The organism is Massilia yuzhufengensis (assembly GCF_900112225.1).
GTDB classification, from domain to species: domain Bacteria; phylum Pseudomonadota; class Gammaproteobacteria; order Burkholderiales; family Burkholderiaceae_D; genus Telluria; species Telluria yuzhufengensis.
Window position 1 is genome coordinate 1 of the sequence record NZ_FOLD01000039.1, and the last position, 45,603, is coordinate 45,603.

44 protein-coding genes and 1 tRNA gene are annotated in these 45,603 nt (G+C 65.8%); 22 read left to right on the forward strand and 23 right to left on the reverse strand.

Features of this window, described 5'->3' with window-relative positions:
• Positions 1-303 precede the first annotated feature (303 nt).
• Both BM031_RS22330 and BM031_RS22335 read right to left on the reverse strand, forming a co-directional pair.
• Entirely contained in the window at positions 304-1,863 is a 1,560-nt protein-coding gene (locus BM031_RS22330; RefSeq protein WP_091876751.1) for a phospholipase D family protein, read from the reverse strand.
• Between the two features lies 1 nt (position 1,864).
• Positions 1,865-2,644 carry an enoyl-CoA hydratase gene (locus BM031_RS22335; RefSeq protein WP_091876752.1) on the reverse strand — a complete coding sequence of 260 codons (780 nt, stop codon included), beginning with the start codon at positions 2,642-2,644 and terminating at the stop codon, positions 1,865-1,867.
• Positions 2,645-2,690: 46 nt separating this feature from the next.
• Here BM031_RS22335 and BM031_RS22340 point away from each other — a divergent pair, with 46 nt between their 5' ends.
• Positions 2,691-4,022 carry an MFS transporter gene (locus BM031_RS22340; RefSeq protein ID WP_229409148.1) on the forward strand — a complete coding sequence of 444 codons (1,332 nt, stop codon included), beginning with the start codon at positions 2,691-2,693 and terminating at the stop codon, positions 4,020-4,022.
• Here the strand turns inward: BM031_RS22340 and mltA are convergent, their stop codons facing one another.
• The gene (gene mltA, locus BM031_RS22345; RefSeq protein ID WP_091876753.1) at positions 4,023-5,243 is read right to left on the reverse strand and encodes a murein transglycosylase A; all 1,221 of its coding nucleotides are present in this window, start codon (positions 5,241-5,243) and stop codon (positions 4,023-4,025) included.
• A gap of 12 nt (positions 5,244-5,255) precedes the next feature.
• On the opposite strand from mltA, the gene BM031_RS26270 reads away from it, so the two are divergent.
• Positions 5,256-5,387, forward strand: coding sequence for a hypothetical protein (locus BM031_RS26270; RefSeq protein ID WP_267873334.1), 132 nt, complete (start codon positions 5,256-5,258; stop codon positions 5,385-5,387).
• A gap of 1 nt (position 5,388) precedes the next feature.
• On the opposite strand, the gene apaG is transcribed toward BM031_RS26270, so the two are convergent.
• Complete coding sequence (apaG, locus tag BM031_RS22350) at positions 5,389-5,763, reverse strand: Co2+/Mg2+ efflux facilitator ApaG/CorD (protein ID WP_091876754.1); 375 nt, start codon at positions 5,761-5,763, stop codon at positions 5,389-5,391.
• A gap of 168 nt (positions 5,764-5,931) precedes the next feature.
• Here apaG and rpe point away from each other — a divergent pair, with 168 nt between their 5' ends.
• The 8 genes from rpe to BM031_RS22395 all read left to right on the forward strand — a co-directional run bounded on the left by rpe (position 5,932) and on the right by BM031_RS22395 (position 13,020).
• Positions 5,932-6,603 carry a ribulose-phosphate 3-epimerase gene (gene rpe, locus BM031_RS22355; protein WP_091876755.1) on the forward strand — a complete coding sequence of 224 codons (672 nt, stop codon included), beginning with the start codon at positions 5,932-5,934 and terminating at the stop codon, positions 6,601-6,603.
• A complete protein-coding gene (locus tag BM031_RS22360) occupies positions 6,603-7,301 on the forward strand; it encodes a phosphoglycolate phosphatase (RefSeq protein ID WP_091876756.1) in 699 nt (232 codons plus the stop codon). The genes rpe and BM031_RS22360 overlap by 1 nt, the downstream gene beginning before the upstream one ends.
• A gap of 189 nt (positions 7,302-7,490) precedes the next feature.
• A complete protein-coding gene (gene trpE, locus BM031_RS22365; RefSeq protein ID WP_091876757.1) occupies positions 7,491-8,987 on the forward strand; it encodes an anthranilate synthase component I in 1,497 nt (498 codons plus the stop codon).
• 1 nt (position 8,988) lies between these two features.
• A complete protein-coding gene (locus tag BM031_RS22370) occupies positions 8,989-9,552 on the forward strand; it encodes an anthranilate synthase component II (protein ID WP_091876758.1) in 564 nt (187 codons plus the stop codon).
• Between the two features lie 219 nt (positions 9,553-9,771).
• The gene (trpD, locus tag BM031_RS22375; protein WP_091876759.1) at positions 9,772-10,809 is read left to right on the forward strand and encodes an anthranilate phosphoribosyltransferase; all 1,038 of its coding nucleotides are present in this window, start codon (positions 9,772-9,774) and stop codon (positions 10,807-10,809) included.
• A 9-nt stretch (positions 10,810-10,818) separates the two neighbouring features.
• The gene (locus BM031_RS22380) at positions 10,819-11,454 is read left to right on the forward strand and encodes a LysE family translocator (RefSeq protein ID WP_091876760.1); all 636 of its coding nucleotides are present in this window, start codon (positions 10,819-10,821) and stop codon (positions 11,452-11,454) included.
• A gap of 9 nt (positions 11,455-11,463) precedes the next feature.
• Complete coding sequence (trpC, locus tag BM031_RS22385; RefSeq protein WP_091876761.1) at positions 11,464-12,264, forward strand: indole-3-glycerol phosphate synthase TrpC; 801 nt, start codon at positions 11,464-11,466, stop codon at positions 12,262-12,264.
• A 273-nt stretch (positions 12,265-12,537) separates the two neighbouring features.
• The gene (locus BM031_RS22395; protein ID WP_143084679.1) at positions 12,538-13,020 is read left to right on the forward strand and encodes a TonB C-terminal domain-containing protein; all 483 of its coding nucleotides are present in this window, start codon (positions 12,538-12,540) and stop codon (positions 13,018-13,020) included.
• Between the two features lie 13 nt (positions 13,021-13,033).
• Here BM031_RS22395 and BM031_RS22400 read toward each other — a convergent pair whose 3' ends face one another.
• The 7 genes from BM031_RS22400 to BM031_RS22430 form a co-directional block, all read right to left on the reverse strand.
• Positions 13,034-14,338: an amidohydrolase gene (locus BM031_RS22400; RefSeq protein WP_091876764.1), complete on the reverse strand. Its 1,305-nt coding sequence runs from the start codon at positions 14,336-14,338 to the stop codon at positions 13,034-13,036.
• 59 nt (positions 14,339-14,397) lie between these two features.
• Positions 14,398-16,218: a M61 family metallopeptidase gene (locus BM031_RS22405; protein WP_091876765.1), complete on the reverse strand. Its 1,821-nt coding sequence runs from the start codon at positions 16,216-16,218 to the stop codon at positions 14,398-14,400.
• A gap of 88 nt (positions 16,219-16,306) precedes the next feature.
• Positions 16,307-16,879, reverse strand: a complete 573-nt coding sequence (locus BM031_RS22410) for a nucleotidyltransferase family protein (protein WP_091876766.1) — start codon at positions 16,877-16,879, stop codon at positions 16,307-16,309.
• Positions 16,880-16,882: 3 nt separating this feature from the next.
• Positions 16,883-19,099, reverse strand: coding sequence for a xanthine dehydrogenase family protein molybdopterin-binding subunit (locus tag BM031_RS22415; protein WP_091876767.1), 2,217 nt, complete (start codon positions 19,097-19,099; stop codon positions 16,883-16,885).
• Positions 19,100-19,108: 9 nt separating this feature from the next.
• Positions 19,109-19,567, reverse strand: coding sequence for a (2Fe-2S)-binding protein (locus tag BM031_RS22420; protein ID WP_091876768.1), 459 nt, complete (start codon positions 19,565-19,567; stop codon positions 19,109-19,111).
• Positions 19,568-19,607: 40 nt separating this feature from the next.
• On the reverse strand, positions 19,608-20,327 hold the full coding sequence (locus BM031_RS22425) for a DsbC family protein (protein WP_091876769.1): 720 nt from the start codon (positions 20,325-20,327) through the stop codon (positions 19,608-19,610).
• A gap of 18 nt (positions 20,328-20,345) precedes the next feature.
• Positions 20,346-21,563, reverse strand: coding sequence for an FAD-dependent monooxygenase (locus BM031_RS22430; RefSeq protein WP_091876770.1), 1,218 nt, complete (start codon positions 21,561-21,563; stop codon positions 20,346-20,348).
• A gap of 111 nt (positions 21,564-21,674) precedes the next feature.
• Here BM031_RS22430 and BM031_RS22435 point away from each other — a divergent pair.
• Positions 21,675-21,750: transfer RNA gene (locus BM031_RS22435), tRNA-Phe, on the forward strand.
• A 460-nt stretch (positions 21,751-22,210) separates the two neighbouring features.
• Entirely contained in the window at positions 22,211-22,873 is a 663-nt protein-coding gene (locus BM031_RS22440; protein WP_218147633.1) for an SOUL family heme-binding protein, read from the forward strand.
• Positions 22,874-22,921: 48 nt separating this feature from the next.
• Here BM031_RS22440 and BM031_RS22445 read toward each other — a convergent pair whose 3' ends face one another.
• From BM031_RS22445 to BM031_RS22465, 5 genes are all read right to left on the reverse strand, one after another.
• Complete coding sequence (locus BM031_RS22445; RefSeq protein WP_091876771.1) at positions 22,922-24,064, reverse strand: ABC transporter permease; 1,143 nt, start codon at positions 24,062-24,064, stop codon at positions 22,922-22,924.
• On the reverse strand, positions 24,061-25,242 hold the full coding sequence (locus tag BM031_RS22450; protein WP_091876772.1) for an ABC transporter permease: 1,182 nt from the start codon (positions 25,240-25,242) through the stop codon (positions 24,061-24,063). The genes BM031_RS22445 and BM031_RS22450 overlap by 4 nt, the downstream gene beginning before the upstream one ends.
• Positions 25,243-25,251: 9 nt before the next feature.
• Entirely contained in the window at positions 25,252-26,226 is a 975-nt protein-coding gene (locus BM031_RS22455; protein ID WP_091876793.1) for an HlyD family secretion protein, read from the reverse strand.
• Positions 26,227-26,231: 5 nt separating this feature from the next.
• A complete protein-coding gene (locus BM031_RS22460; protein ID WP_091876773.1) occupies positions 26,232-27,641 on the reverse strand; it encodes a TolC family protein in 1,410 nt (469 codons plus the stop codon).
• 143 nt (positions 27,642-27,784) lie between these two features.
• A complete protein-coding gene (locus BM031_RS22465) occupies positions 27,785-28,687 on the reverse strand; it encodes a LysR family transcriptional regulator (RefSeq protein WP_091876774.1) in 903 nt (300 codons plus the stop codon).
• Positions 28,688-28,777: 90 nt separating this feature from the next.
• Between BM031_RS22465 and BM031_RS22470 the strand changes: the two genes are divergently transcribed.
• From BM031_RS22470 to BM031_RS22490, 5 genes are all read left to right on the forward strand, one after another.
• On the forward strand, positions 28,778-29,281 hold the full coding sequence (locus BM031_RS22470) for a lactoylglutathione lyase family protein (protein ID WP_091876775.1): 504 nt from the start codon (positions 28,778-28,780) through the stop codon (positions 29,279-29,281).
• A gap of 61 nt (positions 29,282-29,342) precedes the next feature.
• The gene (locus tag BM031_RS22475) at positions 29,343-29,948 is read left to right on the forward strand and encodes a TetR/AcrR family transcriptional regulator (protein ID WP_091876776.1); all 606 of its coding nucleotides are present in this window, start codon (positions 29,343-29,345) and stop codon (positions 29,946-29,948) included.
• 91 nt (positions 29,949-30,039) lie between these two features.
• Positions 30,040-31,197, forward strand: a complete 1,158-nt coding sequence (locus BM031_RS22480; protein ID WP_091876777.1) for an iron-containing alcohol dehydrogenase — start codon at positions 30,040-30,042, stop codon at positions 31,195-31,197.
• 16 nt (positions 31,198-31,213) lie between these two features.
• Positions 31,214-32,248 (forward strand): NADPH-dependent curcumin/dihydrocurcumin reductase, encoded by a 1,035-nt coding sequence (curA, locus tag BM031_RS22485; protein ID WP_091876778.1) that lies wholly within the window; start codon positions 31,214-31,216, stop codon positions 32,246-32,248.
• A gap of 21 nt (positions 32,249-32,269) precedes the next feature.
• Positions 32,270-32,947 carry a type 1 glutamine amidotransferase domain-containing protein gene (locus BM031_RS22490; protein WP_091876779.1) on the forward strand — a complete coding sequence of 226 codons (678 nt, stop codon included), beginning with the start codon at positions 32,270-32,272 and terminating at the stop codon, positions 32,945-32,947.
• Positions 32,948-33,155: 208 nt separating this feature from the next.
• Here BM031_RS22490 and BM031_RS22495 read toward each other — a convergent pair whose 3' ends face one another.
• Positions 33,156-33,575 (reverse strand): hypothetical protein, encoded by a 420-nt coding sequence (locus tag BM031_RS22495; RefSeq protein ID WP_091876780.1) that lies wholly within the window; start codon positions 33,573-33,575, stop codon positions 33,156-33,158.
• Positions 33,576-33,767: 192 nt separating this feature from the next.
• Between BM031_RS22495 and BM031_RS22500 the strand changes: the two genes are divergently transcribed.
• Together BM031_RS22500 and BM031_RS22505 are read left to right on the forward strand one after the other, a co-directional pair.
• The gene (locus BM031_RS22500; protein ID WP_143084680.1) at positions 33,768-34,745 is read left to right on the forward strand and encodes an OmpA family protein; all 978 of its coding nucleotides are present in this window, start codon (positions 33,768-33,770) and stop codon (positions 34,743-34,745) included.
• Between the two features lie 197 nt (positions 34,746-34,942).
• Complete coding sequence (locus tag BM031_RS22505) at positions 34,943-35,398, forward strand: fasciclin domain-containing protein (RefSeq protein WP_091876782.1); 456 nt, start codon at positions 34,943-34,945, stop codon at positions 35,396-35,398.
• Between the two features lie 74 nt (positions 35,399-35,472).
• Here the strand turns inward: BM031_RS22505 and BM031_RS22510 are convergent, their stop codons facing one another.
• A complete protein-coding gene (locus BM031_RS22510) occupies positions 35,473-36,609 on the reverse strand; it encodes a hypothetical protein (protein WP_143084681.1) in 1,137 nt (378 codons plus the stop codon).
• A 164-nt stretch (positions 36,610-36,773) separates the two neighbouring features.
• Between BM031_RS22510 and BM031_RS22515 the strand changes: the two genes are divergently transcribed.
• Entirely contained in the window at positions 36,774-37,217 is a 444-nt protein-coding gene (locus BM031_RS22515) for a nuclear transport factor 2 family protein (protein WP_091876784.1), read from the forward strand.
• A 76-nt stretch (positions 37,218-37,293) separates the two neighbouring features.
• Here BM031_RS22515 and BM031_RS22520 read toward each other — a convergent pair whose 3' ends face one another.
• Positions 37,294-39,369, reverse strand: a complete 2,076-nt coding sequence (locus tag BM031_RS22520; RefSeq protein ID WP_091876785.1) for a M13 family metallopeptidase — start codon at positions 39,367-39,369, stop codon at positions 37,294-37,296.
• Between the two features lie 134 nt (positions 39,370-39,503).
• The gene (locus tag BM031_RS22525; protein ID WP_091876786.1) at positions 39,504-40,646 is read right to left on the reverse strand and encodes a branched-chain amino acid ABC transporter substrate-binding protein; all 1,143 of its coding nucleotides are present in this window, start codon (positions 40,644-40,646) and stop codon (positions 39,504-39,506) included.
• Between the two features lie 184 nt (positions 40,647-40,830).
• Here BM031_RS22525 and BM031_RS22530 point away from each other — a divergent pair, with 184 nt between their 5' ends.
• Positions 40,831-41,274 (forward strand): nuclear transport factor 2 family protein, encoded by a 444-nt coding sequence (locus BM031_RS22530; RefSeq protein WP_091876787.1) that lies wholly within the window; start codon positions 40,831-40,833, stop codon positions 41,272-41,274.
• Between the two features lie 60 nt (positions 41,275-41,334).
• Here the strand turns inward: BM031_RS22530 and BM031_RS22535 are convergent, their stop codons facing one another.
• Entirely contained in the window at positions 41,335-43,365 is a 2,031-nt protein-coding gene (locus tag BM031_RS22535; RefSeq protein WP_091876788.1) for a hypothetical protein, read from the reverse strand.
• A 186-nt stretch (positions 43,366-43,551) separates the two neighbouring features.
• The gene (locus tag BM031_RS22540; RefSeq protein WP_091876789.1) at positions 43,552-44,421 is read right to left on the reverse strand and encodes a class I SAM-dependent methyltransferase; all 870 of its coding nucleotides are present in this window, start codon (positions 44,419-44,421) and stop codon (positions 43,552-43,554) included.
• Between the two features lie 268 nt (positions 44,422-44,689).
• On the opposite strand from BM031_RS22540, the gene BM031_RS22545 reads away from it, so the two are divergent.
• Positions 44,690-45,196 carry a host attachment protein gene (locus BM031_RS22545; RefSeq protein ID WP_091876790.1) on the forward strand — a complete coding sequence of 169 codons (507 nt, stop codon included), beginning with the start codon at positions 44,690-44,692 and terminating at the stop codon, positions 45,194-45,196.
• Positions 45,197-45,256: 60 nt separating this feature from the next.
• Here BM031_RS22545 and BM031_RS22550 read toward each other — a convergent pair.
• Positions 45,257-45,603, reverse strand: a 347-nt coding sequence (locus BM031_RS22550) for a transposase (protein WP_143084682.1), incomplete at its 5' end; no start/stop codon positions are given.

Consider the following 45,603-nt stretch of genomic DNA (forward strand, 5'->3'; position numbering starts at 1 on the left):
TGACCGAAGTCACTGGCACCTTCATCAAACGCCCACACTTATCGACTGTTGATTGTTAAAGAACGGTATTCGGTACTGCCTTGCTGTATCTGGCGAAGCGTTGTGTTCGTCAGCAGCAGAGAAGTGAGATTATGCAGTGTTTCGCTTAACTCGTCAACCCCTCGTTCGCTTCGTTGCAGATTTTCACTGCAGCCTTGTCTTCGTAAGCACTTGATTACGTTAACATTTTTCGGCCAAGACCGAAGCGGACGCGAACTATAGCAAACCGCAGTGCACTCGCGCAAGGCCCTCGGCTGTGAATTTTCACAACAGCCAGTCGATGGGCAGAAGGGACAGCACCCGCACGCCAGCGCGCTTCCATATCGTGGTGCCCGGCTCCTGCTCATGGCGCAGCAGCTTGCCGCCCGAACGCTCCAGCCAATAGAGCTTGCCTTCCTTGTCCAGGCGGACTTCGTAGGCAGTATCAGGCATGTCTTCACCCAAGGTGCGGTCGAGCTGGCCGGCCAGGGCCGGGCTGTCGATCACCAGGCCCATCTCGGTGTTCAGGTCGATTGAGCGCCGGTCCATGTTGAATGAGCCAATATAGACGCTGCGCCCGTCGACGCCGAAGGTCTTCGCATGCAGGCTCGATGCGGAGCTACCGAAACGCCCCTTCCCTGCCGCAGGCAATTCAGGCCCCCACCTGCGGCGCAGCTCGAACAGCGCTACCCCGGAGGCGGCCAGTTCGCGCCGCCATTTGGCATACCCTGCATGTACCGCTGCGACGTCGGTCGCTTCCAGCGAATTGGTGAGTATCCTCACCTTCACGCCGCGGCGGGCGAAGTCGCCCAGCGTTTCCACGGTATCCCGGGTCGGCACAAAATACGGGGAAACGATGTCGAGCTGGCGTTCCGGCTCTCCCAGCAGTTTGCGCAGGCCGACTGCCATCCTGGAGTCCGGATGGGCTTCACCCAACACCTTGCCTGGATCGTCGCTCACCAGGCGGGTGATACTCCATTCCAGCGGTAGCCGGCGCCTTGCCAACTGCTCGGCGAATGGCGAAGAACGGATGGCCTCCAGGTAGCGCTGCGCGCCCTCCTGCCGGCGCAGGCCGGCGGCGCGTTCCGCGAAGACGCCCGGGGCCTCCGCATCCTCCGGACTGACCAGTGCCGTGACCGGATAGGCCGATACGCTGTTCCAGTAGCGATCGAAGTCCTGCGACACCGCGCGCACCGCCGGCCCGACCGCCAGCACGTCGAGGTCGACGAACAGCATGTCGCCTGCTGCACCGAAGTATTCGTCGCCGATATTGCGGCCCCCGACGATCGTCGCCTGGTTGTCGGCCGTGAAGGATTTGTTGTGCATGCGGCGGTTGAGCCGGCTGAATTCGGTCAGGTAACCAAGCGCACGCCACCGGCGCATGCCGAAGGGATTGAACAGGCGCACCTCGACATTCGGTTCGCGGTCGAGGGCAGCGAGAACCGGGTCGAGGCCGGCGGTATTGTTATCGTCCAGCAGGAGACGGACCCGGACGCCGCGCGCCGCGGCACTGCGCAGCGCGTCCAGCATCAGCGTGCCGGTCAGGTCGTTGCGCCATATATAGTACTGGACGTCGAGACTACGCTGCGCATGGTGGGCGAGCAGCACGCGGGCCGCGAAGGCGTCGCGCCCGTCGATCAGCGGAAGCACCCCGGATCGCCCGGGATACGCGGCCGCCAGCGGGGCGATGGCCTGCCCCATCTGCGTGGCCTCGGTGCCGGCCAGCGCCACCGTAGCCGTGCGCTGGCCCAGCGGCGGCAGCGAGGTGCAGCCAAAGGCGGCGACGGCGACGGCCACGAGCACCGCCGCTCCCGCCACTCCCTGACGCAGCGCCGCCGCCCGCATCTTACATACCTTCGAAGTTCGGCTTGCGCTTCTCGAGGAAGGCCGACATGCCTTCTTTCTGGGCAGGCGTACCGAAGCCGGCGTGGAAGTAGCGGCGCTCGTAGCGCACGCCTTCGTTCAGCGGCACCTGGTAGGCCTGGTTGACGCAATCCTTGATCTGCATGGCGACCGACACCGGCATCTCGGCGATGCTTTGCGCGACCTTGATCGCCTCTTCCATCACGCTGTCGGCCGGATACACGCGCGACACCAGCCCGGTGCGCTCCGCTTCCGCCGCGTCGATCATGCGGGTGGTGAGCAGCATGTCCATCGCCTTCGACTTCGAGATCGCACGCGGCAGGCGCTGGGTGCCGCCAGCGCCAGGCGTCACGCCGACCTTGATCTCAGGCTGGCCGAATTTGGCGTTATCCGCGGCGATCAGGAAGTCGCACATCATCGCCAGTTCGCAGCCGCCGCCCAGGCAGTAGCCCGACACCACGCCGACCACGGGCTTGCGGATGTCCAGGATGTGTTCCCAATTGCGTCCAATGTAGTTGCCCGGGTAGGTGTCGGCCGTGTAGGTGTAGTTCGCCATGGCGGCGATATCCGCGCCTGCGGCAAAGGCCTTGTCGCTGCCGGTCAGGACGATGACGTTCACCCCTTTGTCGGCGTCGAAGCTGCGCAGCGCGTCGCCCAGTTCATTCATCATGTTGTCGTTGAGCGCGTTCATCGCCTTTGGACGGTTCAGGCGAATGACGACGACCTTGCCGTGGTTTTCGATCAGCAGATCTGCATATTCCATGTGAGTTCCCTTGTGAGGTTGGACGGATGGCGGGAATTGTAACGTCTTGCGCCCATCCGAACACAGGTATCATTATTCGATCAGCAATATTCTGCGCGAGAACACCATTCCTTCGTTCGGTAACAAGTGGCTCCAGCAGCGCATCCCCGCCGGCTCGGTGATGCGCGACCCCGATTTCCGCCGCTTCTGGTTCAGCAGCATCCTGGCCCAGTTCGGCGCCCAGGTCACCCAGCTGGCCCTGCCGATCTGCGCGGTGCTGTTCCTGCACGCGACCCCGGCGCAGATGGGCATCCTGGCCGCCTTCGAATCCCTTCCCTTCCTGCTGTTCGGCCTGCCCTCCGGCGTGCTGCTCGAGCGCAACCGGCGCCTGCCGATCCTCATGTGCAGCGATGCGATGGTGGCGACTGCCCTGGCGACGGTCCCGCTGGCATGGTGGTTCGATGCGCTGAACATGCCCTGGCTGTATGCAGTCGGCTTCGTGATCGGCGCCGGGCATGTGGTGGGCGGCAGCGCGGAACAGGTCTTCCTCACCTTCCTCGTCGGGCGCGACGGCCTGGTGGATGCCCAGGCGAAGTTCGCCGCGACCGAATCGGGCGCACGCGTGCTCGGCCCCGGCATGGCGGGCGGGCTGGTGCAGCTGCTGGGCGCGCCGGTGGCCATCCTGTGCAATGTGGCTGGCTTCGTGGTGTCGCTGCTGAACCTGCGCCGCATCCGCGCCCGCGAGCCGCAACCGCCGCCGTCCCACACCCACCCGCTGCGCGACATCCAGGAAGGCCTGGCCTTCGTGTGGAACCAGCCGCTGCTGCGCACCCTGGCCTGGGTGTCAGCCTGCTGGCACCTGCTGTTCTACGGCTTCACGGCCCTGCACGTCCTGTTCGCCACCCGCGTGCTGGGCATGACTGCCGGGACCATGGGGATGGCGAACATGCTGGGCGGGCTCGGTGTGCTGGCGGCGTCGCTGCTGGTCAAGCCGCTGTCGCGCCGTTTCGGCACCGGCGGCGGGATCCTCATCGGACTATGCGTGTCGGCGCTGGGGTTTGCGCTGGTGCCGGCCGTTCCACCCTCGCTGTTCGGCAGCGCCGGGTGGACCCTGGCGGCCTACGCGGTGGTGGTGTTCTGGATCGACTGCGGCGCGACGCTGTTCTTCGTGCCCTACATCGCCCTGCGCCAGCGCGTGACGCCCGACGCGGTGCTGGGGCGGATGGTGGCGACGATGCGCGCGCTTACCGTGGCGGCGGCGCCGCTCGGCGCCCTGCTGGCAGGCGCGCTGGGCGAAGGCTTGGGCGTGCGCGCGGGATTGGGCTGCATCGCCGCCGGCGCCGTGCTGCTGGCGGCGGGTGGCGTGTTCGGCACCCGCCTTCGTGAAGCCAAGGAGTAGTTACGGCGCCGGACGCGGCATCAACACCCAGATCGTGCCGCGCTGCTTCATCTTGCCCGCCCGGTCCATCGCGTCGGGCCCGAAACCATAGAAGAAGTCGGCCCGCACCGCGCCGCGGATCGCGCCGCCGGTGTCCTGCGCCATCATCAGGCGCTGCATCGGGACCTCGCTGCCGGCCTCCGTGGTGGCCAGGAACAGCGGCGCGCCCAGTGGCACGAAGGCCGGGTCGGTCGCCACCGAGCGGCCCGGGGTGAGCGGCACACCTTGCGCGCCCTTCGGGCCGAGCGAGGGATCGGGCAGCTTCTCTTCGCGGAAGAAGATATAGCTGGCGTTGGCGTTGAACAGCTCCTGGCGGCGCGTGGGGTTGGCGGCGATCCAGGCTCGGATGCCCTGCGCGGTGGCCTGTTCGGCCGTGAGTTCGCCCTGCTCGATCAGCCAGCGACCAATCGCTTTATACGGATGGCCGTTCTGGTCGGCATAGGCCACGCGCACGGTTTCGCCGGTATCGAGCTGCACCCGGCCCGAACCCTGCACCTCGAGGAAGAAGGCTTCCACCGCGTCGTTCACCCACAGCAGCTCCTTGCCCGCGAACGGTGCGCGCGCGATCTCGGCGCGGCTGCTGTACGGGACCACGGTCTTGCCCGACAGGCGCCCGCGCAGGCGCATGCCCTTCAGTTGCGGGTAGACGCTGCCCAGGTCCACCGTGAGCAGGTCGGGCGGTACGCGGTAGAGCGGGGTCTGGTAGGCACCGGCGCGCTTGCGCGAGCCGTACAGCATCGCCTCGTAGTAGCCGGTGATGAGGCCGGTGTCGGCCCCGTCGGCGCTGCGCATCAGATTCGGCACAAAATATGCCTCGAAGAAGCGGCGCACCGCTGCGCCATCTTGTGCGTCGATGCTGCGCGCCGCCGTGCAGGCGGCTTTCCAGTCGGCCTTGGTGATGAGCACCCGGCACGATTGCGTGAACGCCGGCCAGGCCTGGCGCAGGTCGTCCTGCTGCCAGCCCGGCAAGGCGCTGAAGGTGGTCGGGGTCATCAGCGGCGTGGGCGCCGGCGGCACCGGGGCCGCTGGCTGCTCGGGCACGTAGACCGGGCCGACCGGCGGCGGCATGCGCACCGGCTCGGCGGGCCTGGCCGCCGGGGCTTGTGGCGGCGTGGTCGAGCAGCCCGCCAAAAAGGCGACGAGGGCAAGCGAAGCGGTTACACTGCGGCGTGTCGAATGCATGGGAAACCGTATATGTGGATCTTGATGGTGGAAGCCGGCGTGGCCATGTTCCTGCTCGTGTTTATCGTCTGGTGGACCATGTTCGCCGGGCGCACGGACGCGCAGGATGACCCGGCGCACAAGGACGGCGACGACCAGCAGTAGATCAGTGCAGCGCGCCCGGCTGCGACAGGACGAACTCGGGAATCGGGACTTCGAAGCGGTGGCCGTCTTCGGCCACGCAGAAGTATTCGCCGTACATCGAGCCCTGCGCCGTGGCCGACTGGGTGCCGCTGGTGTATTCGAACTTCTCGCCCGGCTGCAGCAGCGGCTGGTGACCGACCACGCCCAGGCCGCGCACTTCCTGTACCTGGTTGGTGGCGTCGGTGATGACCCAGTGGCGCGAGATCAGCTGGGCGGCGACGGTGCCGGTGTTCTGGATCGTGATGGTGTAGCTGAACACGTACTGGTCCCGGTCCGGGTCGGACTGCTCCGCCTGGTACTGGGTCCGGACGGTGACAGCGAATTGATAGGCGGGCATCTGCATTCCTTGCGTGATCGACAACATTGACCGGCGCGGCGGCCGGCGCGCCATGTGTGGCGCAAATGGCAATCATACCGCGCAGCGCCGGTTCGCGCCGTCCGCTGGCTGCGCCTGCGCCCCTCCTCGGCGTAAAATAGCGGCTTCCTTGACCAGCATGGCCATCACATGACCACCTACCGCATCGCTCCCAGCATCCTGTCCGCCGATTTCGCCCGCCTGGGCGAGGAAGTGCGCAATGTCGTCGCCGCCGGCGCCGACATCATCCACTTCGACGTCATGGACAACCACTACGTCCCGAACCTGACCATCGGCCCGCTGGTGTGCCAGGCGATCCGCCCGCACGTGCAGGTGCCGATCGACGTACACCTGATGGTCAAGCCGGTCGACCGCATCATCCCCGATTTCGCCAAGGCCGGCGCCAACATCATCACCTTCCATCCGGAAGCCTCGGACCACATCGACCGCACCCTGCAGCTGATCCGCGACCACGGCTGCAAGGCCGGCCTGGTGTTCAACCCGCACACGCCGATGCACTACCTCGAACACGTGATGGACAAGATCGACATGATCCTCATCATGTCGGTCAACCCGGGCTTCGGCGGCCAGTCCTTCATCCCGCAGGCACTGAAGAAGATCGCGATCGCGCGCCGCATGATCGACGAATCGGGCCGCGACATCATGCTGGAAGTCGATGGCGGCATCAAGGCCGACAACATCGCCGCGGCAGCTGCTGCAGGCGCCGACACCTTCGTCGCCGGTTCGGCCATCTTCGGCAAACCGGACTACAAGGGCGTGATCGACGAGATGCGCGCCCAGCTGGCGACGGTCGGCAAGTAATGCGGGCCGGCGCAGCGGCCATCCGGGCCGCCATCATCGACCTGGACGGCACCATGCTCGACACGGTGCCCGACTTCGAGGCGGCCCTGAACGGCATGCGCGCCGACCTGGGATTGAAGCCCATCACGCAGGCGACCATCAAGCCGCTGGTGGGCAAGGGCTCGGAAAAGCTGGTGCGCGACGCGCTGCTGCTCGATTGGGACGCGGCGCGCGTGGACGCGGCGTTTGACGACGCACTGGCCGGCTACCAGCGCCACTACCTCGCCATCAACGGCGACCGCGCCACGCTGTTCGACGGCGTGCTCGAAGGTCTGGCCGCCATGAAGGCGCAGGGCTTGCGCCTGGCCTGCGTGACCAACAAGCCTGTTGCGTTTACTACACCGCTACTCGTCCAGAAGGGACTGGCGCCGTGGTTCGAGCTGGTTTATGGCGGTGATTCGTTCATGAAAAAGAAGCCGGACCCGATGCCGCTGCTGGCCGTGTGCAGCGCCTTCGACTTGGCCCCAATCAGCGTGGTGGCGATCGGCGACTCGTCCAACGATGCCGAAGCGGCGCGCGCCGCGGGCTGTTATGTGCTCACCGTGCCATATGGTTATAACCACGGACGGCCTATACAAGAAATTAATTCCGATGGTATAGTAAGTTCGCTGCTCGAAGCAGCGCAGCTGATCGCTGAACACAATCGCACCTCGACCTAACTTACATAACCATGTTTTTCACCAAAAAACACACTGTCAACCAGACCGGCGCCCTTGAGGCCTGGCTGTGGCGACGCTGGCAATCCTGGGCTAACTGACCCGCGTTGATTGCTGCCGGACGCCTTCGTCCTGCAGGTTTTTTGAACTGAACCACCGCCCTTCCCACATCCTGGGCGGACTGGAGAAAACATGACCGAACTCGAATTCAAGTCGCTGGCCAACCAGGGCTACAACCGCATCCCCTTGATCGCGGAAGCCTTCGCCGACCTGGAAACCCCGCTCACGCTCTACCTCAAGCTGGCCCAGTCCCAAAGCGCCGGCAAGAACACCTTCCTGCTCGAATCGGTGGTGGGCGGCGAGCGCTTCGGGCGCTACTCCTTCATCGGCCTGCCGGCATCGACCCTGGTGCGCAGCAGCGGCACCAGCACCGAAGTGGTGAAGCACGGCGAGGTCATTGAAACCCACGAGGGCAACCCGCTCGAATTCATCGAAGCCTACCAGTCGCGCTTCCGGGTCGCCCTGCGTCCCGGCCTGCCGCGCTTCTGCGGCGGCCTGGCCGGCTACTTCGGCTACGACACCGTGCGCCACATCGAGCACAAGCTGGCCCATAGCTGCCCGCCGGACGAACTCGGCCTGCCGGACATCCAGCTCATGCTCACCGAAGAACTGGCGGTGATCGACAACCTGTCGGGCAAGCTCTACCTCATCGTGTATGCCGACCCAGGCCAGCCCGAAGCCTTCGCGAAGGGCCGCCAGCGCCTGAAAGACCTGCGCGTGATGCTGCGCCGGAGCGTCGATGCGCCGGTGACCTCGAGCTCGGTGCGCACCGAGGCGGTGCGCCAGTTCAGCAAGGACGACTATTTGAAAGCGGTGGCGAAGGCCCACGACTACGTGATGGCCGGCGACCTGATGCAGGTACAGATCGGCCAGCGCATCCGCATGCCCTATGTCGATTCGCCGCTGTCGCTGTACCGCTCGCTGCGTTCGCTGAACCCGTCGCCCTACATGTACTACTACAACTTCGGCGACATGCAGATCGTCGGCGCCTCGCCGGAAATCCTGGTGCGCAACGAAACCTTGCCCGAAGGCGGCAAGAAAGTCACGCTGCGCCCGATCGCCGGCACCCGCCCGCGCGGCAATACGCCGGAACGCGATACCGAGCTGGCGGCCGAGCTGCTGTCCGACCCCAAGGAAATCGCCGAGCACGTGATGCTGATCGACCTGGCGCGCAACGACATCGGCCGCATCGCCGACACCGGCAGCGTGAAAGTCACCGACCGCCTGGTCATCGAAAAATATTCGCACGTGCAGCACATCGTCTCGAACGTGGAAGGCAAGCTGAAAGACGGCCTGTCGAACCTGGACGTGCTGCGCGCCACCTTCCCTGCCGGGACGCTCACTGGTGCGCCGAAAGTGCGCGCGATGGAAGTGATCGATGAACTCGAACCGGTCAAGCGCGGCATCTATGGCGGCGCCTGCGGCTACCTGTCCTTTGGCGGCGAGATGGACGTGGCGATCGCGATCCGCACCGGCGTGATCAAGGACGGCAACCTCTACGTGCAGGCCGCGGCCGGCATCGTGGCCGATTCGATCCCCGAGATGGAATGGCAGGAAACCGAAAACAAGGCACGCGCCGTGCTGCGCGCCGCCGAACAGGTGCAAGACGGCCTGGATGGGGAGTTCTGACATGCTGCTGATGATCGACAACTACGACTCGTTCACCTACAACATCGTCCAGTACCTGGGCGAGCTGGGCGAAGACGTGCACACGGTGCGCAACGACGAAATCACACTGGACGAGATCGCAGCGCTGGCGCCGGAGCGCATCTGCATCTCGCCCGGACCGAAGTCGCCCAAGGATGCCGGCATCTCGCTCGACATCCTGCGCGAATTCAAGGGCAAGCTGCCGATCCTGGGCGTGTGCCTGGGTCACCAGGCGATCGGCGAAGCGTTTGGCGGCAAGGTCATCCGCGCCAAGCAGGTCATGCACGGCAAGACCTCGCTGATCGCGCATACCGGCGAAGGCGTGTTCAAGGGCTTGCCGAGCCCATTTACCGTAATCCGCTACCACTCGCTGGCAATCGAGCGCTCGTCGCTGCCGTCCTGCCTGGAAGTGACGGCGTGGACCGACGACGGCGAGATCATGGGCGTGCGCCACAAGGAATACGACATCGAAGGGGTGCAGTTCCATCCCGAGTCGATCCTGTCGGAGCATGGGCATGCGTTGTTCAAGAATTTTCTCGCGCGCTGAGATTCATCCCCGCCTGCGTACACCGCTATCCTGAAGACCGTCGTTCCCGCGAAGGCGGGAACCCAATTTTGTGTGAACACCGGCCAGGTTCGACTCTGACGGTATGCAACGAACTTGGATTCCCGCCTGCGCGGGAATGACGGTGCAGGGGGGTGCGGGGCGAGGGACGCGTCAGCGACAAGCAAGCGACAAGCAAACTATCACCATACTGGACCCGCCATGCCGATCACCCCACAAGAAGCCCTGCTGCGCTGTATCGAACACCGCGAGATCTTCCACGACGAGATGCTGCACCTGTTCCGCCAGATCATGTCGGGCGAGATGTCGCCCACCATGGTGGCGGCGCTCACCATGGGCCTGCGCGTGAAGAAGGAAACCATCGGCGAGATCACCGCCGCCGCCCAGGTCATGCGTGAATTCTCGACCAAGGTGCCGATGGCCGACACCACCAAGCTGCTCGACATCGTCGGCACCGGCGGCGACGGCGCCCATACCTTCAACATCTCCAGCGCGGCGATGTTCGTGGCCGCCGCCGCCGGGGCGCGCGTGGCCAAGCATGGCGGGCGCAGCGTGTCGTCCTCCAGCGGCAGCGCCGACCTGATCGAAGCGCTGGGCGCGACCATCGACCTGAAGCCCGAGCAGATCGCGCAATCCATCGCGCAGACCGGCATCGGCTTCATGTTCGCCCCCAACCACCACGCGGCCATGAAGCACGTGGCGCCGGTGCGGCGCGAGCTGGGCGTGCGCAGCATCTTCAATATCCTGGGGCCGCTCACCAACCCGGCCGGCGCACCCAACATCCTGATGGGAGTATTCCACCCCGACCTGGTCGGCATCCAGGTGCGCGTGCTGCAGCGCCTCGGCGCCCAGCACGCGATGGTGGTCTGGGGCCGCGACAACATGGACGAAGTCTCGCTCGGCGCCGGCACCCTGGTGGGTGAACTGGTGAACGGCGAGATCCGCGAATACGAGATCCACCCGGAAGACTACGGCATGGCGATGATCTCGAGCCGCAACCTGAAAGTGGCCAATACCGCCGAATCGAAGCTGCGCGTGATCGAAGCGCTGCGCGGCGATCCCGGCCCCGCCACCGACATCGTCGCGCTCAACGCCGGCACCGCGCTGTATGCCGCCGGGGTATGTGCCTCTATCGAGGAAGGCCTGGCGACAGCGCGCGCCACGATCGCCTCCGGCGCGGCCCTGGCCAAGCTGGAACAATTCGTCAACGTCACGCGCCAGCTGGGCGCCAGCGCGTAAGGGACGAGCATGTTCGGCATCCACGACCTGCCCCTGTTTGTGATTTCCGGACTGCTCCTGAACATCATGCCGGGGCCCGATTCGCTGCTGGTCATGACGCGCAGCGCGACCCAGGGCTGGCGCGCCGGCGTGGCCGCGACGCTGGGCATCTGCACCGGCACGCTGGTGCATATCCTTGCCGCCGCCGTGGGATTGTCGGCGCTGCTGGCGACGTCGGCAACCGCCTTCACGGTGGTCAAACTGGTGGGCGCGGCGTATATCCTGTGGATGGCGGTGGGCCTGCTACGCAGCCGCAAGGCAGATGGTGCGCAAGCCGCCATGGAACTACCCGCCCTGCCCTACCGGAAAATCTTCGCGCAGGGCTTCCTGACCAATGTACTCAATCCGAAGGTCGCACTGTTCTTCCTGGCGTTCGTCCCGCAATTCATCAGCATCGACGCACCGAACAAGGCGATGGCCTTCATCGTCCTGGGGTGCATTTTCAACTTCAACGGCATGCTGTGGTCCGGCGCCCTGGCCGTTGCCACGGCCAAGGCAAGCGAGCGCATCAAGCTCAACCCGAGCTTTTCGCTGTGGCTCAAGCGCGCCACCGGCGGCCTGTTCGTCTGGCTCGGCGTGAAGCTCGCACTGTCCAAGCAACACTAACGAATTCCTATGTCCGATATCCTGAACAAGATCCTGGCCGTCAAGGCCGACGAAGTGGCCGCGGCCAAGAAGCACCGCGACCTGGCCAGCCTGCGCCGCGAAGTGGAAAGCGACACCGAATCGCGCCGCGCAATCCGCGGTTTCGAGGCCAGCCTGCGCAGCAAGATCGCAGCCGGTCACGCCGGCATCATCGCGGAAGTGAAGAAAGCCTCGCCCTCGAAAGGCGTGCTGCGGCCGGATTTCCAGCCGGCGGCGATCGCGCAAAGCTACGCCGAGCATGGCGCGGCCTGCCTGTCGGTGCTGACCGACGTGCAGTTCTTCCAGGGGTCCGTCGACTACCTGCGCCAGGCCAGGGCCGCCTGCGCGCTGCCGGTGATCCGCAAGGACTTCATGGTCGACATGTACCAGGTGTACGAGGCGCGCGCAATGGGGGCGGACGCGATCCTCTTGATCGTGTCGGCGCTGGACCATGGCCTGATGGCGGAACTGGAAGCCTGCGCGCAGGAGCTGGGCATGGACGTGCTGGTGGAAGTGCACGACGGTGAGGAGCTGACGGCGGCGCTCAAGCTCAAAACGCCGCTGCTGGGGATTAACAACCGCAACCTGCGTACCTTCGAGGTGTCGCTCGAGAACACGCTGGCGCTGCTGCCGCGCATCCCGAAGGATAGGCTGGTGGTGACGGAATCGGGCATTCTCGGGACGGCGGATGTGAAGCGGATGCGGGAGGCGGAGGTGCATGCGTTTCTCGTGGGGGAGGCGTTCATGCGTGCTCCAGATCCGGGGGTGGAGTTGCAGCGCTTGTTTGGCTAGATTCAGGTTTACTGGATGCTAGACGAACTTGGGTTCCCGCCTTCGCGGGAAGTCGTAGGCGCCAGTGGCGCGTACGACGTACTGAAGGATGTAGCACATAGATATTTTTCGACACGCGCACTAAAAACCGTCGTTCCGGCGCAGGCCGGAACCCAAGTTCCCCGCCGAAGCCACACCATCACCCCCACCGCAAACCAGCGGAACTCCCGATGAACCGCCGAGTCCAAGTTGAACGCCCCCGAGGCGTCAACCTCCGACGCGCGATCATCCACCATGAACACTTCCCTCCGCAGCAAAGTCACACCCGCCATCGTGCTGGCAGTCCTGTGCGGATGCGCCGCCCGGCCTGAAGTCCCGGTCGAAGAACGCAGCACCATCACCGTCGACCCTATCCCCACGGCAGCCCCGGCCCCGCCGCCGTCGCTCACGCTCGACGCCTACAAGGCCAGCGTCGCGCGCCACATCGTCGACCGCAATGCCGCCCACACCTTCAGCGGCCGCCTGCCGCCCATGCTGCCGGCGATCGTGGTGGTGAACATCACGGTGGACAGGGACGGCCAGCTTACAGACGTACGGGTGCAGCGCTCGCGCGACCCGGATGCGTCGAAGGTGGCGCTGGCCTCGATGCAGCGCAGCGGCCCCCTGCCGCGCCCGGAGGGACTGCTTGCGAACAATAGCGCCATGACCTTCTCGGAAACCTTCCTGTTCAACGGCAACTACCGCTTCCAGCTGCGCACCCTGGCCGGGCCGCAGTAGGAAGGGAGCTTGCCTAGCGCCGCAGGACGTTGAGCACAGCCAGGCTCATCGCCTGCGCGGCCGTCTTGATCGACGGTTCCGGCACGGGTGCGTAGAACGGGGAGTGGTTGAAGGCGATCGGCTTGCCGCCGGCGCGCTCGGCTTCCGCAAGCGCTTTCGGGTCGTACACGCCGGTAAAGAAGAACATCGACGGCACGCCTTCGTTGACGAACATCGAGAAGTCTTCGCTGGCCGTCATCGCCGGCATGCGCTGGGCGTTGGCGGCGCCGAAGGCGTCCTTGAACACCGCTTCGGTTTTCGCCACCAGCGCTTCGCTGTTGACGATGGCCGCGCCGCCACTGATGAGCTGCACGTCCGGCGCCGGCGCGCCGGCCATCGCGGCCGATGCATTGGCCACCCGGCGCACGCCGTCGAGCAGCTTGGCGCGCACCGCCGGGTTGTAGGAACGGATGGTACCGCGCACCTGCACGCTGTCGGGAATGATATTGCCCACCGTGCCGCCCTGGATCGCGCCAATGGTGACCACGCCGAATTCCTTCGGGTCCTTCTCGCGGCTGACGACCGTCTGCACGTCCACCACGAAGCGGGCGGCGATGGTGATCGGGTCGAGCGATTTGTCCGGCGCGGAGCCGTGGCCGCCGCGGCCCTTGAAGACGATCTCGATGGCGTCCGAGTTGGACGATACCGGGCCGGAGTTGAAGCCCACCGTGCCATGCGCCAGCGGCCAGGAATGCAGCGCGAAGGCGTAGTCGGGTTTGGGGAAGCGCTTGAACAGGCCGTCGTCCAGCATCGCCTTGGCGCCGGCCACAATTTCTTCGGCCGGCTGGGCGATGAACACCAGGGTGCCCTTCCACTGCGATTTGAGTTCCACCAGGGTGCGCGCGGCGCCCAGCCAGCTGGCCATGTGGACGTCGTGGCCGCAACTGTGGGTGACGAAACTCTCGCGGCCGTCGCTCACCGTACGGGCGCGGCTGGCATAGGGCAAGCCGGTCTTTTCTTCCATCGGCAGGCCGTCCATCTCGGTGCGCACCAATACCGTCGGGCCGGCGCCGTTTTTCAGGACGGCGACGATGCCGGTCTTGCCGACCTTTTCGGTGACCTCGAAACCGAGCTTGCGCATTTCAGCGGCCAGCTTGCCGGCGGTGCGCACTTCCTGGAAGGCGATTTCGGGGTGGGCGTGCAGGTCCTTGTAGACCGTGTCGAGCCAGGGGTACATGCCGTTGACGCGGATGGTCACGTCGCTTTTCAGCGGACCCGGGAGTTGAGCGGAGGCAGGCAGGGACAGCGAGAGGACGGCGGCGATCAGGGCGGTTTTCAATGGGGCCTCGGTGCGGATGCGGGTTGAACGCGCGGACGGCGGAGCCGTCCACCCTACGGTCAGATGCTGCTGGGGCGCTTGAGGGCCGACGACTTCTTGCCGGCCACGGCCTGCGACAGGGTGACCGCCGGCATGCGGTCGCCCTGCAGCGTGACCTCGAACTGCATCAGTTCATCGCGGCGGAAGGCGTGCACGGTGACTTTGTCGCCGACCCGGTAGCGCGCCAGCAGCGTGTCGACGTTCGGCGGGTTGCCGATGGCGCGCAGGCCGTCGATGGCAATCACGACATCGTGCGCCGACAGGCCGGCGCGGTGGGCGGCGCCGCCTTCGTGCACTTGCGTGAGCTTGGCGCCCAGCGGGTCGCGGCCGATGCCGGCGTCGAGCGAAGGCTTGCCGGCCTTGCGCTCGTCGACCAGCTTCACGCCGAAAGGCGCATACAGCTTGGCCAGCGGCAGGTCTTCGGTGCCGCGGACCCAGCGTTCGAACTGGGAGCGCAGGCGGGTGCCGCCGACTTCATCGAAGATCGCCTCGACCTCCGCTTCCGTCACGCCGCGCCCGGCGCCACTGTAGAAGTCGCGGCCGAAGCGTTCCCACAGCGTGCGCATCACGTCGTCGAGCGAGCGGGCGCCGCCGGTCTTGGCGCGGATGGTCAGGTCGAAGGCCAGGCCGATCAGCGAGCCCTTGGTGTAGTAACTAATGATCGCGTTGGGCGAATTCTCGTCCTGGCGGTAGTACTTGCTCCAGGCGTCGAAGCTCGACTCGGCCACGCTCTGCTTGGTGCGCCCGCTGCCGCGCAACACGCCGCCCACGGTCTTGGACAGCAGCTTGAGGTAAGTCGCTTCGCCGATGATCCCGGCGCGCACCAGCATCAGGTCGTCGTAGTAGCTGGTGAAGCCTTCGAACAGCCAGAGCAGCGGCGTATAGTTCTCGACCTGCAGGTCGTAGGGCGCGAACACCGCCGGCTTGATGCGCTTGACGTTCCAGGTGTGGAAGTACTCGTGGCTGCACAGGCCCAGGAAGCGCAGGTAGCCTTCGCCGGGTTCGGCGCTCTTGGGCGTGGCCAGGCTCGGCAGGTCGGCGCGGGCGCAGATCAGGGCGGTCGAGGCGCGGTGCTCGAGGCCGCCGTAGCCGTCGCCCACCGCCATCGTCATGAACACATAGCGCTCCATCGGCGCGCGCTTGCCTTGCGGGTCGAAGAAGGCGATCTGCGCTTCGCAGATGGCTTTCAGGTCGGCGCACAGGCGCGGCATGTCGATGTTGGGCACGCGGCCCGTGATGACGATGTCGTGCGCGACGCCGTGGGCCTTGAAGCTGGCCAGCTCGAAGTCGCCCATCTCGACCGGATGGTCGATCAGTTCGTCGTAGTCCGGTGCGACGTAGGTGCCGAAGCCGTAGCGTTTCGCGCCCAGCTCCTTCATGGCGGTGGCCACGCGCCAGGACTTGGCCGCCGGGTCGGCGGGGCGCTGGATGTCGACCTGGTGCGGCTGGGCTTCCTGCCCCGCCACGCGCAGGAACACGCTGGTGCCGTTGAAGAAGCCGTGGGTCTGGTCGAGGTGGGCGGCGCGCACCGACAGGTCCCAGGCGTACACCTCGTAGTGCACCGTGAGCGGGCCGGCGGTGCGCGCGGCGCGCCAGGTGTGCTTGTCCAGTTTCGCCAGCGCCACCTCGTTGGCGCCGCTCTCGGCGCGGATGCGCACGATGTTGCGGGCGAACTCGCGGATCATGTAGCTGCCCGGGATCCAGGCCGGCAGGGCGAAGACCTGGCCTTCCGGATCCGGCGCCGCCACGGTCACGGTGACGTTGAACAGGTGGCCGGCCAGGTCTTTCGGGACGATGGTGTAGAGGATGGCGGGCTGCGTTTTCTGGGAAGGTTTTTTCATGATGTTGGTCGCGCGGGCCGCTGTTGTTCTCGTTGTGCCCTTAGTGTAATCGGATTCGATGACGACTGGGAATTTTGACATGCATACGTCATGCGGGAAGATCGGAAGCCAGGTCGATGTCGCGCAGGATGCCGGGGTCGTCCACCAGTACCTCGGTCACGGGGTGTTCGCGGAGCAGCCGGCGCGCCCCCTGGTCGCCGCCCAGCGCCAGCAGCCCGTCGAGATGGCGGCTGCCAAAGGCCACGGGATTGCCGCGCTGCCCGCCATGCAGCGGCACGGCGATGCCGGCCCCGCCCAGTACCGCGTCGCGCAGCGCCGCCAGCGTCGCGTCCCGCACGAAGGGCATGTCGCCCAGCGCCACCAGCCAGCCGTCGGCCGGCAACGCATGGCGCACCGCGTGCACCAGCGACGCGCCCATGCCGGTGTCGGCCGCCATACACATGGTGACTTCGCAGCCGAGCGCGCGCAGGATATCCGCCACGCCGCCATCGTCCGGCGGCACCACCGCGACGACGCGGCCGGTACAGGCAAGCAGGCGGCGCGCGCTGGCGGCGACGACAAGCTCGCCACCCGGGAGCCGCTGGAGCAGCTTATTGCGCACGCCCTCAGGATCGAAGCGCCGGCCGCGGCCGGCGGCAAGCAGGATGCCGGCCAGGCCCATCGCTCAGGCGGAGGCCAGGTCGAAGGGCAGCTTGCGCAGGCGCTTGCCGGTAATGCGGAACACGGCGTTGGCGAAGGCCGGCGCCAGCGGCGGCAGGCCCGGCTCGCCGATGCCAGTCGGCGGATCGCTGGACGGCGCGATGTGCACGGCCACCTGCGGCATGTCGGTCATGCGCGCCACCGTGTAGTCGCCGAAGTTCTGCTGCTCGACCACGCCATCCTTGAGCGTGATCGCGGCGCCAGGCAGGGTCATGCCCAGCCCCATCAGCGCCGCGCCCTGGATCTGTGCCTCGATGCTGAGCGGGTTGACCGCCAGGTTGCAGTGCACGCCGGCGGTGACCTTGTGCAGCTTGGGCATGCCGTCCTTGACCGAGGCCTCGACGACGTAGGCGACCACGGTGCCAAACGACTCGTGCACGGCCACGCCCCAGGCGCGGCCCTTCGGCAGGGCCTTCTTGCCGTAGCCCGACTTGGCCACCGCCAGGTCGAGCGCCGCCAGGTGGCGCGTGTGCTTCGGGTCGATCAGCTTCTTGCGGTAGGCCACCGGATCCTGGCCCGCCAGGTGGGCCGCCTCGTCGATCAGGGTCTCCATCACAAAGGCCGTGTGGGTCGAGCCCACCGAGCGCCACCACAACACCGGCACGTTGGCCTTGGCGATGTGGGCGCTCAGGTTCAGCGGCACGTCATACGGCGCGCCCATGCCTTCGACCATGGTGGCGTCGACGCCGTTCTTGATCATGAAGCCTTCGAAGGGCGTGCCGGCGGCGATCGACTGGCCGACGATCACATGGTCCCAGCTGACGATATCGCCCTTCGCTGCCAGCTTCAGGTCGGCGCGGTGCACGTGCGACGGCCGGTAGTAGCCGCCCTTGATGTCGTCTTCGCGGCTCCACACCATCTTGACCGGGCCGCTGTGCCCCGCCGCCTTGTATGCCTTGGCGATGTTCACCGCCTCGACCACGAAGTCCGAGGTCGGCACCGCGCGGCGCCCGAAACCGCCGCCCGCCATCAGTGTATGCAGGGTCACCTGGGTGGGTTTCAGGCCGGCCGCCGCGGCTGCCGCGGCCTGGTCGCCGGTCTGGAACTGCGAGCCGACCCACAGCGTGCAATGGTCGTCCTTGAGCTCGACCGTGCAGTTGATCGGTTCCATCGGTGCGTGGGCGAGGTAGGGGAATTCATAGACCGCCGAGATTGTCTTCGTCGCCGTGCCCGCAAGTGGCGCCTCGCTCTTGCGCGCCAGCGCGCCGGGGGTCTTCGACAGCGCGGTGAATTCCGCCAGCTGCGCGTCGCTGCTCAGTTTACCCAGGCCCTCGGTGTTCCATTCGATGTCGAGCAGCTCGCGGGCCTGTTTCGCCGGCCAGTAGCCGTCGGCGATCACGGCCACGCCACGTCCGCCGCGGTCGACCGGCACTTCCAGCACCGCGATCACGCCACGCACCGCCTTCGCCTTGGCCGCATCGAACTTCGCCACCTTGGCGCCGAAGACGGGCGGGTGTGCGACCACGGCGACGGCCAGCTTGCCGCCTTCCGGCTTGAAGTCCAGGCCGAACTGCTGGCGGCCGCTGGACTTGGCGCGCGCGTCGAGCCGCTTGACCGGCTTGCCGATATAGCGGAACTGCTTCGGGTCTTTCAGCACGACGCTGGCCGGCGCCGGCATCTTCATCGCGGCCTCGGCCAGCGCGCCAAAGCTGGCCTGTTGCCCCGCCGGCCCGAGCACCATGCCGCGCGCGGTACTGCACTGGTCCGGACGGACGTTCCACTGGCCGGCGGCAGCCGCCACCAGCATGCTGCGGGCGCGCGCGCCGACTTCGCGGTACTGGGTGAACGAATGGGCGATGGTGCCCGAGCCGCCGGTGATCTGCATGCCGAAGGCAGGGTCCTTGTAGACGTCGGCGGCCGGCGCCAGCTCGGCGCGCATCTGCGACCAGTCGGCGTCCAGTTCTTCGGCCAGCACCATCGGCAAGGCGGTGTGCACGCCCTGGCCGAATTCGAGGCGGTTGACGACGACGGTGACGGTATTGTCCGGCGCCACGCGCAGGAAGGCGTTGGGCGCCTCAACCGGCTTGGGTGACGCGGCCTGCGCCAGGCGACCGCCGGCAGGCAGGAAGAAGCCCAGCACCAGGCCACCGGTCGCGCCGGCGCCGGCCTTGAGGAAACCACGGCGCGAGGCCATGCCGGTGGCGGCAGCAGCTGCCGCGCCATTGAACCATTCTGTGCGCATGTCGGCTCCTTATGCCAGGGTCTTGGCGGCGTCCTTGATGGCCGCGCGGATCCGTTGATAGGTGCCGCAGCGGCAGATGTTGCCGCTCATGGCGTTGTCGATATCGGCGTCGAGCGGACGCTTGTTCGTGCGCAGCAGGGCGACGGCGCTCATCACCTGCCCGCTCTGGCAGTAGCCGCATTGCGGCACGTCGTGCTTGACCCAGGCGTCCTGCACCGCCTTGCCGACCTTGTCGCCTTCCATCGCTTCGATGGTGGTGATCTTCAAGCCCTGCGCGCTTGATATCGGCGTGACGCAGGAGCGGATCGGGTTGCCGTCCAGGTGCACGGTGCAGGCGCCGCACAGCGCCGCGCCGCAGCCGAACTTGGTGCCGGTCATGTCGAGATTGTCGCGCAGCGCCCAGAGGATGGGCGTGGCGGGGTCGGCGTCGACCTGAAGGTCGCGCCCGTTGATGTTCAAGGTGACCATGGTCTACTCCCTGTTTTGGACGAGGTATTGTTGATGTTGATTACTTCAACGACTGCAGCTTCGCTTCCAGGCCCTTCATGTCGATCGCGCCCGGGATACGGGAGCCATCGGTGAAGAAGATGGCCGGCGTACCCTGGATCTTGAGCTTCTGGCCGAGCGCGGCCACTTTCTCGTTCGGCGTATCGCAGGCAGCCGGCGCGGTCGGCGGCAGCTTGCCGTTGATCATCCAGTCATCCCAGGCCTTGACGCGGTCGGGTGCGCACCAGATGTTCTTCGACTTCACGAACGAATCCTCGGACAGGATGTTGTACATGAAGGTGTAGATCGTGACGTTGTCGATTTCCTTGAGCGTGGTCTGGCGCAGGCGCTTGCAGTAGCCGCAGTTCGGGTCTTCGAACACGGCGATCACGCGCTTGCCATTGCCCTTGACCTGCTTGAGGGCCATCTCGAGCGGCAGGTCCGTAAACTTGATCTTGTTGATCTCTTCGACGCGGGCGCGGGTCAGGTTGGTCGAGGTCTTGGTGTCGTAGACGTGGCCGATGAACAGGTAATCGCCCTTCTTGTCCGTGTACAGGATGTCGCCGGCGACGCGCACTTCGTACAGGCCGCTGTACGGCGTTTCGCGGATCGATTCGATCTTGGCGCCGCCCAGGCGCGGTTCGAGCGCCTTCTTGATGGTGGCTTCGGTATTGGTCTGCGCTTCCACGCAGGATGCAAGCAGGCCCGTCGCCAGCAGGACGGCGACCTTCGTTTTCAACATGACAATTCCTTGAATTGGTTACTTGCCCATCGCATGCGCCATCAGGCGACGCTTTATCAGGGGCAATTTATCGAGCAAGTTTAATCCGAAATTACGGACGATGCGCACGGGTTCCAGGTTGGCGCCGAACAAACGCTCGAGGCCGTCGGTGGCCAGTTGCATCAGCAGCACGTCTTCCTTGCGCTTGCGGGCGTAGCGGGCCAGCACGCGCTCATCGGCAATGCCGCGCCGGTCTTCGCGTTCGCGCAGCACGGCGAGCAGGTCGACGATGTCGCCGAAGCCCAGGTTCATGCCATGCCCGGCCAGCGGATGCACGGCGTGGGCGGCGTCGCCCACCAGCGCCACGCGCGGGGCGACCAGCGCGTGCGGGCGCACCAGCGCCAGCGGCACCGCCTTGACGTCCTCGGGCTGGAGCGGGCGCAGCGTGCCGAGCTTGTCGTCGGCGTAGGCGGCCAGGCGGATCGCCATTTCGCCGAGCGACTCGTCCATGAGCGTATCGGCCAGGGTTTCCGGGGCCGACCACACCAGCGAAACGCGGTTGCCCGGCAGCGGCAGCAGCGCGATGATGCCGTCGGCGCAGGTAAACCACTGGTGGGCGACGCCGTGGTGCGGCTTGTCGCAGGAAAAGTTGGCGACGATGGCGCGCTGGTGGTACATGCGGTAGTCGACCCCGATGTCGCACTGGCCGCGCACCCAGGATTCACGGCCATCGGCCCCGACCACGAGTTCGCAGGCGATCCTGGTGCCGTCTTCCAGCCGCACGGCTGCGCCCTGCTCGCTGCAGGTGAGCTCGCAGGCGCAGCCGGTGACCAGCTGCACGTTGGCGGCGAACTTGAGCGCCGCGTCCAGCGCGCCGTTCAGGTTGCTGTCCTCGACGATCCACGCCAGCGTGCCGACATGGGCGCCGAAGGCGTCGAAACCGAGGTTGCCGCCCTGCTCGCCGTCGCCCTTGATATCCATCGCATCGACCGCCTGCACCCGTGCCAGGTCGAGCGCGCCCCAGACCTTGAGCGAGGCCAGCAGGTCGTGCGCCGTATGGTTCAGGGCATACACGCGCACGTCCCAGGGTTTTTCCGCAGCGGACGAGGTCGGCTTCTCGGGTGCCGGGCGCGCCGGCGGCACCAAGAGGGTCACGCGATACCCCGACTGGGCGAAACCAAGGGCGGCAGTCTTGGCGATGGCGCCATTGCCGACGATGCAGACGTCGCTGCGGTGCTGGGCGGTGGTCGTAGTCATAAGGGGCATTATAGCGAGATGTCAACAACTCGCCGGGCGTTACGAAGCGGCGATTGGCGTACGGAAGGGCTTGCGCAAGTGAAAATCGCTGGCTATAATCATGCCTCTCTTGGCCTGGTAGCTCAGTTGGTAGAGCAGAGGATTGAAAATCCTTGTGTCGGTGGTTCGATTCCGCCCCGGGCCACCAAGAACATCGTTCACGCAACGCCCACTCATGCAAGTGGGCGTTGTCGTTTCCGGGAGTCGTAGTCCTCTGCTCCGGTCCATTGCCGGTGTCTCTTTGGGCTCCGGGCACGCGACCAAATCGTCCACTCGTCAGAACCGCTACGTTTTCACGCGAATTGTTCACCGGCCAAGGCGCACGCCCTGTATTCATCGATATCGACTTGAGCGCTGCCGGGCCAGTACCGTGTGCATAGGCGTCGCGCGCCCCATCTTCGCGTTCGAAACGCGACCGGTAACCAATATTGGCGTTAGCCGAAATGGCATCATCGCGCACGTAACGCCCACGACGGCAAATGCGGGTCCCCGAATACACCAGCCCTTGCCAAGTTGAAATCGGCAGCGACATGGATACATGGGCTTCATGAGGATAAACCAAGTAAGGTGTATGCTTTCCCGACCAACCCACCCGGAAAAACTTCTCCATGAAATCTTCCGTTCAAGACGTGCGCCGAGGTGCGAGGCCATGGCATGCAATATCGCCGGCAAACCTCGCGGTCGTGTTCTCGCTGACAATGCTGCCTGCGACCAGCTACGCGATCGAAGAACCCTTCTACACCACTTTGCGCACTTTCCCTGAATTTGAAATTCGCCAATACGCGCCCTACACCGTCGCCGAGGTATTGGTTTCGGCCCCCGCCAGCGAGGCAGGCAACCGCGCCTTCCCCATTTTGGCGGGCTATATCTTCGGAAAGAACAAGGGCGAACGCAAGCTCGCCATGACCGCCCCCGTGACCCAGGCCGCCGCCCCCATGAAGCTGGAAATGACGGCGCCGGTGACCCAGAGCGTCGCCAGCGGCGGTATGCTGGTGCAGTTTGTTCTGCCTGAAGACATCAATATGGAGAATGCACCGGAACCCCTCGATCCCCGAGTCACACTGCGCGAAATACCTTCCCGGCGGGTAGCGGTGATCCGTTATTCCGGCTTTTGGTCGGAATCGAATTACGAAAAGCATTTAAGCAAACTCCAGGAAGGACTGCGCGCAGCCAATGTCGTATGGAAGGGCGAACCGGTGCTTTCCCGCTACAACGGCCCCATGACCCCCTGGTTTATGAGACGCAATGAGATCTGGCTGAACCTAGATTGATCGGAAGCGCAGCTTGAAGCGGGCTGCTGTGGGCCGGACGCGTCCGGCCTATCGAGGCGGAACAATGCGCCGCCACTTGCGCAAGCCAAGGACGACGAACACGGTCGCCAGGCCGAGCAGCCCTGCAAGCTCCATGCGCACCTCGTGCAGAGACGCGCCCATCTGATTGGTGGCGACGAAACCCTGGATGGCTGCGGTCGACGGCAACAGCCAGCCTAGGACCTGCAGCGGGGCCGGGATGGCGCTCGCGGGCCAGGTCAGTCCCGACAAGAACATGATCGGCAGCGAAGTGGCGACCAGCAGCTGCATGCTGCGCTCCCGGGTGCGGAAGAACATCCCAATCAACATGCCCAATGCCGCCACGCTGTAGGCGAACAGCAGGGTCAACATGGCTGTGCCCGCCAAGTTGCCGCCCCTCGGGTAATCCTGCCACCAGAAGACAAACCCGAAAAAGTACATCGCGTTGAGTGCGACGACCAGCGCGAACGCAGTCAGCGCGCCGCAGTAGGACGCCGCATCCTGCGCGTAAGGGAAGGATTTCTCGCTCGACCAGCTGCCGAACAGCAGCCCGATGCCGAGCAGGAAGGTCTGCTGCATGATCAGGACCACGACCCCCGGCACGATATACGACGCGTAGCCCTCGCGTACGTTGAACAAGGGCAACGCTTCAACCCCCAGTGGCTGGCGCGACGCCTCGGCCTGTGTGCCAGACGGCGTCATGGCGCTCAGGCGTTTCAATTCGATCCCGGCCGAAACGGTACCGGCAACCTCGGCCAGGCCGTTAAGCACCACCTTGTTCAGCAGGGGGTAGGCGCCGTGGCCGCTGATGTCGATTTCCGGTTGCAAACCTGCCAGCACTTTCCGGCTGAAGTCGGCGGGAATGATCATCGCGCCGGCGGCCTGTCCCTGCCAGATCAGCTTCTGCGCCGCCTCGGGCCGGGTGCTGACAGCAACTACCAGGATGGCCGAGTGCGCCCCGGCGTAGCGGATCAACTGGCGCGACAGGGCCGAATGATCCTGGTCGACAATCGCCACCGGCACCCGGCGCACCGTTTCCGCACTGTATGGCAGCGGATAGAAAAAGGAATACACAATGCCGGAAATGAAGAACAGTAGCAGCGCAGCCTTGTCCCGGAAGATCGATTGCCAGGTCAGCAGGAAGGCGTGCGATGCTGCGCGCAGGGCGCTCATGACTTGCCCCAGGTGGCGGGCTGGGTCACGCGGCGGGCCAGGCGCATGCGCGCAGCGGCCCCCACGACGAGCGTGAAGGCCAGCAGTACCGCAAGCGTCCCGAGGCCGGCACCCAGCGGCGCGCCCGCCATCCAGGTGTTGTTCAGTAACTTCAGGTAATGCGTCAGCGGCAGCGATTCGGCCCAGATGCGCGCGCCGATGGGCATGGCGAGTAGCGGAAATCCCTGGCCGGCGAACGCGAACGCCGGCGCCGTCACAAAGGCGCAAGCCGACAGCGCCGAGCGCAGCGACGATGTAAACGCGACGAGGAAGGCCCCCAACGCGAGGTAAGCCGTGATGAAGAAGGCCGTGCCTGCCAGGATTGCCGTCGCGCTCCCGAGTACCGGCCAGCCCAGCACCACGCCGAACAGCACGAACAGCAACAGCGCATGCACCACGAAGACGGCGAAGGGAATGAGCAGTTTGCCCAGCAAGGCCGCGCCCAGCTTGCCGTCGGCGGCGGCGAGCCAGTCGGACACCGTGGCGGCGCGGAATTCGCGGCCCAGCGCCGTCACAGCCGAGAGCGTGACAAAAATATGCAGCAGGCTAAATGCCACCGGCATCGCCAGCGATGGGATATAGCTGCCGTTTTCGTTGAACAGCGTCGTCGTCCGGGTACGGACCGGCTCGACCTGCTGCACGGCCTGGCCCGGGCCGGCGCCACGACTGGCGCGGCCTTGCAGTTCAATGCCGGCGGACAGCGTCGACACCACCGTCCGTACATCGCGCGTCATCGTTCCCGCGTGCGCCGCGAACTGGGCGTTGTAGGCCCATTGCACCCTGGCGCCCCTCCCGGCGCGCACCGCTTCCTGCAAATCGGCGGGAATCGATACGATGCCGAACGCCGCGCGCGCGCGGATCATCCGGAAGGCTTCGGCCTCATTGTCGGCTGCCAGCACGACCTTCAATCCCGGCGCCGCGTCGAGCATGCGGATCAGGCTGCGCGACATCACCGACTGGTCGCGGTCGTGCACCACCAGCGGCAGGTCGCGCGCCACGCCGGCGGAAAATATCCACCATGTCATCAGATACAGCGCCAGCGGGATCGTTGTCAGCATCGCGACATCCCATGGATCGGCGCGCAGGCGGATCCATTCGCGCCGCAAGGACGACAGGATGGCGTTGCCGGAGCGGGTCATCGGAAACGCTCAGCGATCGAACACGACCGTCATGCCCGGCCGCAGCCCAGGCACGGCTGCGGTCGGCCGCAGCCTGACCTCGAAGGTACGCAAATCGGTGCCGCCCGGGCGCGCCGCGCGCCAGGTGGCAAACGCCGGCAGCGCCGATACGGCGCTGACCTTGAACTGCGCCTTGACCTTCAGCGCCGGAATGGTGGCCTGGTGCAAGGAATCCTTCGCGTACGGCTGGAATTCGTCTTCGCGCACCGCCACCACGGCCCAGACGTCGGACAGGTCGACCAGGGTAATGACGGGGAACCCCTGCGGCGCCAGCTCGCCGGCCTGGATCGCGACCTTCGTCACTTCACCCGCCGCCGGCGCCCTGATGCGCGTCTCGTCGAGTGCGGCGCCGGTCTCGGCCAGCACACCGGCCACCTGGCGCACCTGCGCTTCGGCGGCAAGCTTGTCTTCCGGCCGGGCGCCCTGGCGCGCCATGTCGTACTGTGCCCTGGCAGCCGTGGCCAGCTCGCCGGCCGAGCGCGCCTGCGTCTCGGCGTCATCGCGCTTCTGGCGCGCGACGACGCCTTCGGCATACATCGCCGCGATCCGCTGGTAAGTCAGCCTGGCCAGCCTGGCGCCCGCCTCTGCGCGCTCCCAGTTGGCGCGCGCGGCGACGATTTCCTGCGGACGCGCGCCGGCCTGCACTTTCTGGCTGGCCGCGCGGGCGGCATCGCGCGCGGCCTCGGCCTGCGCCACCTTGGCCCGCACTTCCGGGCTGTCCAGTTCGAACAGCAGGTCGCCGCGTTTGACGGTCTGCCCGAGTTGCACATGTACCCGGCCGACCCGCCCCGGCACTTTCGACGACACATTGGTTTCCTGCGCTTCGACCTGGCCCTGGACAGGATCGCGGGTCGGCTGGAAGGCCTGGTACACGCCCCATCCGAGCAGGGCAAGGACGAGGACGGCGGCGATGGCGCCCAGGCGCCTGGTGCGAGCTTCTGCCATGATGATCATTCTTTCGTGAGGTCGACGATGTGTGTTGCTGACCTGGAGAGCGCGTACAGCCGGCCCGGATCACCAGCGGTGCCGAGCAGCCTGGCCAGCGCCATGACGTACTCGTACGCCGCCTGCGAGCGTTCGAGCGAGGCCTTGGTGTAATTGAGCGAGGCATCGGCCACGTCGGTCGAGGTCGCCTGGCCGTTCTGGAAACCCACCTGCGCCAGGCGCCGCGTCTCGTAGGCCAGTTCGATCGCCGAACCCATCGACAGGTAACGCAGCCGGGCATCCTCCATCGTGCGCCACTGGCTTTCGGCCAGGGTCGGGAGATCGCGGCCGGCCTGCTCGGCGGCGACCACGACGCGCTGCTGCTCGAGCCGGGCAGCGGAGATCATTCGTGCGCGGTCGATCCGCTCCACCAGCGGGACACTGACCGACACCCCGACCAGCCAGTTGGCGCGGCTGGAGCTGCCGCGATTGAGATTGTAATTGGCGATGCCGATGACGGTGGGGCTGAACGCGCGGCCCTGCAGCTGCACGGCCCCGTCCGCTTGTTTGCGCTTGCTTGCGATCTGTTTCCAGGCCGCGTTCGAGGCCATGGCCGCGTCGATGAACGAGGCCAGCGAGCCGGGCGGCTGTGCATGCACGAACAGCGGCGTGGCAGGCAGGACGGCGTCGGGCGCGTCGAGCAGGCGGCGCAGCGCCAGCTGCGCGATCTCGAGGTCGCTGCCCGCCTTTGCCGCTTCCCTGAGCGCGTTGTCGACGGCGACATCGGCTTTCAGGCGCTCGACCTTGGCGATGAGTCCTGTCCGTTCCATCTTGAGCGCCATGCGCTGGTGTTCCTTGGCCACTTCTACCGCAGCGCTGCGCAACTGCCAGGCCTTCCTGGCCAGCTGCACCGTGAAATAGCGCTGCGCCAGCTGCGTCGACGCATCGTCGAGGGCCGCCTGGACGCTCGCGCCGGCCTCGTCGGCGCGGCCCGCGGCGATCTGCTTGACTGCATCGAGGCGCCCGCCCGTATAAAGGGGCCAGACCGTGCTCAGGCCGAGCGAACGCACATCGAACACGCGGTCGACATTCAGGGCCTGCGGGACGTCCGGCAGGTTCAGTCCCGGCAACGGCGGCAGGGAGTCGAGCACCGGGTTGGCCAGTTGCGCAATGGCGCCGGTGTCGACGCTGAGGGTGGTGGACACCCGCCCCGCGAAGCCGGACAAGCGCACGTCCGGGCCGTCGATGCGGCGCAGCGCCTCGGCTTGCAACTGCTTCGCCTGGAAATCGAGCCGGGCCCCGTTTACCGAACCCGCAGTTGCCCTCACCCGGCGCCACGCCTCGGCATAGTCGACGCCGGCATCGGCGTGCGCGGCCTGGGCCAGCGCCAGCAGCGCGGCGGCCACGATTCCAGGCAGGACAGGCTTCGTTCTCATGTTTTACTCCGGTACTCGATTGTGGGACCGCCATCCGCGGCGCCGACGCAGCGGCGCCGCTCATGCATCGCGCATGGATGGTATTGTAGCCTGAATGACAAGATCTCCGAGTGCATTCGCGGCCATCCGTTTGCGCGCGCGGCTCAAGGCGCAAGCGCGTCGGAGCCAGCCAGCCAGTCCTGCTCGCGCAGGCGTTCCACCGCCCAGGCGGCGCTGGCGGACAAAGGCCATTCGGCGCGAGACACCAGCCACAGGTTGTCGATTACCGGCGGCGCCGTATCGACGACCCGGATCGCCCGCTGCTGCGGATAGGCCTGCACGGCAAAGCGCGGCAGCACCGTGAAGCCCAGGCCACGCGCCACCGGATCGAGGATGGCGCCGATCTGGTTGGTGAAGCCGCGCACAGGCAGCTGGCCGATGCGCCGTCCCGGGTACACCCGCGCCAGCAGCCTGCGGCCCATGTCCATGCCATCCGGGTGGTCGATGTAACCCAGCTGCGCCAGGATGGGCCAGCTGGCGTCCTCCACCTGCGCAGGCACCACCAGGCACAGGCTCTCGCGGGCGAACAGCGCGGTCGTCAGGCGCTCGTCGTCGGGCTGGTGCGTGACGATGCCGAGTTCGGCCCGGCTGGCCAGGACGGCGGCGATGATCTCGGCGGTCGGGGCCGCCCGGTAGCTGACCGACAGCCCGGGATGCGCCGCCTGCAGCGCCAGCAGCCGCGGATAGAGCAGCAGGCCAATGCTGCCGGGGCTGGCGATCGAGATCTGTCCGACATGGGGATCGTGGTCGGCCAGCGCCAGTCTCAGCCGCGCCTGCGCCTGCGCCATGTCGCGCGCGTAAGCGAGCACCTTGACCCCGGCCGGCGTCAGGCTTGCCTGGCGCGTGCGCCGGATCAGCAAGGGTCCGCACTCGGCCTCCAGGCGCTGCACCTGCTGGCTGACCGCCGCCTGTGTGAGATCGAGCATGGCTGCGGCGCGGGTGAAACTGCCGGTATCGCACACTGCCACGAAAGCCCGCAGCCAGGCCGGATTGAGGTCGTTATTCATAAATTTTTTTTATAGTACAGATCACTTTTACTCTCTTTTTATTATAGTTGGCGCTGCCTATACTGGTTTTTTACGCGTACAGGAGCAGCCATGACTTACCCCCGCAGTTTTTCCCACATCGGGATCACGGTCACCGACCTCGACGCCGCCGTGCGCTTCTATTCCGAGGTGCTGGGCTGGTACGTGATCATGCCGCCCACCTCGATCGCCAAAGACGACTCGGCGATCGGCGTGATGTGCACCGACGTGTTCGGACCCGACTGGACGTCGTTCCGGATCGCCCACCTCTCGACCGGCGACCGCATCGGCGTCGAACTCTTCGAGTTTCCTAACAGCGAGCCGCGCGAGAACAATTTCGAGTTCTGGAAGACCGGCGTGTTCCACTTCTGCGTCCAGGATCCCGACCTCGAAGGCCTGGCGGCGCGCATCGTCGCCGCCGGCGGCAAGCAGCGCATGCCGGTACGCTACTACTATCCGGGAGAAAAGCCCTATCGCATGGTGTACCTGGAAGACCCGTTCGGCAACATCCTGGAGATTTACAGCCACAGCTACGAATTGACCTATGGCGCCGGCGCCTACCAGCGGGCCGGATGAGCCGCAAGGCTTGGCCACGCGACCCAAGACGACTGGTCTAATTTGCGTTATACTGGCGTGCATGCGTACTCACCAGCACAGCGTCAGGCAACATATCCTCGCCACCGGCCAGGAGATCATCACGGGCAAGGGCTTTTCCGCCGTCGGCCTGAACGAGATCCTCGCGGCCGCCGGCGTGCCGAAGGGCTCGTTCTATCACTACTTCAAGTCGAAGGAACAGTTCGGCGAAGCCCTGCTGGAGAATTACGTCGGAGATTACCTGGCCGAACTCGACGCGCTGCTGGCGCCCGATGGCAGCCCGGCCGCTGCGCGCCTGATGCGCTACTGGGACAGCTGGCTCATCCTGTCGGACGCCGGCTGCGCCGGCAGCAGGTGCCTGGTGGTCAAGCTCAGTGGCGAAGTAGCCGACATGTCCGATGCGATGCGCGCCGTCCTGTTGCGCGGCACGAACGACATCGTGCAGCGCCTCGCGGCCTGCATCGAGGAAGGATTCGCCGATGGCTCGATTGCTGCCGGTCCCCAGCCACAGCAATGCGCGCTCGCCCTCTACGAAATGTGGCTGGGCGCCGCGCTGCTGACCAAACTGCGGCGCGATCCAAGCGCGCTGGACGGTGCGATGCACGCGACCCGGGCGCTGCTGCACCTGCCGGGGACCTTCCCCGCCTGAGGCGTGGGCGTCCCGCGGTGCCGGTGTCAATGCCGGCGCCGCCATCTTTTTCACTTATTTCTAGACGACCAGTCTAATAGAGGAGTCAGGCATGCAGAATTTTGATTTTTATAACCCGACAAGGATCGTGTTCGGCGCAGGTACCATTGCCTCGCTGGCGCGGCTGGTGCCGCAGACGGCGCGCGTGCTGGTCCTGTTCGGCGGCGCCAGTGCCGAAAAGACCGGCACCCTGGCCGAGGTGCGCCAGGCGCTCGGTGAACGCTTCGTGCAGGAATTCGGCGGCATCGAGCCGAACCCGAGCTATGAAACCCTGATGCGCGCGGTCGAGCAGGTGCGCCGCGAAAAACTCGACTTCCTGCTCGCCGTCGGCGGCGGCTCGGTGATCGACGGCGCCAAGTTCGTGGCCGCCGCGGCCGATCACGAGGGCGACCCGTGGAACATCATGGAAACCGGCGGCGCCAGCGTGACCGGCGCCCTGCCCTTCGGCACCGTGCTGACGCTGCCGGCGACCGGTTCGGAAATGAACAACGGCTCGGTCGTCACGCTGAAAGCGACCCACACGAAATTGCCGTTTCGCAGTGTCCACGTGTTCCCGCAATTCTCGGTGCTCGATCCGACCAAGACCTATACCTTGCCGGAAAAACAGGTTGCCAACGGCCTGGTCGACGCCTTCGTCCACATTACCGAGCAATACCTGACCTACCCGGTACAGGCGCTGGCCCAGGACCGTTTCGCCGAGGGCCTGCTGCAGACGCTGGTCGAGATCGCGCCGCGGGCGATCGCCGCTCCCGAAGACTACGCCACCCGCAGCAACCTGATGTGGACCGCCTCACTCGCCCTGAACGGACTGATCGGCGCAGGCGTGCCGCAGGACTGGGCCACGCACATGATCGGCCATGAACTGACCGCCCTGTACGACATCGACCATGCGCGCACCCTGGCAATCGTGCTGCCGGCCGTGCTCGATATACAGCGCGACAAGAAACGCGACAAGCTGCTTCAATACGGGGAGCGCGTGTGGGGGATTACGGCCGGCAGCGAAGAGCAGCGCATCGACGCCGCGATCGCCGCCACGCGCCACTTTTTCGAGGGTCTCGGCATCCCGACCCGTCTTTCGGCCTATGGCCTGGGCATGGCGGCGGTCAACGACGTCGTCGGCCAGCTCGGTGCGCACGGCATGACCCGCCTGGGCGAGCATGGCGATGTCGATCTCGCGCTCAGCCGCGCCATTCTCGAAACCGCTCTTTGATCGAAGGATATCAACCATGCCGCAAACCGCCGCCATCAACCGCAGCATCGTGCTGCAACAGCGCCCGCACGGGGCCCCCGACGCCGACACGTTCCGCCTGGCCGAATCGCCGGTGCCGGTGCCGCAGGAAGGACAGGTACTACTGCGCACGCTGATGCTGTCGCTCGATCCCTACATGCGCGGGCGCATCAGCGACGCCAAATCGTATGCCGAGCCGGTCGCCATCGGCGCCGTGATGGTCGGCGGCACGGTCTCGCGCGTGGAAGCATCGCGCCACCCCGGCTTCGAAGCTGGCCAGCTGGTGCTCGGCTACAGCGGCTGGCAGGACTATGCCTTGTCCGACGGCACCGGCCTGAACAAGCTCGGCGACGACGTGGGACTGGCCTCGCGCGCGCTCGGCGTACTCGGCATGCCCGGCTTTACCGCCTATATGGGCCTGCTCGACATCGGCCAGCCGCAAGCCGGCGACACCGTCGTGGTGGCGGCCGCCAGCGGCGCGGTCGGCTCGCTGGTCGGGCAGATCGCCAGACTCAAGGGCGCGCGCGCGGTCGGCATCGCCGGCGGCGCCGACAAATGCCGCTACGTGGTCGACGAGCTCGGCTTCGACGCCTGCATCGACCACCGCGCGCCGGATTTTCCGCAACAACTGGCCGCAGCCTGCCCGGCGGGCATTGACGTGTACTTCGAGAATGTCGGCGGCGCCGTGTTCGACGCCGTGCTGCCCTTGCTCAACGCCAAGGCGCGCGTTCCCGTCTGCGGCCTGATCGCCGACTACAACGCCACGGCGCTGCCGCCCGGCCCGGATCGGCTCGGCCTGCTGGCGCGCACCATCCTGACCAAGCGTATCAAGATGCAGGGTTTCATTATTTTTGACGACTACGGGCCGCGCTACGGTGAATTCCTTGCCCAGATGAGCGAATGGCTCAAGGACGGCAAGATCAAGTTCCGTGAAGACGTGGTGGATGGCCTCGAGCATGCGCCGCAGGCCTTCGTCGGCCTGCTCCAAGGGAAGAATTTCGGCAAGCTCGTGGTGCGCGTCGCCCCTAACTGACTAACTCAACAGGAGAAGCACATGAATGTATTGATGGTAGTGACCTCGCATGACCAACTCGGCGACACCGGCAAGAAAACCGGCTTCTGGCTGGAAGAGTTTGCCGCGCCGTACTACGCCCTGAAGGATGCCGGCGCCGACGTCACCGTGGTCTCGCCCCTGGGCGGGCAGCCGCCGCTCGACCCGAAGAGCGACGAGCCGGACGCACAAACCGACGCGACCCGCCGTTTTAAATCCGACGCCGCCGCGCAGGCCGTGCTCGCCAAAACCGGCAAGCTGGCCGAGGTGAAGGCGGCCGACTTCGATGCCGTGTTCTATCCGGGCGGACACGGCCCGCTGTGGGACCTGGCCGAAGACAAGGCATCGATCGCCCTGATCGAAGCGATGGCCGCTGCCGGCAAGCCGGTCGCCGCCGTGTGCCATGCCCCCGGCGTGCTGCGCCACGTGAAAGCTGCGGACGGCGGCCCGCTCGTCAAGGGCAAGCGGGTAACCGGTTTCACCAACACCGAAGAAAAAGCGGTCGGCCTGACCGCAGTGGTGCCCTTCCTGGTCGAGGACATGCTCAAGGAAAACGGTGGCCAGTATTCGAAGGGCGCCGATTGGCAGTCATATGTACTCACCGATGGCAAGCTGGTCACCGGACAGAATCCGGCCTCGTCGGAAGAAGGCGCAAAAGCGCTGCTCAAGCTGCTGGCCTGATCGAGGGCGTCGCCTTCGGCGCCTTGCCCCAGACACGAAACTTGAAAATCCTTGTGTCGGTGGTTCGAACCCGCCCCGGGCCACCAAGCATTCGCAGTACACGCAACGCCGACCCATGCAGGTCGGCGTTGTCGTTTCCAGCTACCAAAATGCTGTTATCCCTGGTCGGACGCCCCTCATTCTTTCCTTTCCCTGAACTCGCCCTCGATCACCTGTCGTCGTTGCGCTTCGGCGCATTCTTGCCGGCGAAGGTGGAGACTGACGCTACGAGCCGATCGAACATTGCCCGCCGCAACCAGGGGAAGCCAAGCACGAAGGCCGTGGCGAAACCCGTGAACGCCGCCGGCACGACTTCGCCGCGCGACAGGAAGTTCACCAGGCACAGTGCGAGCAGGCTCACGATGAGCGGACGACGGAAAGGCTTGGGGATCAGGCCGACGACGCGCGGCTTGCCATTACGTATCCAGGGGAAACGGGCAAACAAGGCGCCAAGCATCAGCCCTGCCATGACGCGGCCAGTACCGAGAAAGTCGGCCACCACGCCGATGACAAGGAAACCGCTGTAGGTCATCGTGCTGGCCAGAGCTGCCAGCGCCAATACCACCAGTGCGATCGCCAGCCGTGGCATGCGCCAGGCCGCTAGAACGAGGGAACGTAGGATGAGTGTACTCCTGCAAATGGGACTGGATGTCGAGTGCAAATTTTAACAGCGTGCCTGCACAAGGGTGCGCGGGCGATCGGGTGAAGGGTGTAGGCTCGGCTTCCGATGTTAGATCGACATCTTCTTTTTGCTGACGCGAAAAATCGAAGGAGACCCGCCATGTTTGAAGAACTCAGCACCACCCTTGGGCAGAAGTTTGGACTGGGCATGAATGCGCGACCCTTCCTGCAAATGTTACTAGCAAGAATCAGCGATCCGAGGCACGGCGGTTTCGCCGGTTTCGTGCAACGGCTGCGCGATGGCGGCGTGGCCGTCGATACCTGGGCGGCCACCCCGGGCGCGGAGGCGGCGCTCTCCCCTTCCGACATCGAGCGGGCCGTGGGCGACCATGAGCTGGTGCCCGACATGGCGTCGCGCTTCGGCATCGAGCGCAGCAAGGTGATCGGGGCGCTCGGCTTCGCGATCCCGGCCATCGTCGCGCGCCTGGCCAGGGGCGGCGTGGCGCCGGCCACCTTGCCGCCTGAGGCGGAGTCCTTCATCGGCAACCGCGGCGCGTGGGCGGCTGCGCCCACCATGGCCTCCCAGGCCGGCGCGGTGCAGGCGCCGGCCAGGAATTGGCTGCCGTGGATCGCGGCGGCAGTCGTTCTGCTGCTCTTGCTGGGCTACTGCAGCACGCAGCGGCGCAGCGAGCCGGTGCCGGCCGCGCCGGCGCCCGTGATCACGGAATCCGTACCGGCCCCTGGAGCGCCGGCGGCCCCTGTCCCGGACCTGGTCGTGACCGAGCCGGAAGGCGCCGCCATTGTCGCCGGCATGGCCGACGGTATCCCGGTGCTGAAGGTGTATTTCGACGTGGGCAAGACCCTGGTGTCGAGCGAGTTCAAGGAAAAGTCCGCCGACCTGGTCGCTTACCTGAACACCAATCCGAACGCCAAGGCCATCATTTCGGGCTTCAACGACCCCACCGGCGATGCGGCCGCCAACGCCAAGCTGGCAAAGGGCCGGGCCGAAGCGGTGCAGGAACAGCTGGTCGCGGCCGGCATCGCAAAGGACCGCACCCTGCTCGAAAAGCCGGCTGACACGACCGGCACCGCACCGACCAATGCCGCCTCGCGGCGGGTGGATGTGATGCTGCGCTGAGCCCAGTCGCCGGAGCGCCCCCCAAACGCCGGTCCCGCGAGGCCGGCGTTTTTCGTTAGCAGCCAGGCCACGTGCTGATCGACTCACTGTTGAACCGCTGTTTGCCCGATAAATGCGGTGCATCGCTGGACGCTCTGCTGGTTTTTACCTATCTTCCAATACAACACCGGTACAAATCTCTCACAACGGAGCTCAACATGAAAAAACTCGTACTCGCAGCAATGATGGCCGCTTCCTTTACCGCCGCACAGGCTGCCGACATCGTCGACACCGCCAAGTCGGCCGGCAGCTTCAACACCCTGGTCGCGGCCGTGCAGGCAGCCGGCCTGGTCGACACCCTGAAAGGCCCAGGCCCGTTCACCGTCTTCGCGCCGACCGACGAGGCCTTCGCCAAGATCCCGAAAGCCAAGCTCGATGCGCTGCTGAAGGATAAAGCGGCCTTGACCAAGGTCCTGACCTACCACGTGGTGCCAGGCAAAGTGATGGCCGCCAGCGTCAAGCCGGGTGCGGTCAAGACGGTCGAGGGCAGCAGCCTGATGGTCAGCGCCAAGGGCGGCACCGTCATGGTCGACAAGGCCAAGGTCGTCAAGACCGATGTGGAGGCGGACAATGGCGTCATTCACGTCATCGACTCGGTGATCATGCCGAAGTAAGCCAGGGCCGCAGGGGGCGTGTGCCGTCAGGTATGGCGGCGCGCCATCCCCCTGCGATTGCTCCAGTTTTTTGACTAGTTCGGCTCTTGCAACCAAGACTTCAGTCGTCCTGGCGCCTTCAACTCCACCAGATCACGCTCGATCCCGGCAATCTGTTGGCGTATCCCGACGATGTCGGCTTTGAGCATGTCCAGCATCGATTCCGGAGTCAGACGCTTGACCGGAACTTCCGGCTGATACATTGCCGCCTCGTTCACGAATTGCGCGATTTCCAGCTCGGTTAGCCGCAATTGTTCCTTCAAAAGCTTGTTATAGTGCGCCAGCTCTTTCTCAGGCAAGTGTGAGACCATGCCGCGCTGCTCGAGCTCAATCCGGAATGCTAGCAAGGCCGGCAGATCCCCAGCAGCGTGGGCAGCCTCCGCGCGCTGAATGAATTCCACCTTCGCGGCGGACGACGCTTCACCTGGTGCGGGGCTGGCGTTGAACGCGTCCGCCAGCTCACGATAGAGGGCCCCCATCGCTTCGGCCACCTTTTCCTCAAGCAGGATGCGCGCTCGCTCTGCCCTGGCGGACGCTGCCAATAAGCTGCGCTGGCGTGCCGGCTCGCCCGTCTCTTCTGCCACGATCAGTGCACGGACGACCTCTCGGTTCTCCTCGCTACGCAGGTCGAGGTCGCCAATATCGAGGTCGTGGACCCTCTGCATGAGTTCAGCGAACTCCGCGTGCTGGCCAGCGTACTCGGCGTCGTCCTCGCTGAAGTCGTCGTACAGTTCGAACACGTCGAGGTCGTCGTCGTCGTCGTCGTCGTCGTCCTCGTCGTCCTCGTCGTCCTCGTTCTCATCGAGGCCCGAGTGCCGCGCGCAAACCTGTTCGAGCTCGGCATCGTCTTCCTGGTCTAGCAGGTCCAGTGCCAGCTCGACTATGAGATCCGAGAGGTCTTCACGCTCCGCTTCGTCCAGGCTGGCTTCTTCACTTAACTGGTCGAGGCGCAGCGCAAGCTGCTTCAGCAGAGCATCATTCACCTGCTTCAAGGGCAGGAATTCTTTCGCACCCAGCTCGCGCCTGTCGCTCGACGCCTGGCGCCATGTCTCCGCAAGCAGCTTGGCCGCATGTAGTTTGCCGACGAGCGCGTCGAACTGCTTGCGTCCGCGCGACGTTGTCCCTGAACCCAGATTCAACGGAGTATGTGCAGTACGTTTTTTTGAAGACATGATGATTTCTAATAATTTGAATTGCCGGTGAGGTCCCGGCCTCCACGGAAGAGAGCGCATGGTGCGCGTTGCGCACAAGCTCCGGTTGGCGCGCACGCAAAGCTTGACGATCGACTTTTCTGAACCATACTGAAAAGCCCGCCCCACCTCTTCCGGAGACGATCATGCACGAGCAGCAGAATGTCGAACTGGTCCAGCAATGCTATGCCGACTACGGCAACGGCGACATCGACCACCTGCTCGGGTGCATGACGCCCGACGTCGACTGGGAGGTGGCGAGCGTGCCCGGGGTCGAATTCTCGGGCAAGCGCCAGGGCTGCGACAAGGTGCGGGAATTTTTCAGGCTCACGAGCGAACAACAAACCATCCGCTCCTTCACCCCCCATGAATTCATCGCCCAGGGCGACAAGGTGGTCGTGCTCGGCCACGGCGCCTGGACCGCCACCGGCACCGGCCTGGACTTCGAAAGCGACTGGGTGCATGTCTTCACCCTCAGGGACGGCAAGATCGCCGCCTTCCGCGAATTCATGGACGTCCATTTCGCCGTCGAGGCCTACCAATGCTATCCGCTAGGGGTGCGCACGCCGGCCGCCGCGGCGCCGCATTGAGGCCCGCCACGAGCGCAAAAGAAACGCCAACCGGACGGTTGGCGTTTTGCTGTGCAGGACCTGCGCGCGCGCCTGCTTACCAGAAGATGACGCGGTCCTTCGGCTCCAGGTACATCTTGTCGCCCGGCTTGACCTCGAAGGCTTCGTAGAAGCCCGGGTGGTTGCGCAGGCTGCCGTTGACGCGGAACTCGGACGGCGAATGCGGATCGGATTTCACCTGCGAGATCAGCGCCGCATCGCGCGCCTTGCCCTTGCGTGCCTGCGACAGGCCCATGAACAGGCGCTGTTCGGCGGTGAAGCCGTCGATCACAGGGCCCGGCTTGCCCTTCAGGTAGATCTTGTAGGCGCGGCTGGCCATGATGGCGCCGGCGTTGTCGGCGATGTTCTCGCCCAGGGTCAGTTCGCCGTTCACATTGTAGCCCGGCAGCGGGCTGTAGCCGGCGTACTGGGCAACCAGCACTTTGCCGCGCGCGGCGAATTTTTCCGCATCTTCCTTGGTCCACCAGTTGCGCAGGTTGCCGTCGCCGTCGAACTGCGAGCCCTTGTCGTCGAAGGCGTGGCTGATCTCGTGGCCGATCGAGATCCCCACCGAGCCGTAGTTCACCGCCGGTTCGGCGTCGGCGTCGTACAGCGGGTATTGCAGGCGCGCCGCCGGGAACACCACCTCGTTGAGCGTCGGGCTGTAATAGGCGTTGACGGTCTGCGGCGACATGCTCCACACGCTGCGGTCGACCGGCTTGCCAAGGCGGTTCACCTGGTACTCGTGGCCGAATTCGCGCGAGCGCATCACGTTGCCCACCAGGTCGCCGCGCACGACCTTGAGCTTGCCGTAGTCGCGCCACTTGTCGGGGTAGCCGATTTTGACGTTGATCTTCGAGAGCTTGACCTGGGCCTGCTTTTTCGTCTCCGGCGACATCCAGTCGAGCGTTTCGATGCCCTCGCCAAAGGCGGTGATGAAGTTCTTTGCCATGTCCAGCACCTGCTGCTTGCGCTCGGCCGGGAAGTGCTGGGCCACGTACACCTTGCCCACCACTTCGCTCAGGTTGCGGTTGATCTCGGCGATGGCGCGCTTGTCGAGCGGGCGGTTCTCCTTGGCGCCGGAGAGCACGGTGCCGCGGAAGGCGAAACTCTCGTCGACAAACGCCTGCGACAGGTAGGGCGCGTAGGCGCTGAGCAGGCGGAATTCGAAGTAAGGCTTCCAGGTTTCCAGCGGCGTGGCGGCGATGAGTTTATCCAGCGCGGCCAGGTAGGACGGCTGGTTGACGATCACCGACGTGGCCGATCCGGCGCCGGTGCCCTTCAGGTAAGTGGTCCAGTCGAAGCCCGGCAGCAGCTTGCGCAGCTCGGCCAGGCTCATCTTGTTGTAGCGCTTGACCGGGTCGCGGTTCTCGACCTTGGTCCACTGGGCGCGCGCGATCTCGGTTTCCAGCGCCACGATCTGCTGCGCCTTGGCGGCGGCATCCTGGTGGCCGGCCAGGGCCAGCATCTTCTCGATGTGGGCCTGGTATTTGGCGCGGATGTCCTTCAGGCGCGCGTCGTCGGTGGCGAGGTAGTAGTCGCGGTCCGGCATGCCCAGCCCCGACTGCGAGATGCCGACGATGTAGCGGGTGGAATCCTTGTTGTCCTGGCCGACGTACATGTCGAGTGGCGCGTCGGCGCCGATACGGGCGAAGCGCGCCATCAGCGAAGCCATCGCGCGCTTGTCCTTGAGTGCGGCGACGCGCGCCAGCTCGCCCTTGAGCGGGGCCAGGCCCAGTGCATCGCGGCGCGCCTGGTCGACGTAGCTGGTGTAGAAGTCGCCCATCTTCTGCGCGTCCGAGCCGGCCGCCGCGTTCTTCTGGGCGGCGGCGCCTTCGACGATGGTGCGGATCTGCTGCTCGACGCGGTCTTGCGCGATATTGAAGGCGCCCCAGCTGGAGCGGTCGGACGGGATGTCGACGTCCTTCATCCAGGTGCCCTGGGTGTAGCGGAAGAAGTCGTCCTGTGCCCGCACGTTGCGGTCCATCGCGGCAATCTCGATGCCCGAGGTGCTGCCCGCGGCGGCCGCCGGCGCTGCCGTCGCGGTCTTGGCCGCCGTGGTGTCGTGGGCCCCGGCATGGGCCGCTACCAGGAACAGCCCTGCGATCACACTGCTGCACACGCTACGCTTCATCTCTCACTCCTGTTGTTGGAAACCGGTCGATCCTAATCCAACTGGAGGCGCGCTGCCAAGGCCATTTTTGTATGCATGTTGTTTGCACAAGGCCCGTCAATACGGGCGCCATGCAAGATTGCCGGATGCCGGATTCACTTCGCCCGCACCACCTCCAGCTTGGCCTTCTTGCCCTTGCGGTAGGTGTACAAGGTCATCGCCGCGTTGCGCAGGTCGCCCTTGGCGTCGAAGGCGATGGTGCCGGTAACGCCTTCGTGGGTGATGGCGCGCAGCGCCGGCAGCACGCGCGCCGGTTCCAGCGACTGCGCCTTCTGCATCGCGGCGGCCACCATCATCACCGCGTCGTAGGCGTAGGGACCGTAGGTTTCCACCGGTGTCTTGAAGCGCTGGCGGAAGCGTTCCGCGAAGGCCGTGTAGGCAGTCTCCTGGGCGCCGGTCACGCCGCCCGCCACCGCACAGAACACCTTATCATCTCCCAGCGCGTCGCCCGCCAGCAGCGGCAGCTTTTCGGAACAGACGCCATCGCCCGACACCAGCCTGGCCTGCAGGCCGAGGGTCTTCATCTGCTTGAGCATGGGGCCGGCCACGGCATCCATGCCGCCGTAAAACACCACGTCGGGCCGATGGCCGCGGATCTGGGTCAGGATGGCGTTGAAGTCGGTCGCCTTGTCGTTGGTGAACTGGCGGCTGACGATGGCCGCCCCGCCGCTGCTGCGCACTTCCTTCACGAACTGGTCGGCCAGGCCCTGGCCGAAGGCCGTGCGGTCGTCGATGACGGCGATCTTCTTCGCCTTGAGCGTGCCGAGCGCATAGCGCGCCAGCGTACGCCCGATCAGGTTGTCGTTCGCCACGACCCGGAAAGCGGTCGGGTAGCCCTGCTGGGTGTACAGCGGCGTGGTCGCGGCCGGCGAGATCTGGGGAATGCCGGCGCCGGCGTAGATTTTCGATGCCGGGACCGTGGTGCCGGAATTGAGGTGTCCGACCACCGCCGCCACCTTGTTGTCGACCAGCTTCTGCGCCACCGCCGTTCCGGTCTTGGGATCGGCGGCATCGTCTTCCGCCACCAGCACCCAGGTAAGCTTCTTGCCGCCCAGCGTGACGCCTTTGGCGTTGAGGTCTTCGATGGCCAGGCGGGCGCCATGTTCGATGTCCTTGCCCTGGTGGGCGCCGGGACCGGACAGCGGGGAGGCGGTGCCGATCTTGACTTCGGTTTGTGCGTGGACGGCCGGCGCGGCGGCGAGCGACAGGATGGACAGGATGACAGCGGCAGAACGCATGGCGGCCTTTCTCGAATGGATGCGTTCGATTGTACTGCCTCGGACTGCCGGGCCGGGGCAGCGCACAGCCTGGGTGCGCTTGAAATCCCCCTGCGCCGCACTAAGCTGAAGCTATCGGCACAGCGCCCCAGGGCCGGTTCATCAAGGAAAACCCATCGAGGAGGAACGCATTACGGAGGACATCATGAGCACGCAAGAAAACAAACGGATGGTATTGGAGGCCTACCAGCTGTTCAAGGCCGGGGACATCCCCAGCCTGCTGGACCGCTACGCCGACAATGCCGAATGGATCGGACCGGAATCGGACATCGTCCCCTTCGCCGGCCGTTACCATGGCAAGGCGGGCATCGCGCAGTTCTTCCGCAAGCTCGGCGATGCCTCGGAAGCGACCCGGTTCGAGGTCCGGGACTGCATCGCCGAAGGCGACAAAGTGGTCGTCATCGGGGAAGCCACCTGGCGCATCCGGGCCACCGGAACCACCTACGACACGCCATGGACCCACCTGCTCACGATACGTGAAGGCAAGGTGGCCAGGTTCGAAACCATCTACGACGTCAAGGCGACCGAGATGGCGTTCAGCCCGGACATGCGGGCACAAGCGGGCTCTGGCGCCCCGCTGCACCACTGAAAGTGCATACGCCAGCGGGACGCCCAGTGCGAGCGTCTCGCCCGGGGGGGGCGTGCAGCCTCAGTGAAAGGCCAGTCCACCCTCCACGATGCGCGCGCCGCCAGGATGAAGCCTGCTTGATTCGGGCATGGCAATGCGCGGACCGGCTGCCCCCGCGCCGGCCATGCCTGCACCGCTACGCGCCGTATCCCTGCGCTGATTGTCGTAATCCACCACATGTTCGTTCGAGACCGGATCCGTGTGCCAGATCCGCAGCCCGAGCCGTGCCACCCCGCCCCTGCCTGCCGCGGCGCCCGTCGCTGCCAGGCTGAATTGATAGCCGGCGCGGCCGTTGACGGTGGCGCTGCCCTCGAACACGCCACGCCCGGACAGGCCGCCGGCCTGCCTGAGCGTGTCGCTGCGCAGGACCAGCCCGTCGATGGCGAAGTGGAACTGGCCGGTGCGCCCGGGGGATGCGATGAAGGCGAAGTGCGCGCGGCCAGAGTGGGCACTGTCGCTGCGTAGCGCCCCCAGCGGCGAATCGAGTTTTCCGTTGCCGGCCGCCACGCCGGTGGCGGGATCGTAGGCGACCACGATGCGGCCGGTCTCGGCGCTGCGTCCTGCGCGGTCGAGCACGGTGGCCTTGATGACGTGGATGCCGGCAGTTTCATACCGGTGGCTGGCCCACGCACTGCCCAGGCCATTGCTCTCGTTCACCCTGGCCGCATGGCTGCCGCTGCCGTCGCCCCAGGACCAGGTGACGCTGCGAGTGCCGGTCCGGTCCTCGTCCACGAAGCCGAGCCTTGCTTGCACCGGTGCGCCCAGCCTGGCCAGGCCAGGCGCGGTGATCGGGCCAAGCACAGGCGGGTACTGGCCCTTGCCGTCCTTGTGGCCTTGGACGGGCCGCAGCAACACCACGCCGGCGTTGGAGTTCGCCACGATGGCGCCGCTGTCGTTGATGGCCAGTGCGGTCTCCAGCACGAAACCGGGAGGCGGATGGCGCAGGCGCTTGTTCAGGTCCAGCATGCCCTGCTTGGCGCTCCAGAGGAAGGCGTGCGGCTCTTCCTTCCTGGTGTCGGCGTTGCCGACGATGGCGCCCTTGCTGTTGACGGCCTGCGCGCGCGAGCTGGTGCCACCCAGCGTGCCGATGTCGAGCATGCCGGCGCCCTGGGTCCAGGACATTGCGTGCTGGACGCCGCCCAGCGTTTCGACGACGCCGGCGATGTGGGCGTTGGCGCTCATGGCGATCACGGCCGAGGAGAGGCCGCCGGCGGTGCCGAGGTCGAGCATGCCGGTGCCCTGGGTCCAGAAGAAAGCGTGGTTGATAAAACCGGGCAAGCTGACGGTACCGGAAACCTGCCCGGCGGCGCCCACCGCACGCGGCAGCGAAAAACTGCTGCCGAGCGTGTCGATATCGACCAGGCCCTCCAGGGCCGTCCAGCGGAACGCATGGCGGTCGAAGGCCGGGGTGCTGGACTGGCCGGCGATGAGGCCGGCATCGTTGAGGGCGTCCGCGGCGGAGAAGCTGGCAATGCCGGCCCCGAAGGAGCCCAGGTTTTCCATGCCGCCCACCAGGGTCCAGCGGAAGGCGCGCGGCGGGACGCCCGGCACGCCTTCGGACATGCCCACCACCACGCCGACGTTGTTGATGGCCGTGGCGCCGGAATTGGCGGCGCCCGGCAGCACGCCGATGTCGAGCATGCCGCCACCGAGGGTCCAGACGAAGGCGTGCTCGTTGCCACCCGGGATGGTGGAGCGTCCCGTGACCTGGCCGGCGTTGTTCAGGGCAACCGCGTAGGTATCGGTGCCGCCCAGGTCGCCGATGTCGTGCAGCACGGCGCCGTCATAAAAATAACCGCGCGGCGGGCCCATGCCCATGCGCACCGAGTACGCGACCTGGCCGCTGGCGTTGATCCTTGGAAGCGCAGAAAACTCGCCCGCGTTCAGGTTGACGATGCGGTAGCTGGTCTTGTGGCCGTGCTTGCCGCCAGCCTGCGCGTCCTGTGCCGGCGCCGCCGCGGCCGCACCCGTGATCGCCAGGAAGGCGAGCAGGCATGGCAGGCGGCGGATGCCGCGCCCGCGTCGAGCGCCGTTTTCGTGTATGCGTCGCATGTTTTTGCTCCCGGCAAGTCATGATGGACCCGCTGTGCCGGGTCGACGGGAAGATCATGCAACGCGATGGGGCTGTGCGGATTGCCGCACACGTGGAATCCGGTGCAGGTGTGGGCCAGATCAAGCATGCCTGCCTGCCGGGTGAACGGCGAGCAGCAAACACAGTCAGGCAGCAGATGCCTGCGGCTAATGGACGAGGCCGGCCTGCTTGGTCAGCACCACTTCCAGGTATTCCGCCGGAATCACCAGCGAAGACTGCCCGGCCTTGTTGGCGCTCTCGAGCACTTCGATCAGGTCCTGTTCCAGGGCCGCCTTGCGCTGCTCGTCCAGCGCGCGGAAGGCCATATGGACCGGGCCGTAGAAATCGCGGAACACCTGCAGCATGTGGGCCGAGGACGCGTAGCGGAAATGGAAGATCTTGCGGTTCAGGCGGAGTTCGCCGGCCTGCTTGCCGAACAGTTCGCGCACATGCGCCTCGGTGCCCCACATCAGGGGCGACTGGATGCCGGCCGGGGGCGGCACGTGCTTGCCGACTGTCCTGAACATCTGGCCAAGGAAGCCTTCCGGTGTCCAGTTGGCGAAGGCGATGCGCCCGCCGCCGCGCACCACCCGCAGCATTTCGCCGGCGCAGCGCGCATGGTCGGGCGTGAACATGACGCCAAAGGTGGACAGCGCCGCGTCGAAGCTGGCGTCTGGGAAAGGCAGGGCTTCGGCATCGGCTTCGCGGAATTCGACCTGCAGGCCTTCGGCCGCCGCGCGCTGGCGTCCCTTGTCCAGCAGGGCCGGCACGTAGTCGGTCGAGGTCACGCGCGCGAACCGGCGCGCGGCGGCCAGGGTGGCGTTGCCGTTGCCGGCGGCGATATCGATGACGCGCTCGCCGGCGCGGATGTCGGCCGCCTCCGCCAGCGACTCGCCGACGATCTGCAGCGTCACCCCGATGATGGCAAAGTCGCCGCTGGCCCAGGTCGCCTGCTGGCGCTGCTTGATGGCTGCGAAATCCGGCCCGCCCGCGTCGGGCTGGCGCTGCGCAGGTGTGGAAGGGATAGCTTGGGTCATGGCAGGTCTCCTCGGAAGTTCCCGACAGCGGGACAGGATTGGACAAAACGCCGACGAAAAAGATCGCCCCGTTCCGGCTGGCGCCGCATGCGCTCGTGCGTGCGCACGGTAGGACGGCGCCGGTGCGCCGGGTATCTGGAACCGGGGATATACTGGGTTATAGCCTGACCGACATGCACATGCAAATAGAGATGCGCAATCGGCCTCCGGTCAAGAGCGCTCCTGCTCGACCATATAATTAACAATCACCATTCTGACAGGGGGTAGCATGCCAACAACCTGGATTCTTTCGGCCAATTCGGGCCGTGCGAGGTTCTTTTCGGAGACCGACGCGAACCAGCCACTGCAAGAAATCGACGACATGGTCAATGCCGCTGCGCAACTGCGCACGCAGGACACCGAGACCGACCGGCTCGATCCGATCTCGGCCTCGAGCAGCCGCCACGGCATTGGCGGATCGGAAGGGGCCGGCAGGGACCACCAGTCCAAGGCCGGGGCGCCGGGCAAGCAGTACGAGCCGGCGCAAACGCCCGCGCAGCACCAGGCCGAGCTGTTCGCCAAGGACGTCGCGCACTACCTGCTGAAGGCGCACCAGGACGGCCGTTACCAGTCATTGATCATTTCGGCTGCACCAGAGTTCCTCGGCGTACTGCGCCAGAACCTGGACCAGCAGGTGAAGGGGCTGGTCAAGTCCGAGTTCAACAAGGACTACACCCATTCCAATGCGCAGCAGTTGCGCGAGCAGTTGCACGCGCAACAGGCCAAGGCCGAGTAAGCGGGCTTCACACTCTCAAGGATGCGCCAGCCACTGCGGCTGGCGTTTTTTTTGGCGCTGTCACCCTTTGCTATGGATGGGTTTGATTGCCAGGCGCAGCAATCCCTCGGCAGACGTGACGCGCCCGCCATCGAGCGCCCTGCGCCAGCCCAGGTAATTCGGCAGGTAGCGCGACGCGACGCCGTGGAAGCGCGCCAGCCAGTCGCGCAGGCGGCGGTGATAGGCATTCACGTTCTGGACATGGATGGCGCCTTCGCTGCTGCGCCGCACCCGCTCGCCGGCGCGCAGGTTGACGTACTGGTGGGCGATGCCGTGGCGCCGGCTGAACGCCCGGTAGGCCGCGTTGGCGTCGGTTACCAGCAGCACTTGGGGATCGAGCATCGGTAACAGGTGCCGTTCGAGCTGGA

Excerpts from the sequence above, each read along its gene's own strand:
- BM031_RS22330 (WP_091876751.1), bottom strand. The coding sequence starts at position 1,863 with ATGCGGGCGGCGGCGCTGCGTCAGGGAGTGGCGGGAGCGGCGGTGCTC.
- BM031_RS22335 (WP_091876752.1), bottom strand. The coding sequence starts at position 2,644 with ATGGAATATGCAGATCTGCTGATCGAAAACCACGGCAAGGTCGTCGTC.
- mltA (WP_091876753.1), bottom strand. The coding sequence starts at position 5,243 with ATGCATTCGACACGCCGCAGTGTAACCGCTTCGCTTGCCCTCGTCGCC.
- BM031_RS26270 (WP_267873334.1), top strand. The coding sequence starts at position 5,256 with ATGTGGATCTTGATGGTGGAAGCCGGCGTGGCCATGTTCCTGCTCGTG.
- apaG (WP_091876754.1), bottom strand. The coding sequence starts at position 5,763 with ATGCCCGCCTATCAATTCGCTGTCACCGTCCGGACCCAGTACCAGGCG.
- rpe (WP_091876755.1), top strand. The coding sequence starts at position 5,932 with ATGACCACCTACCGCATCGCTCCCAGCATCCTGTCCGCCGATTTCGCC.
- BM031_RS22360 (WP_091876756.1), top strand. The coding sequence starts at position 6,603 with ATGCGGGCCGGCGCAGCGGCCATCCGGGCCGCCATCATCGACCTGGAC.
- trpE (WP_091876757.1), top strand. The coding sequence starts at position 7,491 with ATGACCGAACTCGAATTCAAGTCGCTGGCCAACCAGGGCTACAACCGC.
- BM031_RS22370 (WP_091876758.1), top strand. The coding sequence starts at position 8,989 with ATGCTGCTGATGATCGACAACTACGACTCGTTCACCTACAACATCGTC.
- trpD (WP_091876759.1), top strand. The coding sequence starts at position 9,772 with ATGCCGATCACCCCACAAGAAGCCCTGCTGCGCTGTATCGAACACCGC.
- BM031_RS22380 (WP_091876760.1), top strand. The coding sequence starts at position 10,819 with ATGTTCGGCATCCACGACCTGCCCCTGTTTGTGATTTCCGGACTGCTC.
- trpC (WP_091876761.1), top strand. The coding sequence starts at position 11,464 with ATGTCCGATATCCTGAACAAGATCCTGGCCGTCAAGGCCGACGAAGTG.
- BM031_RS22395 (WP_143084679.1), top strand. The coding sequence starts at position 12,538 with ATGAACACTTCCCTCCGCAGCAAAGTCACACCCGCCATCGTGCTGGCA.
- BM031_RS22405 (WP_091876765.1), bottom strand. The coding sequence starts at position 16,218 with ATGAAAAAACCTTCCCAGAAAACGCAGCCCGCCATCCTCTACACCATC.
- BM031_RS22410 (WP_091876766.1), bottom strand. The coding sequence starts at position 16,879 with ATGGGCCTGGCCGGCATCCTGCTTGCCGCCGGCCGCGGCCGGCGCTTC.
- BM031_RS22415 (WP_091876767.1), bottom strand. The coding sequence starts at position 19,099 with ATGCGCACAGAATGGTTCAATGGCGCGGCAGCTGCTGCCGCCACCGGC.
- BM031_RS22420 (WP_091876768.1), bottom strand. The coding sequence starts at position 19,567 with ATGGTCACCTTGAACATCAACGGGCGCGACCTTCAGGTCGACGCCGAC.
- BM031_RS22425 (WP_091876769.1), bottom strand. The coding sequence starts at position 20,327 with ATGTTGAAAACGAAGGTCGCCGTCCTGCTGGCGACGGGCCTGCTTGCA.
- BM031_RS22430 (WP_091876770.1), bottom strand. The coding sequence starts at position 21,563 with ATGACTACGACCACCGCCCAGCACCGCAGCGACGTCTGCATCGTCGGC.
- BM031_RS22440 (WP_218147633.1), top strand. The coding sequence starts at position 22,211 with ATGAAATCTTCCGTTCAAGACGTGCGCCGAGGTGCGAGGCCATGGCAT.
- BM031_RS22445 (WP_091876771.1), bottom strand. The coding sequence starts at position 24,064 with ATGAGCGCCCTGCGCGCAGCATCGCACGCCTTCCTGCTGACCTGGCAA.
- BM031_RS22450 (WP_091876772.1), bottom strand. The coding sequence starts at position 25,242 with ATGACCCGCTCCGGCAACGCCATCCTGTCGTCCTTGCGGCGCGAATGG.
- BM031_RS22455 (WP_091876793.1), bottom strand. The coding sequence starts at position 26,226 with ATGGCAGAAGCTCGCACCAGGCGCCTGGGCGCCATCGCCGCCGTCCTC.
- BM031_RS22460 (WP_091876773.1), bottom strand. The coding sequence starts at position 27,641 with ATGAGAACGAAGCCTGTCCTGCCTGGAATCGTGGCCGCCGCGCTGCTG.
- BM031_RS22465 (WP_091876774.1), bottom strand. The coding sequence starts at position 28,687 with ATGAATAACGACCTCAATCCGGCCTGGCTGCGGGCTTTCGTGGCAGTG.
- BM031_RS22470 (WP_091876775.1), top strand. The coding sequence starts at position 28,778 with ATGACTTACCCCCGCAGTTTTTCCCACATCGGGATCACGGTCACCGAC.
- BM031_RS22475 (WP_091876776.1), top strand. The coding sequence starts at position 29,343 with ATGCGTACTCACCAGCACAGCGTCAGGCAACATATCCTCGCCACCGGC.
- BM031_RS22480 (WP_091876777.1), top strand. The coding sequence starts at position 30,040 with ATGCAGAATTTTGATTTTTATAACCCGACAAGGATCGTGTTCGGCGCA.
- curA (WP_091876778.1), top strand. The coding sequence starts at position 31,214 with ATGCCGCAAACCGCCGCCATCAACCGCAGCATCGTGCTGCAACAGCGC.
- BM031_RS22490 (WP_091876779.1), top strand. The coding sequence starts at position 32,270 with ATGAATGTATTGATGGTAGTGACCTCGCATGACCAACTCGGCGACACC.
- BM031_RS22495 (WP_091876780.1), bottom strand. The coding sequence starts at position 33,575 with ATGCCACGGCTGGCGATCGCACTGGTGGTATTGGCGCTGGCAGCTCTG.
- BM031_RS22500 (WP_143084680.1), top strand. The coding sequence starts at position 33,768 with ATGTTTGAAGAACTCAGCACCACCCTTGGGCAGAAGTTTGGACTGGGC.
- BM031_RS22505 (WP_091876782.1), top strand. The coding sequence starts at position 34,943 with ATGAAAAAACTCGTACTCGCAGCAATGATGGCCGCTTCCTTTACCGCC.
- BM031_RS22510 (WP_143084681.1), bottom strand. The coding sequence starts at position 36,609 with ATGTCTTCAAAAAAACGTACTGCACATACTCCGTTGAATCTGGGTTCA.
- BM031_RS22515 (WP_091876784.1), top strand. The coding sequence starts at position 36,774 with ATGCACGAGCAGCAGAATGTCGAACTGGTCCAGCAATGCTATGCCGAC.
- BM031_RS22520 (WP_091876785.1), bottom strand. The coding sequence starts at position 39,369 with ATGAAGCGTAGCGTGTGCAGCAGTGTGATCGCAGGGCTGTTCCTGGTA.
- BM031_RS22525 (WP_091876786.1), bottom strand. The coding sequence starts at position 40,646 with ATGCGTTCTGCCGCTGTCATCCTGTCCATCCTGTCGCTCGCCGCCGCG.
- BM031_RS22530 (WP_091876787.1), top strand. The coding sequence starts at position 40,831 with ATGAGCACGCAAGAAAACAAACGGATGGTATTGGAGGCCTACCAGCTG.
- BM031_RS22535 (WP_091876788.1), bottom strand. The coding sequence starts at position 43,365 with ATGCGACGCATACACGAAAACGGCGCTCGACGCGGGCGCGGCATCCGC.
- BM031_RS22540 (WP_091876789.1), bottom strand. The coding sequence starts at position 44,421 with ATGACCCAAGCTATCCCTTCCACACCTGCGCAGCGCCAGCCCGACGCG.
- BM031_RS22545 (WP_091876790.1), top strand. The coding sequence starts at position 44,690 with ATGCCAACAACCTGGATTCTTTCGGCCAATTCGGGCCGTGCGAGGTTC.